Here is a 57,671-nt window from a genome sequence, read left to right as displayed (position 1 = left end):
ACATCTGGCTCGCCGCCGACTTCGCCCTGGACGCCTTCCGCTTCGAGATCGCGGAGACCGGGTACGGGGTGATGCAGCTTCACGCCTACCCCTTCTCGCGGGACGCGTCCACCGTCATCGTCGAGATGCGCGAGGAGGTCTGGCGCGCGGCCGGCTTCGACGTACCCGACCCGGCCGAATCCATCCGCCAGTGCGCCAAGATCTTCGCGAACGCGCTCGGCCACCGCCCCCTGCGCTCCAACAACTCCGCCTGGCTCACCTTCCGTACCGTCGTCAACGAGCACTGGTCGCACGGGAACACCGTCCTCATCGGGGACGCCGCGCACACCGCGCACTTCTCCATCGGCTCCGGCACCAAGCTCGCCGTGGAGGACGCCCTCGCGCTCGCCGCCTGCGTCGAGGAGCAGCCCTCGCTGCCCGCCGCGCTCGCCGCGTACGAGAGCGAACGGCGGCCCGTCGTGGACTCGACGCAGCGTGCGGCGGCGGCCAGCCTGCGCTGGTTCGAGGAGCTGGGCACGTACGTGGACCAGCCGCCCCGGCAGTTCGCGTTCAACCTCCTCACCCGCAGCCGCCGCGTCACCCACGACAACCTCTGGCTGCGCGATCCCTCGTTCACGGCCGGGGTGGAGGAGGAGTCCGGCTGCCCGCCGGGCACCCCGCCGATGTTCACCCCGCTGCGGCTGCGCGGCCTGGAACTGCGCAACCGCGTCGTCGTCTCGCCCATGGACATGTACTCGGCCACCGACGGCGTCCCCGGCGACTTCCACCTCGTCCACCTCGGCGCCAGGGCGCTCGGCGGCGCCGGGCTCGTCATGACCGAGATGGTCTGCGTCAGCCCCGAGGGCCGCATCACCCCGGGCTGCACAGGCCTCTACACCGACGAACAGGCAGCCGCCTGGACCCGCGTCACCGACTTCGTGCACACCGTGTCCCCCGGCACCGCGATCGGTGTCCAGCTCGGCCACTCGGGGCGCAAGGGCTCCACCAAGCTCATGTGGGAGGGCATCGACCAGCCCCTGGACCACGGCAACTGGCCGGTGGCCGCCGCCTCTCCGCTGCCGTACGCGCCCGGGGTCAACCAGGTCCCGCACGCCCTGGACCGGGCCGGTCTGGACGCGGTCCGGGATCAGTTCGCGGCCGCCGCCCGGCGCGCCGCCGCCTGCGGGTTCGACCTTCTCGAACTGCACTGCGCGCACGGCTATCTGCTCTCCGGATTCCTGTCACCGCTCACCAACCGGCGCACCGACGCCTACGGCGGACCGCTCGCCCACCGCCTCCGCTTCCCGCTGGAGGTCTTCGACGCGGTCCGCGCACTGTGGCCCGAAGACCGGCCGATGACCGTCCGGATCTCCGCCACCGACTGGGCGGAGGGCGGCACCACGGCCGAGGACGCCGTCGAGATCGCCCGCGCGTTCGTCGCGCACGGGGCCGACGCCATCGACGTCTCCACCGGCCAGGTGGTGCCCGACGAGCGGCCCGAGTACGGGCGGTCCTACCAGACCCCGTACGCCGACCGCATCCGCAACACCCTGTGCGTGCCGGTCATCGCGGTCGGGGCGATCTCCTCCTGGGACGACGTCAACACCCTGCTCCTCGCGGGCCGCGCCGACCTCTGCGCCCTGGCCCGCCCCCACCTCTACGACCCGCACTGGACGCTCCACGCGGCGGCCGAGCAGGGCTACACCGGCCCGGGCGCCCCCTGGCCCCTCCCGTACCGCGCGGGCAGCCGCACCCCGCCGACCGGCCGCACCGACGCTCCGAAGCCGCGCCTCACTCTGGGGTGACCGGCAGGCACTCGTGGCACAGGCACGGGTCCGGATGCGCCGCCGCGTGGTGGGTGTTCCGGCCCAGGCGCGCTGTCCCCTCCAGCCGCTCCGCCCACTCCACCGCCTCCTCGCGCGTCCACACCATCCACTCCGCGCAGCGCCGGAGCACGGTGGGGGAGTAGACCAACTGGGCCCGGAACGTGTGCAGGTGGCGGGTTCCGGTGTCGATGGTGATCCAGTGCCCGTTGTGCCGGCCGTGGCCGACCGCCGTCAGCTGCTCGTTGCCCATCCCCGGGTAGGTGTCCACCACGTAGACCTTCGCGCCCGGCCGGAACGCCTTCGTGCCGGAGCGGAACTCCTGGCCTCGCTCCCCGTAGCGCCGCCACCGCACGACGTTCGCCGCGACCAGCCAGCGCGGCTCGGGTGCGTCAGCCACGGTCCGGGTCCGCGCCGGTCACCAGCCGGGCCGCGAACTCCGCCCCCGCGTCCCGCAACCGCTCGTGCAGCGCCCGGAACACCCCGGCCGACCGGGCGCCCGGCCACGCGTCGGGCAGCAGCTCCCCGGGCAGCCCCGGGTCGGCGTAGGGCACCCGGCGCCAGGAGTCCAGCGCGCCGAGGTAGTCCCGGTAGGCCGCCTCCGGGGCCGCCGCCGCGTCGCCGCGTGCCTCCCAGGCCCTGAGCACCGGTTCATGGCGTTCCAGGAAGTCGTGGTGGAGCCGGGCCACCGCCTCCAGGTCCCACCAGCGGGCCACGGCCTCCCGGGTCGCGCTGAAGCCCAGGTGGTCGCCCCGGAACAGGTCGACGTACGGGACGAGTTCCAGGCGGTCCAGGGTGTGCCGGGTCTCGTCGTACAGCCCAGCCGGGGCGATCCAGACGCCGGGGGCGGCGGTGCCGAAGCCGAGCCGGGCGAGCCGCGAGCGCAGCAGGTGCCGCTTGTGGCGTTCCGCCTCGGGCACCGAGAACACCGCCAGCACCCAGCCGTCCGCCAGCGGCGGGTCCGGATGGCGGTAGATGCGCCGGTCACCGTCGTCCAGGAGCTGGCGGGCGTCCGCCGACAGCGCGTATCCGGCCGCCCCGTCCGCCGTGCGCCCGGCGACGAGCAGCCCGCGCCGCTTCAGCCGGGAGACGGACGAGCGTACGGCGGGTGCGTCCACCCCGACGGCGCCGAGCAGCCGGACGAGACCGGCCACCGGCATCGGCCCGTCGCCGGGGGTGCGGCCGTACGCCCCGTACAGGGTGACGATCAGTGATCGGGGGGTGTGCGGTTCGACCATGTGATCATTCTCGGCCAGGCGCGGCCCGGCCGCACCGGGTTGGGGTCATTGCGTCGGGCGTGAGAGCGCCCGCGCCGTGGGGCGCGGGCGCTCGGGCGCTCGGGCGGGCCGACGGCACCGCCGCGTGAGAGATCAGGTCAGGCGATCTTGGCGACCTCCGCGTTGATCAGTTCGGCGAACTTGACGTGACCGGCCTTCTTGGGATGGAAGCTGCCGGCACCGGGAATCTCCTGGTCGGAGCCGGAGCTGCCGGACTGCGAGTACGCGATGGCGCCGTTGGTCCATTCCTCGCCGGTCATTGAGCAGATCCAGTGGTCCTTCCAGGCCGGGGTGGGATCGACGAAGCGGATGTCGACACCCTCGGCCGCGACGTCACTGACGGCCCCGCCGACGGCCTCGGTGAGGTCCTTGCTGAAGCCGTTGAGGAAACCTTGGGTCGACGGCCACATGCCGCTGCAGATGTCCAGCGGGGTGTTGGGGAAGAGCTGCGGGTATCCGAGGACGATGATCCGCGCGTTGGGCGCCTTCGCGGCGACGTCCCGGTAGACGGCCTTGAGGTGGCCCGGCAGCATGTCCTTGATCACCTTGGGTTCGTACGTCCCCAGCGGCTCGGGATCGACCACATGGTTGCTCCGGCGCGTCAGACGGTAGTCGCTGACTTCGCACCGCGAGTTGAAGATGGTGCAGCCGCCGATGACGTCCGAGAAGCGGGAGTCGTTGCCGCCGACGGAGAGGGTCACCAGGGTGGTGTCCTCGTCCAGCCAGCCCTGGTCGACCTGCGGCACCTCGCCGAAGTGGCTGTCGGCGTGGCCCCAGTCGGTGTATCCGGCCGCGTCCTCGGCGGTGGGCGGGTCGTCGACGGCGGCGTTGCTGATGCTGGGTGTGGTGGATCCGGAGCAGGCGATGAAGGCGAAGTTGGCGGTGCCGGCACCGCTCCTGGCCTCCTGCTCGATGGTCGCGCTGTGGCCGGGCTGGTTGATCATGTGGGGGTAGGAGCCCGTGGCGGAGCGGTGGCAGGCGTCCTTGGGGCTGTCGCTGTTCTTCCAGTCGCTGTTCTTGTCGTAGGCCTCCACGCCCTCGCCGGCCGAGTAGGAGTCGCCCATGGCGACGTACGACACCTGCGGCTTGGTGGTCGGGACGAACTCGACGGCGTCGAAGGCGAGGTCGTCGTACTGGCCGTTCAGGGTCACGTTGCTGAGCTGGACGCTGGCGTTGCCCGCGAGGGGGAACGCGCCGAGGTCGACCCAGGTGTGGGCCTGGTACGCCTGGTTGACGACCCGGTGGCGGGTCCGCCCGTCACCCAGGTTGATCCGGTAGTCGGCCTGCCGGTTCCAGGCGCCGTGGTCGGGGATGTGCACCTTGATGCGGGTCCAGCCGTTGATCGCGTTGTACGGCCTCCAGGTGCCGGTGACGCGGAACTCCGGATCCTTCGTCCCGTGCGCGAACCAGAAGTGGCCGCCGAAGCCACCGCCGATCTGGTGGAAGTCGACCTTGGAGCGGTACGTGCCCTTGCTGTCGGGGGCGAAGTCGAGTGAGAAGGAGCCCGTGCTGTTGGGCTGCGGGCAGTTCGGCCGGGCCGAGGGCTGTCCGTCGACGTCGTCGATGAGCGTCGTGCCCGGGAGCAGGGAGCCGTAGTCGCAGGCAGGGGGGTAGGCGGTGCCGTCCGCCTCCTCGCTGTAGGTGCTGTTGAACCGGATGAGTTCGTTGCCGCAGGAGTAGGAGCAGTCGGCCTTCCAGGTGTAGGGCTGGTTCCACCAGCACTTGAAGTCCCAGACATCGTCGGCGTCCCGGTGCCGGCAGGGGCCGTACTCGTCGTTGCCCGCGTTGTTGCTGATTCTGCTCGGGTCGCAGTAGTTCGTGGCGTTGCAGAAGGCGTCCTCCTGCGGCTTGACGGCCGTACGGAGAGCGGGGGCAGTGATGTCGTCCCCGTTCCACCAGGCGGGCCGGAAGGCCGCAACCATCTTGCCGGGGGATTCCAGGCCCTCCGGGGGGTGGGCGGCGAACCCGAGGACCTTCTCCTGGTACGGCCAGTCCTGCGGGTGCGCGGCGTCCGCGGCGGTCTTGTCCATGAACGCCTGCCGGTCGGCCACGTAGTTCGGGTTGGCGGGGTTGTTGGCCCAGCCGACGCCCCAAGGCTCACAGCAGCCCACGTTGGCGTGGAAGCCCGAGTTGTAGGCCCAGACCGCGAAGAACCAGTTCTCGATCTTCGACGAGTCCCCGTTGTTGACCGTCAGGCCGGCACGCCTGGTTTCGTTCCACTTGTCCTGCAGGTTCTGCAGGCCCGCCGAAAGGTTGGCGGTGTAATCCAGGGCGACCGCGCGCTGGGTGTTGTACGGCAGCGCCTTCTCGCCGGGCTTCTCGTGACCGGCCAGTCGCATGCCGTCGGTGATCTGGGTGACCCCGTAACCGCAGTCGGCCTCGTCCCAGTGGATGTCCCAGTCGTCACGGTCTTCGCGATTGTAGATGCGGCGGCCGTAGTAGTTGCCGATCAGGGGGCTCGACGTGACGCCGGGCACAGCGATGCGGGATGCCTGCCACAGGTTGGATTCCTGGGCGGTGATGCCCAGCATCACCTGGGCCGGCACATGGCCGCCTCCGTCCAGGGCGTGCGGGGGGAAGAGGGTCTGCGGCTGGTAGGCCGGCATCGCCTGGTTCTTCCAGTTGGCGGGACGGGAGATCTTCGCGTCGAGGTTGCCCAGGATGGCCTGGTCCACCGCCCACTCGACCTGCCGCGGCTTGGGCTGCATCGCCTGGTTGCGCGGATCGTTGCGCGGCACCGAGCAGTACCGCTCGTCCTCGACGGGGTTGTTCTGCGAAGCGGTTGCGGCGGCCATGGCGGACTGCTTCACAGCGCTGCCGGCCGGGGCGGCGGAGCCGAGTGCGGGCGACAGCGCCCTGCCCTGAGCCTCGTGCGACCCGGTCTGCGTGCCCGGCGCGACCGTGAAGGCGACCGTGCGGCCCGTGCCGCGGACCGACAGATCGATATCGACGGCACGCTCACCGGCATCGCTGCCCTGTGCGCCCCGCGCGTCCTTCACGTCCGCCCACGCCGTGCGGGTCACCACCGCTGTGCCGAGCGTGGAGACGGTGGCGTCCTTCGGCGTGCCGGTCAGCCGCAGCACGGTGGCGGGGAGCTTCGACGCCGTGGTCGTCGCGGCGCCGGTGATGTAGGTGCGTCCGTGGGAGCCCCGGGACAGCCCCAGCCGGCCCCACCCGCCGGAAGCGAGAGTCTGGGCGGTCCGGGCCCCATGGGCAACACGGGCGACCTTCGCCGCGCCGCTCCTGTCCTGGTCCATGAAGACGATGCCACCGTCGGCGTCCTGCGACAGCCGGAACGGGACCCGGCCGGTCGCCACCAGCTTCGAACGCCTGCCGTTCGCCGTCACCTTCACCAGCCGGGCGCCGTCCGCCGCCGCGAAACCGCCCTCCTTGAGCGGAATGGCGGAAGTGACCTGGCCGGGCACCGCGACCCGCTGTCCGAGCTTTCCGGTGGCGGCGTCGAGCGGCACGAGCCGGGTCTGCTTCTTGTCCTCGGCGCCCGCCTGGGTGAGAGCCGCACTCTCCCCCAGGCCGCAGCCGGGGTTGTAGTAGGCCAGGGAGGACTGCAGCGGCAGCTTGCGCACGGCGCCGGTGGCCAGGTCCACGACCGCGGTGAAACCGCCCCGGTCGAACAACTCGGTGCTGTTGGTGAACGTACGCGGCGCGTAGACCACCACGGCACGCCTGCCCGACTCCGTCAGGCAGGCGTTGCCGATCCACCTGTCGGTGTCGAAGCCCGGCTCGGCCAGCGTCGCCGCGGTACGCCACGCGTAGCCCGACGCGGCATCGGCCACCATGACATGGAAGCCCGCCGCGTCACCGGTGGTCGTCCAGGCCCGGTCCTTCGATGCCTTCCAGCGTGATCCGAGCAGCTTCGCGCGGTCCCGGGACGGCACCGCCGAGGGCTTCGTCCCGGGGGCGGGCCGGGTGGTGTCCCCGGCGGCCGCGGCACGCTGCGCGCCCGTGACCGGCGTCGGCGAGACCGGAGCGGCCGTGGCCGAACCCATCACGCCTGTGCACAGCGTCAGGGCAGCCACGGCGGTGACCGCCGCGCGTCTGCCCCGACGCAATCTCTTGAAGGGGTACATGACTTCCGTTTCGTGAGGAGACCGCCCCGAGCCGGGCCGCGTGCACGGCGCCGCCCGAACGGCACCGGTGCTCAGGAAGAGCCCTGGCGCGCACCGTTCCCGGCGGTGGCGCCGGGCGGCGAGGTGGCGCCGTACGGGCGACCGGGCGCGGTGTACGTGCTGCCGACACGGGACGTTGATGACGTGCCGATCCCGTGCGAGGCCCTGCCGGCCCCGGACTCGGGGGAGCCGGCCGCGAGAACGCTAGGGGCGTGCCGGGGCGTCCCTCTACGTCGTCGCGTCCCTGAGACGCCCGGGGGAACTTCCGGGAGGTCCCGGGGCGTCCCGGGACGCCGTGGGACGGCCGAGCGTGCCCCGGACGTCCTAGTGTTCCGAGCACCGGCCCTGCGGTTGTCCGCCGCGGTGACCGTTCCCTCTTCCCCGGTCACGCCGCCCCGCGTCCCTCCGTGCCCTCTCGCGACCCTCCGGTCGGCAGGGCACGCAGCGCTGCGGCCGGTCCTCCCGGATCCCTCCCGACCTCAAGGAGCCCCCTGTGAAAACCACTTCGCCCAAGCGTCGCAGGCGTCTGCGGGCCGTGGCCCTGTCCGGCGTCGTGGCGGCCGCCACGCTCACGTCGACGGTGCCCGCGCTCGCCGAAGGCGACCCGACCATCGCCAACGACCAGGCCCAGTACAACTTGAATGACCGTTGCGCCGAGCACACCGACGAGTTCCGATTCCGGTTCTACTACAACTCCGGCTATCAGGGCGCCTGGATCAACATGGGGCACTCCATCTACGACCTCGGCGCCGTATGGGGCGGCGACAGCTTCACCCACCCGCTGACCTTCTGCTACGGCACGGGCAACGGGGAAGGCCAGAAGGTCATGAACAACTCCGCCTCCGCCTACAACTGGTACGACTACTACGACGCGACGGTGTACTACAGCGCCGGTTACAAGGGCGCCGTCGACTACTTCTCGCCCCACTACGGGGGGAACTTGACGAGCACCAAGAACGACAACCGCTCCATCCTGTTCCACCGGGTCTCCTGGGCTCCGAATTAACCCCTGAGGGCGGGCCGCCGGCCTGAGCGGCGGCCCGCCCCCGGAATGCCTTACGAATCCCTTTACGCAATCCCTTTACGCGATCCCTTACGGACAACGGCACACGCGAGGATGCACGTCATGGCAAGAAGCCGCCGAAATGCCTGGGGAACAGGAACGGTTGTGATCATGGCCGCTCTCGCGGCTGCCGGATGCTCACCCGGTCAGGCGGATGGAGGCGAGGGCCCGCGGGCCTCTCCTGCCACCATCCGCGCGGCGCGCTCCGCCGCCGACCCGTCCACCTGGACTCTGCCCATGCAGGCCTACCGGCCCACCCAGGAGCAGGAGCGGACCATAGGAGAGGCCGAGTTCAAGCTGGTCCGGCAGTGCATGAAGCGATTCGGCGAGGACTGGCGGCCGGACTCCGGCCTTCCCGCGATCGGTCCGAAGAACATGCTCGACTGGCGCTACGGCATCCACGACCCGCAGTTGTCGGCGAAGCGCGGGTACCAGCCGGACGCCGGACAGCAGAAGCGGTACGAGGCCGCACTGCGAGCGCAGGACGCGAAGCCCCCGGCATCCGTCGACACGCAGGTCGCGCTCGGCGGCACCGACGCCCCCGCGGAGCTGCCGGCCGACGCCGGACCCGACGCGAGACGTGGTGTCGTGGCCGGTAAGAAGGTGCCGCAGGGCGGGTGCTTCGGTGAGGCCCGACGCACGCTGGGCAGCCCGACCCGCGGACTGTCCCCCCTCGTGCAGCGCCTCACCAACGAGTCGTACCCGGCCTCCCAACAGGATCCGCAGGTGAAGGACGTCTTCGCTCAGTGGTCCGGCTGTATGCGGGCGAAGGGCTTCCATTACCGGGCACCCATGGACGCCAACGACGACCCGCGCTTCCATCCGGACCCCAAGGGGGTCTCACCCCTGGAAATCGCCACGGCCGTGGCCGACATCGAGTGCCGCGACACCTACAAGGTCGCCGAAGTCTGGCACAAGGCCGAATCACGGATACAGAAGCAGTACATCGCGAAGCACCGAAAGGCCCTGGACGCCGACCGCCGGCACCTCGATGCCGTGATCGGCAAGGCAGCAGACATCCTTTCCCAGCCCTGATCGCATGACGTGCGCGGAGGCCTCGGCCCAGCTAGCCCGCGCGGAGCCTGAACCGCTGCAGTTTCCCCGTGGCGGTACGGGGAAGAGCCGGCAGGAACGTGATGCGTCGCGGGCACTTGTGCGGGGCCAGCTCCGCCCGCATGAACGTGCGCAGTTCGTCCGCCGTCAGCGCGGCGCCCTCCCGCAGCACCACGTACGCCGCCACGATCCTGCCGCGCAGCTCGTCCGCCTGTCCCACCACCGCCGCCTCCGCCACCTCGGGGTGTCGCAGCAGGGCCTCCTCGACCTCGGGGCCCGCGATGTTGTACCCGGAGGAGATGATCATGTCGTCGGCGCGGGCCACGTAACGGAAGTAGCCGTCCGGGTCGCGCACATAGGTGTCCCCGGTGATGTTCCAGCCGTGCCGTACGTAGTCGCGCTGACGCTCGTCCGCGAGGTAGCGGCAGCCGACCGGGCCGCGCACGGCCAGCAGGCCCGGCTCCCCGTCCGGCACGGGCGCCCCGTCGGCGTCCACCACCCGGGCCTGCCAGCCGGGGACCGGGACGCCCGTGGTGCCTGGGCGGATCGCGTCGTCGGCTGCCGAGACGAAGATGTGCAGCAGCTCGGTCGCACCGATGCCGTTGATGATCCGCAGCCCGGTCCGCTCGTGCCAGGCGTGCCAGGTCGCCTCCGGCAGGTTCTCGCCCGCCGAGACACAGCGGCGCAGCGCCGACAGGTCGTGCCCGTCGAGCTGGTCCAGCATCACCCGGTACGCGGTCGGCGCGGTGAACAGCACCGAGACGCGGTGCTCCGCGAGGGCGGGCAGCAGCTGCTTCGGGCCCGCCTGTTCGAGCAGCAGCGCCGAGGCGCCCACCCGCAGCGGGAACACCACCAGGCCCCCGAGCCCGAAGGTGAAACCGAGCGGCGGACTCCCCGCGAACACGTCGTCGGGACCGGGCCGCAGGACGTGCCGCGAGAAGGTGTCGGCTACGGCCAGCACATCGCGGTGCAGATGCATGCACCCCTTGGGGCGGCCCGTGGTGCCCGAGGTGAACGCGATCAGCGCCACGTCGTCCGACGCGGTGTCCACCGCCCGGTAGGGCCCCGGCCGGGCGGTCGCCAGCCGCAGCAGGTCGTCCGGTGCCTCACCCCCGTACGCCGTGATCCGCAGTCCGGGCACCCCCGCCTGCGCCAGGTCCTCGACCGACCGCGCGTCGCACAGGGCGTGGCTCACCCGGGCGATCCGGCAGATCGTGGCCAGCTCGGACGCCCGCTGCTGCGCCAGTACGGTGACGGCGACCGCGCCCGCCTTCAGCACCGCCAGCCAGCAGGCGGCGAGACGGGGCGTGGTGGGGCCGCGCAGCAGGACGCGGTTGCCGGGGACGACTCCCAGGTCCGAGGTGAGGACATGGGCGATCCGGTCGACGAGGCCGCGCAGCTCCCCGTAAGTCAGCACCCCGCCGTCCGGCGTGCGGAAGGCGGGGCGGTCGGGGCCGAGGCGGTCGGCCGTGCGGTCCAGGAGCTCGGCGGCGCAGTTGAGCCGGTCCGGGTAGCGCAGCTCGGGCAGGTCGAAGAGCAGGTCCGGCCACTGCTCCGCGGGTGGCAGATGCTCCCGGGCGAAGCCGTCGATGTGCGCTGAGGTTTTCGGGTCCATGGTGTTCGGGTCCATGAAGCATCGCTCCCTTGTCGCCCTTGGAGCGTATCGTTTGGGTGACGGTAGTCAACGGTCCGCGATAAAGACGCTCAGGTGCCATCGAGCTCAGGTGCCATCGATTTGAAAATCTTTGACCAGATTCGACCAGAGAGGCGCCGGTATGACGGCATTCTCGCTCGATCCGGCACAGACCGCCTGGTGCGAGGAGCTGCGCACCCTGGCCCGTGACCGGCTCGCCCCGCTCGCCGCCGAGGGCGGGCCGGGGCACGTCAACCGTCCGCTGCTCGCCGCCCTCGGCGAGCTCGGCCTCCTCGACCGGCTGTTCGGATCGGGCGCCCTGGACCTCTGCCTGCTGCGCGAATCGCTCGCCCGGGGCTGCACCGAGGCCGAGACCGCCCTCGCGCTCCAGGGCCTCGGTGCCTTCCCGGTGCTCCGGTCCGGCACCCCCGCCCAGCGCGAGCGATGGCTCCCCGGGGTCCGCGCGGGCCGCCACGTCGCCGCCTTCGCGCTCAGCGAGCCGGGCGCGGGCTCCGACGCGGCGGCCCTCGCGCTCGACGCCGCCCCGGACTCCGGCGGCTGGCGGCTGACCGGCGAGAAGTGCTGGATCTCCAACGCGCCGGAGGCCGACTTCTACACGGTCTTCGCCCGCACGACCCCCGGCGCCCGGGCCCGTGGCGTCACCGCGTTCCTGGTCCCCGCCGACCGCGCGGGGCTGACCGGCACCGCCCTGGACATGCTGTCCCCGCACCCGATCGGGGCCCTCGCCTTCGACGGGGTGCGCGTCACCCCCGACGACCTGCTCGGCGAGCCGGAGCGGGGCTTCGCGGTCGCCATGGACACCCTGAACCTCTTCCGCCCCAGTGTCGGCGCCTTCGCCCTCGGCATGGCCCGGGCCGCTCTCGACGCCACCGTGGAGCACACCGCGACCCGGACCGCCTTCGGCGCGCCCCTCGCCGCCCTCCAGGCCGTGTCGCACCAGGTCGCCGAGATGGCCACCCGCACCGAGGCCGCCCGGCTGCTGGTCTACGCGGCCGCCGCCGCCCATGACGCCGGGGAGCCCGGGGTGCCGCGCCGGGCCGCGATGGCGAAGCTGTACGCCACGGAGACCGCGCAGTTCGTCGTGGACACCGCCGTCCAGCTGCACGGAGCCCGCGCCCTCCGCCGGGGTCACCTGCTCGAACACCTCTACCGGGAGGTCCGCGCCCCGCGCATCTACGAGGGCGCCAGTGAGGTCCAGCGCACGATCATCGCCAAGGAGCTGTACGCGAACCGGGAGCCCACCGCATGAGCCCGATCCACCGCATCAACCCGCACGAACTCTCGCCCGCCTCCGGCTTCTCCCACGCGGTCACCGCGACCGGCGGCCGGCTCGTCTTCCTGGCCGGGCAGACCGCCCTGGACCAGCACGGCGAGGTGGTGGGCGGCACCCTGCCCGAGCAGTTCGCGACCGCCCTCGGCAACCTCCTCACCGCCCTGCGCGCGGCGGGCGGCTCCCCGGCGGACCTCGCCCGCGTCACGGTGTACGCCACCGACGTCGCCGACTACCGGGCCAACGCCCCGGAGCTGGGCCGGATCTGGCGGCGGATGGCGGGCCGCGACTACCCGGCCATGGCGGTCATCGGGGCGGCCCGGCTGTGGGACGAACAGGCGCGGGTCGAGATCGACGGCATCGCGGTCCTGCCCTGAACGAAGGCCGCCCCCGACGGGGCCCGGAAACCGGACCCGGCGGGGGCGTGCCTCCTCACCCCATCAGTACGGCTGCACCAGCACGTGCGCCGCGCCCGGGATGCCGACCTTCAGCAGCTCGTCCTCCTCCGGCGTCGTCTCGCCGCCCGTCTCCTGCTTCAGCACCGCGCGGGACATCGCCTGCACCCACATGGCGCGCGGACGGCGACGGGCCTCCCAGACGTCCAGGGCCGCGTCGACGTCCGCCTCGGCGTCCAGCGACTCGGCGAGCACCAGCGCGTCCTCCACGGCCATCGCCGCACCCTGCGCGATGTGCGGCGTGCTCGCGTGCGCCGCGTCACCGGCCAGGACCACCCGGCCCACGTGCCACGGCTCCTCGACCGTCACCTGGGAGATCCGCGAGTAGACGACCGCGTCGGGACCGGTGACCGCGGCCAGTGCCTCGGCGACCGGTCCCGAGAACATCGCCAGCCGCTCCTTCAGCTGCTCGTGCGCCGTGTCCGGGTCCGGCCGGAAGTCCTCGGCCTCCGCGAAGACCGAGCCCAGGTACATCAGCTCATCGGTGATCGGGGTCAGCAGCGCCTTCGCGGCCTGGCCCGCCGTGCCCATCACGACACCCCGCACCTGCTCCTGGCGGGGCACGGTGACGCGCCAGTTGGCGAAGCCGGTGTACTGGGGGGCGTAGCGGTCCCCGTACAGCCGGGTGCGCAGCGGCGAGCCGATGCCGTCGAAGCCGACGACGAGGTCCCAGCGGCCGGACGAGCCGTCGGACAGGGTGACGTCGACGCCGCTGCCGTCGTCGGTGAGCTCGGCGATGGTCGCGCCGAACCGGATCTTCGCACCGGCCGAGGTGGCCGCCGCGTTCAGCACGCGGGCGAGCGCGGGGCGGGGGATGCCGTTGTTGGACGGGGCGTCGCCCATGCGCGGCTGCGGTATCTCGGCCAGGGTGTTGCCGGCCGGGTCCGCGATGGTCAGGACCTCCCACTCGAAGCCCGCCGCCAGGCAGTCCTCCAGCACCCCGATCTCCCGCATCACGTGCAGGGCGTTGGACGGCTGGATGATGCCGACGCCGAGGGCGTCGAGCTCGTCGCGGAGCTCGGCCACCTCGACGGTGTGGCCCCGCCGGGCCAGGGCGGTGGCGAGCGTCAGCCCGCCGATGCCGCCGCCGTGGATCAGGACGCGCAGAGGTGTTGCCATGTCGGATCTCTCCAGAGCGAGGAAGTAGGGGAAGGTCGGGGAAGCGGGTCGGGGTCAGCCCACCGGCACGGGCAGGCTCATCAGGTGGTCCACGAGGGCCAGCAGCACATCCCGGCCGAACGGCCGCTCGCGTACGTCGCCGACCAGCAGCGGCACATGCGGGTCGAGGTCCAGGGCGGCCCTGATCTCCTCCGTGGTGCGGGTGTTGTGCCCGTAGAAGCAGTTGATCGCGACGACGAACGGGATGTCCCGGCTCTCGAAGAAGTCGATCGACGCGAAGCTGGACTCCAGGCGTCGGGTGTCGGCGATCACGACACCGCCGAGGGCCCCGTTGACCAGGTCGTTCCACATGAACCAGAAGCGCTCCTGGCCCGGAGTGCCGAACAGGTAGACGACGAGGTCCTGGCTGACCGTGATCCGGCCGAAGTCCAGGGCCACGGTCGTCGTGTCCTTCTGCCCGACGCCGGCCAGGTCGTCCACGCCGATGCTGGCCGTGGTCAGCAGCTCTTCGGTGCGCAGCGGGGCCACCTCGCTGACGGCCCCCACGAGGGTGGTCTTGCCGACGCCGAAACCGCCGGCTATCAGGATCTTGACGGCGGCGGGTGCCGCCTGACTGATGGTCATCTTGGGTCAGAGTCTCCGGAGTCCGTCGCGAACAGCGGCCAGTACGCCCATGTCGGCGCCGCCGGACGCCCGGGCCACCGAGAGCGGGGCCCGGGCGATCAGGAGGCCGGTGGCGACCAGGTCGGCCAGAAGGATCTTGGTCACCGAGACCGGCAGGTCGAGGTCCGAGGCGACCTCGGCGACCGCGGAGGGCCGCCGGCAGCGCTCCAGGATCAGCCTGTGCTCCGGCTGGAGCCGCCCCGGGCGGGGCGCCGCGCCGTGCTCGTCCCGCGGATCGTGTGCGGTCGTGAGCACGGTGATCAGGGTGAGGTCGTCCCGGTCGGGTGCCGTCCGGCCGCGGGTGATGGTGTACGGGCGCACCATCGTGCCCGCGGCGTCCTCGCCGTCGTCCTCGAATTCCCCCTGCCCGTAAGGCCAGTGGCCGGTCACGCCCGCGGCCTGTCCCCGGCGCCGAAGGCGTCGAAGTCGTCCCGCGCGGGGGTGCTGAGCTTCTGGCCGACCTGGAGTACGAGGTTGTGCATGGCGAGCGACATGATCTCGGCGTCCACCTCCTGGGAGGCGATGACGGCCAGGTGGGTGCCCTGGCCCGCCGAGATGATGAAGAGCCACAGGTCCGCCAGTTCCACGATCACCTGGTGGACGCCGCCGCCGTTGAAGAGCTGGCCCACCCCCCGGGCCAGGCTCTGCTGACCGGTGCAGATCGCGGCCAGCCGCTCGGCGTCGGGCCGCTCGATGGTGCGCGAGTGGCTCACCACCAGCCCGTCGTCCGAGAGCAGGACGGCGTTGATGGTCTCGGCCACCGAGTCGACCAGACCGTCGAGGAGCCAGTCGAGATCCTGGCGAGTGGCGGTAGTGCGTGTCATGTCCGTTCTTCTCTCGTGAGGTCGGGCTGCGTCGGCGGCCCGTCGGTGGCGCGGGCGGCGCGGGAGCGGCGCTGGAACGCCCCGATGGCCGCGCCGGCGCGGCGCGGGGCGGTCCGGGGCGGCGGGTCCTCCGCCCTGACCTGCTGCCGGGCCGCGGCGGCAGGCGAGCCCGGCCCGACCCGCAGTTCGTCGGCGAGGCTGGCCTGACGCACCCGGCGTGGCAACGGCGGCTCCCCGAAGGACGCCCCGGACTGCGTGACCGGAAGGCCCGGTCCCGGCGTGGGATCGGAAAGCGGCACGGGCTGCGCGGGCTGGGCGGGTTGGGCGGCGTGCCCGGCGTGCCCGGCGTGTCCGGCGTGCCCGGCGTGTCCCGGGTGCCCGGCGGCCGGTTCCGGCTGCGGGGGCAGGGACACCGGGAAGCCGTCCGCGTCCAGCTCGCCCGTCAGATACGTGTCCGGGTAGGTCTGCCGCGGAGCGCCGTACGCCTCCGAGGGCTCCGGGTACGCCTGGTGCGCGACCGGGTACTGCCCCTCGGCGGTCATGTACGGCTGCTCGCCGTCCGCGTACGCGCCCTGGTACGCGGCCTCCTCCTGCCGGGCGCCCCCGAACGCGTCGTCCGGCTGCCCGTACGCGTGCCCGTCCGTACCGGCGTACGGGGCGTCGGGAACGGGTGCGGGCTCGGGCTCGGGTGCGGGCGTGCCCGGCGCGTGCAGGGCGGTGACCCCGGCGAGGGCCCTGCCCCGGCCCCGGCTGGGCAGCGCGTCGGTGTCCCGGAGCGGGGCGGGGGCCTGGGCGGGCTCCTCCGGCTCCGGTGCGGGGACGGCCACCGGACCGGCGTGCGGGCCGGGGACGGTGAGCGCGTCCGGGACCAGCACGACGACGCGGGTGCCGCCGAACGCCGACTGGCGGAACTCCACCCGCAGCCCGTGCTGGTCGGCGAGGCGCGCGATCACGTACAGGCCGAGGCGGATGTCGTCGGCGTGGGCCAGCACGTCCATCCGGGGCGGCCGGCTCATCAGCTCGTTGGCCGCCGCGAGCTGGTCCTCCTCCATGCCGAGCCCGCGGTCCTCGACCTCGATGGCCAGGCCCCGGCTCACCTGGGCGGCCCTGACCTCGACGGGGCTGGGCGGCCGGGAGAAGGTGAGCGCGTTCTCGATCAGCTCCGCCAGCACATGGGAGACCGGTCCCACGGCCCGCGCCGCGAGCCACGGCGAGCCGTCCAGGTCCAGCACCACGCGCTGGTAGTCCTGCACCTCGCCCTGTGCGGAGCGCATGACGTCCAGCAGCGGTACGGGCTTGCGCCAGCGCCGGTGCGGGGAGCCGCCCGCGAGGATCACCAGGTTCTCCTCGTACCGCCTCAGGCGCGCGGTGAGGTGGTCGAGGTCGAAGAGGCCGTCCAGCACCTCGGGGTCCTCGTGCTTGCGCTCCAGCTCGTCCAGCTTCTTCAGCTGCTGGCCGATGAGCTGCTGGGTACGGCGGGCGATGCGCTGGAGCAGCCGCTCGAAGCCCCGGTGCTGGTCGGCCTGGTCGACGGCGGCGCGCAGGGCGCTGGTGCGGGCCAGGTCGAGCGCGTGGCCGAGCTGGGACAGCTCGTCCGCGGTGCCGGGGTCGCCACCGTCCCCGATCGCCCGGGCCTCGGCCTCGACGTCGATGCGCTCGCCCCTGCCGAGCCGCTCGACCACGTCGGGCAGCGCCTTCTCCAGCTCCTCGGCCCGCTCCTGGAGCCGGCTGATCCGGCGGCGCAGGTTGCGGGAGAGCCGCCAGGTGAACCAGATGACCGCGACGACGGCGGCGAGGCCGACGACCGTGGTCAGAACGACCTTGATGAGGAGGGAGATCACACTGTCCTTGCCCTCCGCGACCACCACGTCGGTGCGGGCCTCCATCAGGTCGACCAGCTGCGGCGTGAGCTCGTCCATCGCGCCGCGCCAGTCCGCCTCCTTCGCGCCCAGGGAGACGGAGCCGGACGCGTCCGCGCCGGCCGGGCGCAGCACCTGGGCCTCCACCCGGGCCTTGGTCTTCCACGCGGTACCGCCGAAGACGTCCTGCCACTTGGCCTTCTCGTCCGCCGGGAGATAGGGGAGGACCTTCGTCGTGTACTGGAACGACTGGGCGGAGACGGCCTGCCGGACCTCCTGGAGGTCCGCGGTGCTCAGCTCGCCCTTCATCCAGCCCCGCGCGAGCAGGGCGTCCGAGCGGGAGATCATCTCCTTGGCCCAGAACATGTCCACCAACGGCTGCGAGATCGTGGTGATCCGGCCGTTGTCGACATGGCTGAGAGCCGTGAAGAGCCTCAGGTCGACGGCGATCAGGTCCGTGTAGTAGCGGTACACGGCCTTCTGCTGGTCGTTGTCGCCCTCATCCACGAGCGCGCGCTGCGCCGGGAGTTGGGTGATCGCCGTACGGGCCTCGGCGACCGCGTCCCGCACCTCGCCCGGGGCGTCCTCGGTGTCGGTGTCGGACAGCGACTGGAAGCTGGTGATCGCCTTGTCGGTCAGCTTGCGCTGCTTGTGCAGGGCGTCGGTGGCTCCTCCCTTGCGGGCCAGCGCCTCCGCGCTGAGCCGCCGCTCCTCCTGGAGGTTGTAGTACACGATGTTCGACGGCTGGCCGGCCTTCTGGGCCAACTGGCCTTGGGCCGCTTGCTTCTGGAAGTCGAGCAGAGTCTGACCACTGGTGACGGCCCAGAGGGCGGCCAGGGCAACACCGGGGACGACGGCCAGTACGAGCAGGGCCGTCCGCAGCGCCATTGTGGTCGAGCTGCTCCGCCGTGACGCGCGCGTGCGCAGGGCATGCTCCTTGACGTGGTACCGACCTCACGGTCGGTCAAATCCGTTGAGAACCAGGACGGATAGATAGTAGTCACAATGCAAAAAAGAAAAGTAAGTGGGATCACATGTTCAACATGTGGCACGCACATGATCGCCATGAAGGGGCGACGCCCCCTGTGATGTGACCGGCCGCCCGGGGTGCGGCGGGTCGGACGGGTGAAGCGACGCCGGGGATATATCTGTATTTAGTGCTCTCTGTCCGTTCGGTAACCCCGCACACCCCGCCGCCCGCCGCCGCACTGCGCCGCCCCGCCGTATGACCGCGCTCATCGTCGCCCACTTCGTTCTCGCGGCCTTCGCGCGTCCGCTGGTGCGACGGCTGGGCGCGCGCGCCTTCCTCGTCCTGGCGCTGCCGCCCGCCGTCACCACCTGCTGGGCGTTCACCCGGTGGGAGACGGCCGCCTCCGGCTCCTCGGTCGACTGGTCCTGGGCCTGGATGCCCGACTACGGCGTCTCCGTGGCCCTGCGCCTCGACGCGCTCGCCGAACTCATGGTCCTGCTCGCGTCCGGCGTCGGCACCCTCGTCCTGCTGTACTGCGCCTCGTACTTCCGGGACACGACACCCCGGCTGGCCGGATTCGCCGGGAACCTCCTCGCCTTCGCCGGCGCGATGCTCGCCCTCGTCCTCAGCGACGACCTGATCTCCCTCTACGTCTTCTGGGAGCTCACCACCGTCTTCTCGTACCTGCTCATCGGATACGACAGCGAGCAGCGCCACAGCAGGCGCTCCGCCCTCCAGGCCCTGACCGTCACCACGCTCGGCGGTCTCGCCATGCTGATCGGCTTCCTGATCGTCGGTCAGGAGGCCGGGACCTACCGCGTCTCCGCGATCCTCGCCGACCCGCCCCCTGCGACCACCGCCGTCCAGGTCGCCGTCCTTCTCATCCTGTGCGGGGCCCTGTCCAAGTCGGCGGTCTGGCCGTTCAGCCTCTGGCTGCCCAACGCCATGGCCGCGCCCACCCCCGTCAGCGCCTATCTGCACGCCGCCGCGATGGTCAAGGCCGGGGTCTACCTGGTCGCCCGGCTCGCCCCCGCCTTCGCCGACGTGCCCGGCTGGCGGCCCGTCGTGATGATCCTCGGGGCCGCGACGATGCTCCTGGGCGGCTGGCGGGCCCTCAGGCTCCACGACCTCAAGATCGTCCTCGCCTACGGCACCGTCAGCCAGCTCGGCTTCCTCACCCTCCTCGCGGGCGTCGGCAACCGCGACGCCGCGCTGGCCGCCGCCGTCATGATCCTCGGCCACGCCCTCTTCAAGGCCCCGCTCTTCCTCGTCACCGGCATCGTGGACCACGCCGCCGGCACCCGTGACCTGCGCAAGCTCTCCGGCGTCGGACGCGCCCTGCCCCAGGTGTGCGCCGTCGCCGTGCTCGCCGGCCTCTCCATGGCCGCCCTGCCCCCGATGCTCGGCTTCGCCGCGAAGGAGTCGGCGTTCGAGGCGCTGCTGCACGGCGACACGGCGGACCGCTGGGCCCTCGGCATCACGGTCGCGGGCTCGGCGCTCACCGTGGCGTACACCGCCCGGTTCATCTGGGGCGGCTTCCTGCGCAAACCCGGGGTCGCCGACACCCCCGTGCACCGCGTCGGCCCGGCCTTCCTCGCCGCCCCCGCCGCGCTCGCCCTCTGCGGGCTCGTCCTCGGCCCCGGCGTCGGCTGGACCGACCGGCTGCTCAGCGCCTACGCGGACGCCTTCCCGGCCCCCGCCCACCCGTACCACCTCGCGCTCTGGCACGGCTGGGGCACCGCCCTCCTGCTCTCCGCGGTCGCCACCGCGGCCGGCGCGGTCCTCTTCGCCGCGCGCGACCGGGTCGCCCGGCTCTCCCGGCGCATCGCCTGGCCCACCGCCGACGGCGTCTTCGGCCAGCTGCTCCTCGGCCTGGAACGGCTCTCGCTCCAGGCCACCGGCTTCGTCCAGCGCGGCTCCCTTTCCGTGTACCTCGCGACGACCCTGCTGGTCATGCTCGCCGGACAGCTCTCCGTGCTCATCGCCGACCAGCCCTGGCGGGGCGCGTCCCCGCCCCGGCTCTGGGACGTCCCGCTCCAGGGCGCCGTCGCCGCCCTCACCTGCGCGGCGGCCCTCCTCTGCCTCACCGTCAGGCGCCGTATGAAGGCCGTGGTCCTGGCCGGACTCACCGGTTACGGGACCGCCCTGCTGTTCGTCGTCCAGGGCGGCCCTGACCTGGCGCTCACCCAGTTCTGCGTCGAGACCGTGTCCATGATCGTGTTCGTGCTGGTCCTGCGGCGGATGCCGGTGCACTTCCAGGAGTCCGTCAGCACCTGGCGGCGGGCCGTGCGCATCCCGGTCGCCCTGGCCGCCGCCGCCACCCTCGGCGTGGTCGTCTGGGTCGCCGCCGCCGCGCGCACCGCCTCCCCGGCGGGCGCCGCCATGGTCGAGGAGACCGCGCACCACGGCCTCAAGGACGTCGTCGCCACCATCCTCGTCGACCTCCGCGCCTGGGACACCATGGGGGAGTCCGCCGTACTCGCCGCCGCCGCGATCGGCGTCACCAGCCTCATCTACCTGCACCGCCGCGCCGAGGGGGCGGCGGCGCCGGCCGAGGTACGGGGCCGCACCGCCTGGTCCGTGACCGCCGAACCGCTGACCGGGGTGCCGCAGGGCGACGAGGGGGCGCCCGAACGCGGCTGGCTGGCGGCGGGCGCCACGCTGGCGCCCGAGCACCGGTCCGTGGTCTTCGAGGTGGTGACGCGGCTGCTGTTCCACCCGATCCTGGTGCTCTCGGTATACCTGCTGTTCTGCGCCGAGAACATGCCGGGCGGCGGCTTCGTCGGCGGTCTCGTCGCCGGTCTCGCCCTGATCACCCGGTACCTCGCGGGCGGCCGCTTCGAACTCGCCGAGGCCGCCCCCCTGCAACCCGGCCTCTTCACCGGGCTCGGCCTGTTCGTCTCGACCGGCGTCGCGCTGTTCGGCCTCTACGACGGAACGGTCCTGCACGCCTGGACGTACCACGGCCACTGGCCGCTCGTCGGCGACTTCGAATTCGGCACCCCGGTCATCTTCGACTGCGGGGTCTACCTGCTGGTCCTCGGCGTCGTCCTCGACATCGTGCGGGCCCTCGGCGCCAAGATCGACCGGCAGATCGAGCGCGCCGCCGCCGAGAAGGCCGCCGCCCGCCGGGCCGGACCGGAGACCGGGGAGGCCACACCGTGACCGTCAGCGCCTCGCTCCTGGCCACCGCGACGGTCCTCTGCGCCGTCGGCGGCATCCTCATGCTGACCCGGCCCCTCACCCGCATCCTGCTGGGCGCGGTCATCGCGGGCAACGGCATCAACCTGTTCATCATGTCCGCCACCGGCCGGGCGGGCCGCGAACCACTGCTGTACGGCGTCGACCTCGGCCGCGTCACCGACCCCCTGCCCCAGGCCATCGCGCTCACCGCGATCGTCATCACCCTCGCCACCACCGCGTTCCTGCTCGCCATGGCCTACCGCGGCCACCAGCTGACCGGTACCGACGAGGTCCACGACGACCTGGAGGACCGCCGCATCGTCCTGCGCGCCGAGGTCCTGGACGAGCGCGACGAACTGCGCACGCGGTTCCGGGCCGACGGCGACCGCAGCGCCGAGGCCCGCCGCGCCTACCGCGACGAACGCCGCCGCCTGCGGGCCCGGCTGCGCGCCGACCGGGCCCTCCAGGCCCGGGGCCGCGACGCCACCGGCGACCTGTGGCACGACGTCCTGGGCGCGGACCCGGAGGACTACGCGAAGAGCGCCGAGGACCCGCCGGGGCCCGGCACCGACTCCGAATCCGACCCGCCGGGAGGCACCGGATGAACGCCCTCGTCCCGCTGCCGGTGCTGCTGCCGCTCTGCGCGACCGGCCTGAGCCTCGCCTTCGGCACCCGGCTCAAGCAGATCCAGCGCCTCATCAGCGTCGCCGTGCTCACCGCGGTACTCGGCCTCTCGGTCGCCCTGATGATCGCCGCCGACACGGACGGGCCGCTCTCCGTGCACCTCGGGGACTTCGCGCCGCCGCTCGGCATCACCCTGGTCGCCGACCGCCTCTCCGGGCTGATGCTGACGGTCTCCTCCGCCATCACCCTGTGCGTCCTCGTCTACTCCCTGGGCCAGGGCATGGCGGACCGGGACGAGGAGACGCCCGTCGCCGTCTTCCACCCCGCGTACCTGATCCTGGTCGCCGGGGTGTCGTGCACCTTCCTCGCCGGTGACCTGGTCAACCTCTACGTCGGCTTCGAGATCATGCTCGTCGCCAGCTTCGTCCTGCTGACGCTCGGCGGCACCGGTCCGCGCATCCGGGCGGGCTCCACGTACGTGATCATCTCGCTGTTCTCCTCGATGCTCTTCCTGACCGCCATCGCCATGACGTACGCGGCGACCGGCACCGCCAACTTCGCCCAGCTCGCCGAACGGCTGGGCGCGCTCCCGCTGGGCGTCCAGACCCTGATCCAGGCCATGCTGCTGACGGTCTTCGCGATCAAGGCGGCCGTCTTCCCGCTCGCCGCCTGGCTGCCCGACTCCTATCCGACCGCGCCCGCCCCCGTCACCGCCGTCTTCGCCGGACTGCTCACGAAGGTCGGTGTCTACTGCATGCTGCGCACCGAGACCCTGCTCTTCCCCGGCAACCGGCTCGGCGACCTGCTGATGGCGGCGGCCCTCGCCTCGATGATCATCGGCATCCTGGGGGCCGTCGCACAGACGGACCTCAAGCGGCTGCTCTCCTTCACCCTCATCAGCCACATCGGCTACATGGTCTTCGGCATCGGCCTGGCGACCCGGCAGGCGTACGGCGGCGCGATCGTCTACGTCGTCCACCACATCACCGTCCAGACCACGCTGTTCCTGGTCGCCGGGCTCATCGAACGCCGGACCGGCACCACCGAACTCACCCGGATCGGCGGCATCGCCAGGGCCGCCCCCGCCCTCGCCGTCCTCTTCTTCGTGCCCGCGATGAACCTCGCCGGCATCCCGCCGCTGTCCGGCTTCATCGGCAAGCTGGGCCTCATGCGCGCCGGCGTCGCCGACGGCGGGGTGTGGGCCTGGATCCTCGTCGCCGGGGCGACCGCGACCAGCCTGCTCACGCTGTACGTGATGGCCAAGGTCTGGAACCTCGCCTTCTGGCGGGCCGCGCCCCCGGGCCAGGCCGCCGCCGGCACCGTCCTGGAGTCCGACGACGACAGCGACGACGACGATGCCGACGAGGGCCCTGACCGGATGGCGGGCACCGGCGACGAGGGCGTCCGCGTCCGTCACCAGCCCGCCGGGCTCGCTGTCGCCGCCACGCTCCACGGCCACGCCGTCACCACCACCAGCGTGCTGCCCCGCCCGATGACCTGGGCGACGGCCGCCGCGGTCGGCCTCGGCCTCGCCTTCACCGTGTTCGCCGGGCCGCTCACCTCGTACACCGACCGCGCCGCCGCCGAACTCCTGGCGCGCACGCCGTACACCCAGGAGGTGCTGGGCCCGTGAAACGCCTCGTCGCCTTCTCCTTCCGGAACAAGGACCTGCCGCCGTTCAGCGCCGCGTTCGGCGCCCGGCGCCGGCGGGTGCTCGACCTGCCGCTGATCGCCTGGCTCACCGTCATCTGGGTGCTGCTCTGGTCCAGCCTGAACTGGGCGAACCTGCTGACCGGGGCCGTGGTCGCGGTGGCCGTCTGCCTGGCCTTCCCGCTGCCCAAGGTCGATCTGGGGCTGCGGCTGCACCCCTGGGGCATCCTGCGACTGGCCGGCTATCTGCTGTACGACATGTACACCTCCGGCGTGAAGGTCACCCGGCAGATCCACGGCGGCCGTTCGCGCCGGGCCGCGGTCATCGCCGTACCGCTGCGCTGCCGTTCCGACCTGATGCTCGCCGCGACCGCGGTCACCGTGTCCAACGTGCCCGACGGCTCCGTCGTGGAGGTCCGCCGCGCCACCGCCACCGTCTTCCTGCACGTCCTGGACGCGGGCGACCCCGCCGAACTCGAAGCGGCCCGGCGGTCCGTGTGGCGCCTGGAGGAGCTGACCGTACGCGCCTTCGGCACCCGCGACGAGATCGAGCGGGTGGCAGCCCCGCCCCCGCGGACATCACACACCGGCCGACCGCCGGGAGACCAGGAGGACGGCCGATGAGCGTGCCCCAGACCGTGGACCGGGTGCTGCTCGTGGCGGCCGTCGTCCTGATCCTCGTCGCCGGTGTGCTGCTGCTCGCGCGCATCTGGCGCGGCCCTTCGATGCTCGACCGGGCCATCGCGCTCGACGTCTGCGCGGCGCTCATCATCGCCGGGCTCGGCGCCAAATCCGCGTTCGCCCGCGACCCCTTCTACTTCCCGATCATGCTGGTCCTCGCCATCCTCGGCTTCACCGGCTCGGTCGGCATCGCGCGCTTCATCGCCGTACGCGACCGGCCACCGGGCCATCCGCACCACCCCGGCGACCGGCGGAACGGCGGCTCCGCGTCATGAGCGTCTGGCTCCAGATCCTGGACACGGCGGGCGCGGCACTCGTGCTGCTCGGTGCCGCGATCTGTCTGCTCGGGGTGTTCGGCATGCTGCGGCTGCCGGACGTCCTGTCCCGCAGCCACGCCGCGACCAAACCGCAGGCGCTCGGCATGCTCATCGTGCTCGCAGGCGTCGCGCTGCGGCTGCGCAGCGGCATGGACCTCGCGACGCTCGCGCTGATCGGCTTCTTCCAGATGATGACCGGCCCGGTCGCCGCCCACCTGGTCGCGCGCTCGGCGTACCGGACGGGGCAGGTCGACCACGCGGAACTGCTCTTCGACGACCTGGACGAACAGCTCACCGAGGAGACCTGAGCGGCCCGTCTTCTCACACCGGCGGCCCGGCCGGTGTGCGACGAGCGTTACCGCCCATGATCGGCCGGTGCCACACCGGCGTAACGGCACCTTCCTACCGTCGGAGCACGATCCGATTCACGGAAGGTCTCCCCGGTGCCCCCACAGAGCTCGTCGGCCGACGCCACTCAGGTCCGTACGGTCTGCTCGTACTGCGGGGTGGGCTGCGGGATGGTCCTCGACATCGCCGCCGGACCCGACGGGCGGCGTACGGTCCTCAAGGCGTCGGGCGACAAGGCCCACCCCGCCAACGCGGGGCGGCTCTGCACCAAGGGCGCGACCACCGCCGACATGCTCGCCGCCCCCGGCCGGCTGACCACCGCGCTGGTACGGCCCGAGCGCGGCGCGGAGCCCGTACCGGTGGGTGTGGACGAGGCGGTCGCGGCCACCGCGCGGCGGCTGCGGGCGGTCATGGACACGCACGGACCGGACGCCGTCGCCTTCTACGTGTCCGGGCAGATGAGCCTGGAGGCGCAGTACCTCGCGAACAAGCTGGCCAAGGGGTTCGTCCGCACCAACCGCGTCGAGTCCAACTCACGGCTCTGCATGGCCAGCGCGGGCAGCGGCTACAAGCTGTCGCTCGGCGCCGACGGGCCGCCCGGCTCCTACGACGACCTGGACCGCGCGGACGTCTTCCTCGTCATCGGCTCCAACATGGCCGACTGCCACCCGGTCCTCTTCCTGCGCCTCCTGGACCGCGTCAAGGCGGGCGCCAAGCTGATCGTCGTGGACCCCCGGCGCACCGCCACCGCCGACAAGGCCGACCTCTACCTGCGCGTCAACCCGGGCACCGACCTGGCCCTCCTCAACGGCCTCCTGCACCTGCTCCACGCGAACGGGCACACCGACCCCGCGTTCATCGCCGCGCACACCGAGGGCTGGGAGGAGATGCCGGAGTTCCTGGCCGACTACCCGCCCGCCACCGTCGCGGAGATCACCGGCATCCCGGAGGACGACCTGCGACAGGCCGCCCGGTGGATCGGGGAGGCGGGGGAGTGGACGAGCTGCTGGACGATGGGGCTCAACCAGTCCACGCACGGCACCTGGAACACCAACGCGCTGATCAACCTCCACCTCGCGACCGGGGCGATCTGCCGCCCCGGCAGCGGCCCCCTCTCGCTCACCGGCCAGCCCAACGCGATGGGCGGGCGCGAAATGGGCTACATGGGCCCGGGGCTCCCCGGGCAGCGGTCACTCCTGGACGACGAGGACCGGGCCTTCACCGAGGAGCTGTGGGGCCTGCCCCCCGGCACCCTGCGCAAGGACGAGTGCGGCCGGGGAACGGTCGAGATGTTCGAGCGGATGGCGGCCGGTGACATCAAGGCGTGCTGGATCATCTGCACCAACCCCGTCGCCTCCGTCGCCAACCGGCGCACCGTCATCGAGGCCCTGGAGGCCGCCGAACTCGTCATCACCCAGGACGTGTTCGCCGACACCGAGACCAACGCCTACGCCGACATCGTCCTGCCCGGCGCCCTGTGGAGCGAGGCGGAGGGCGTCCTCGTCAACAGCGAACGCAACCTCACCCTCGCCCGCCCGGCCGTCGAGCCGCCCGGCGAAGCCCTCGCGGACTGGCGGATCATCGCGCGCATCGCCTGCGCGATGGGTTACGAGGACGCCTTCTCCTACGAGAGCGCCGAGGAGGTCTTCGAGGAGATCAAGCGCGCCGCGAACCCCCGCACCGGCTACGACCTGCGGGGCGTGACGTACGAACGGCTGCGCGCCGCCCCCGTCCAGTGGCCCGCGCCCACCGCCGACGGGCCGGACCGCAACCCCATCCGCTATCTCGCCCCGGACGGCGGCGGACCGGTCTTCCCGACCCCGACCGGCCGCGCGCGCTTCTTCGCCCGCCCCCACATCGCGGCGGCCGAGATGCCCGACGACGACTACCCCTTCCTGCTCAACACCGGACGGGTCCAGCACCAGTGGCACACCCTCACCAGGACCGGCAAGGTGGCCAGGCTCAACCGGCTCAACCCCGGACCGTTCGTGGAGGTGCACCCGGAGGACGCCGCCCGCCTCGGGCTCGCGGAGGGCGACCAGGTCGAGGTCGAGTCACGGCGCGGGCGGGCCGTGCTGCCCGCCGTGGTCACCGACCGCGTGGCCCCGGGCTGCTGCTTCGCGCCGTTCCACTGGAACGACCTGTTCGGCGAATACCTCAGCGTCAACGCGGTGACCGGCGACGCGGTGGACCCGGTCTCCTACCAGCCGGAGTTCAAGGTGTGCGCGGTGACGCTGACGAAGGTGGCGGCGGCGCCTGCCCCTGTCCCGGCTCCGGCGCCGGTGCGGCTGCCGGTGGAGGCGCCCGCGCAGGCGCCCGCGGCCGTCTTCGGCCTGGAGACCACCCCGCCCCCCGTCCTCGCCGAGCACGAGCGCCAGTACCTCGTCGGCTTCCTCGCCGGGCTGCCCCTGGGCACCCCCGGCGTCCCCGTCCTCCCGCCCAGCGCCCCCTTCAGCGCCGAGCACGCCCGCTGGGTCAACGGCGTCCTGGCCGGCATGTACTCGCGCACCGCACCGCCCGCCGACGATCCCGCGCCCGACCCGGCCGGGGCCCCCGGCCGCGAGGTCGTCGTGCTGTGGGCCTCGCAGACCGGCAACGCCGAGGAGTTCGCCGTCGCCACCGCCGACCGGCTCACCGCCACGGGCCTGCGCACCCGGCTCCTCGGCATGGACCAGGCGGACCCGCGCGCCCTGCCGCCCGCCGCCGACCTCCTCCTGATCACCAGCACCTTCGGGGACGGCGACGCGCCCGACAACGGCTCCGGGTTCTGGGAGGCCCTGACGGCGGCGGACCTCCCGCCCCTGGACGGCAGGCGGTATGCCGTACTGGCCTTCGGCGACTCCTCGTACGACGACTTCTGCGGTCACGGGCGCAGGCTCGACCGGCGCCTGGACGAGCTGGGCGCCGTCCGCCTCGCGCCCCGCACCGACTGCGAACCCGACTACGAACCGTCCGCGCTGAGCTGGCTCGACCAGGTCCTCGCCGGGCTCACCGCCCCGCCCACCGAACCGGCCCCGGCGCCCCCGCCCGCCCCGGTCCGCACCCCGAAGCCCGCGCCCGTCACCGCCCGGCTGGCCGGGAACCGGCTGCTCGGGCTGCCCGGCTCCGGCAAGGAGGTCCGCCGCTTCACCTTCGACACCAGCGGCACCGGGACCGCCCTGGAGTACGCCGCCGGTGACGCGCTCGGCGTCCACGCCGCCAACCACCCGGACCTGGTGGCCGAGTGGCTCTCCGTCACCGGCCTCGACGCCGACGCGGAGATCGAGGTCTCCGGCCTCGGCGGCCTCCGGCTCGGCGACGCCCTCCACACCCACCTGGACATCACCCGTCTCACCCCCGCCCTGCTCGGCTTCGTCACCGAACGCACCGGCGACCGGGACCTGAAGAAGATGCTGCGGCCCGACAACAAGGGCGAGCTGGCCCGCTGGTCCTGGGGCCGCCAGGCCGTCGACGTCCTCGCCGCCTACCCGGTCAAGGCCACCCCCGAGGAGTGGGCCGCCGTCCTCAGGCCCCTGCAGCCGCGCCTGTACTCGATATCGTCCAGCCCGCTCACCGACCCGGACCGCCTCTCCCTGACGGTCTCCGTCGTCCGCTACGAGAACACCCACGGCCGCCCCCGCTCCGGGGTCTGCTCGCCGTTCCTCGCGGACGCCGCCCCCGACACCCGCGTCCCGGTCTTCGTCCGCCGTGCCCCGCACTTCCGGCCCCCGGCCCGCCCCGACGCACCGATGGTCATGGTCGGCCCCGGGACCGGTGTCGCCCCCTTCATCGGCTTCCTGGAGGAGCGCCGCGCCCGCCGCGACCCGGGCCCCAACTGGCTGTTCTTCGGGGAACAGCACCGGGCCACCGACTTCTTCTACGAGGAGGAGCTGACGTCCTTCCTCGCGGACGGCACCCTCACCCGCCTGGACACCGCCTTCTCGCGCGACCAGCGCGCCAAGGTCTACGTCCAGGACCGGATGCGCGAGCACGGCGCCAAGCTGTGGTCCTGGCTGCGCGACGGCGCCCACTTCTACGTGTGCGGCGACGCGGCCCGGATGGCCAAGGACGTCGACCGGGCGCTGCGGGACATCGCCGTCGCGCACGGCGGGCTCGACCCGGAGGCCGCCGCCCTGTACGTGAAGCAGCTCGCCGCCGACAAGCGGTACGTCCGGGACGTCTACTGAGGCTCAGAGCGCCACGAGGGTCACCTCGGTGGCCTTGACGCCGGTCCAGACCCGCGCCCCGTCCGCGAGAGACAGCTCGGCGGCGGCCTGCGGGGTGATCTCGGCGACCAGGTCCGGCGCCTGCTCGGAGCCCACCAGCACCCGGAGCCGGCTCCCGCCCGCCGTGATCTCGCGCACCGTCCCCGGCCACACGTTGCGCGGGCTCCCGCCGGGCTTCTCCCGGTGCACGGAGACGGCCTCGGGCGCGACGACCGCGAGCGCGGGCGTCCCGGCCGGCAGCGGGTCGGCCGCGACGAGGCGACCGCCGCCCGAGCACGCCAGGCCGTCGGCGGTGGCGGTGCCGGGCCAGGCGTTGCGGCCGAGCATCCGGGCGACCCAGGGGGAGCGCGGGTGCCGGGTCACCTCGGCGGGCGGGGCGTCCTGGAGCGTGCGGCCGTCCTCCAGGACGAGGACCCGGTCGGCGAGCGCGACGGCCTCCACGGGATCGTGCGTGACGATGAGGCAGACGCCGCCGAAGCCGTCGAGGTGGCGGCGCAGGGTGTGCCGGACCTGGGACCGGGTCGTCTGGTCGAGCGCGGCGAGCGGTTCGTCGAGCAGCAGCAGGCGCGGACGGGCGGCCAGCGCGCGGGCCAGCGCGACGCGCTGCGCCTGGCCGCCGGAGATCTGGGCGGGCTTCCGGGCGGCCAGCTGCCCCACCCCGAGCCGGTCCAGCCACTCCAGTGCGGTGCGGCGGGCCTCGGCGCGCGGTACCCCTTTCGCGCGCAGCCCGTAAGCGGTGTTGGCGAGGGTGCTCAGGTGCGGGAACAGCGCGCCGTCCTGCGGGACCCAGGCGACGCCCCGGCGGTGGGCGGGCAGGGCGGTGACATCGGTGCCGCCCAGCAGGAGGCGGGCGTGGGCGCGCGGGGTGAGGCCGAGCAGGGCGCGCAGCAGGGTCGTCTTGCCCGCGCCGTTGGGGCCGACGACGGCGATGGTGGTCCCGGCCCCCGCGTCGAGAGTGAGCTCGTTGAAGCCGGTGACCTCGGCGTGCAGCGGCCAGTCCTCCCGTACGGCCCCGGGGGCGTCCTCCGGAGCGACAGCGGCCCCGGGCTCCTCGTCGATGACCTCCCGCGTACGCGTACGGGCCTGCGGCGTCCCCGTCCACCGCCCCCGCAGCGCGAGCAGCACCGCCATGGCGATGACGAGCAGCAGCAGCGACACCGAGGTCGCGGCCTCCGGGCTGTCCTGGAGGAGCAGGTAGACCTGGAGGGGCAGGGTCTGCGTGGTGCCCGGGAGATTTCCCGCGAAGGTGATGGTCGCCCCGAACTCGCCGAGCGCCCGCGCCCAGGTCAGCGCCGCCCCGGCGGCCAGGCCGGGCGCCACCATCGGCAGTGTGACCGTGAAGAACACCCGTACCGGCGAAGCCCCCAGCGAGGCCGCCGTCTCCTCGTAACGGGGGCGCAGCCCGCCCAGCGCGCCCTCCAGGCTGATCACCAGGAACGGCATGGCGACGAAGGTCGCCGCGAGCACCGCGCCCGAGGTGTGGAAGGGCAGCGTGATCCCGAACCAGTCCTCCAGCCACGGCCCCAGCAGCCCCCGGCGGCCGAAGCCGAGGAGCAGGGCGACCCCGCCGACCGTGGGCGGCAGCACCATCGGCAGCAGCACCAGCGAGCGGACGAAGACCTTGCCGGGGAAGTCGATCCGGGCGAGCAGCCAGGCCAGCGGCACCCCCAGGACGAGGGAGAGGGCCAGCGCCCAGCCGGAGACGATCAGCGACAGCGTCAGCGCCTGGGTGGTGGACTCGCTGGTGAGATGCGTGCCCAGCTCGCTCCACGAGGTCCGGGCCAGGATGCCGGCCAGTGGCAGCAGCAGGAACGCGACGGCCAGGAGCGCGGGGAGGGCCAGCACGATCGGCGCGCGGCCGCGGGGTCGGTTCATCGGTGTTCCTTGTCCACGCTACGGCTGCTGGAAGCCCGCACCGGTCAGGATCTTCCGTGCCTCGGGCGAGGACAGCCACTTTACGAACGCCTCGGCCGCCGCGCCGTGCTCGCTGCTCTTCAGCGTCGCCGCCGGGTACGAGGCGACCGCGTTCTGCTCGTCCGGGATGCCGACCGAGTCGACCTTGCCCGCGGCGGCGGAGACGTCGGTCCGGTAGACGAGCCCGGCGTCCGCCTCGCCGAGCTCCACCTTGCTGAGCACCGCGCGCACGTTGGGCTCCTGCGAGACCGGCTTCACGGTGATCTTCTGGGCGTCCAGGATCTGCTTGCTGTACCGGCCCACCGGCACCTCGGGCGCGGCGAGGACCACCTTCAGCCCGGTGTCGGCCAGGTCCTTGAGGTTCTCCACCTTCTCCGGGTTGCCCTTGCCCGTGGCGATGACAAGACGGTTCTTCGCGATGACCGTGGGCGTGCCGGTGTCCGACTTCAGCCCGTCCATCGTCTTCGTGTCGGCGGTGACCAGCGCGTCGGCGGGGGCGCCCTGCTTCACCTGAGCGGCGAGCTCCTGCGACCCGGCGAAGGAGAACGTCACCTTCGTCCCCGGATGCCCCTTCTCGTACGCCGCCCCCGCCTCCTTGAACACATCGGTGAGGGAGGCGGCGGCGAGGACGGTGAGGCCGGCGGCCGTGTCCTCCGTGGTGTCGTCGTCCCCGCCGCAGGCGGTGAGGGGCATGAGCAGCGCCACGACGACGAGGGACGCGGCGGCGCGCCGCTGAGTGGAAGCAGAAGTCATGGAGAGCAGCATGTGCCAAAGAGTATGGGTGATCACATCGCATTTACAGCTTTCCATGGGAAAACACATGGCAGGTGCGGCACGGCCTGGAGGAAGCTCCCAGCCGCCTCCGGGCCGTCCGTGACCGGCCAGTAGAGTGCGGATGCGCGCCAGCCCCCGAGACCGAGGTACCGTCCGTGACCCCCGAGCACCCCCGCCCGCCCGCAGTCACCGTGGCCGGGATCGGCGCCGACGGATGGGCCGGGCTCACCGGACCGGCACGCGCGGCCCTGACCGGGGCCCAGGTCCTCATCGGCGCCGAACGGCAACTCGGCCTCCTGCCACCGGAGTGCGCGGGCGTCCGCGTCCCCTGGCCCTCGCCCCTGCGCCCCGCCGTCCCCGGCCTGCTCGCCGCGCACGAGGGCAGCCGCATCGCCGTCCTGGCCAGCGGCGATCCCATGTTCTACGGAATCGGCCGGGCCCTCACCGAAGTCCTGGGCGCCGACCGGCTGCACGTCCTGCCGCACCCCTCGTCCGTCTCCTACGCCTGCGCCCGCATCGGCTGGCCGCTGGAGGACACCGAGGTCGTCACCCTCGTCGGACGCCCCGCCGCCGGGCTCGCCGCCGCCCTCCACGAAGGACGCCGGATCCTCGTCCTCAGCGCCGACGCCACCACCCCGGCCACGGTCGCCGCACTGCTCCGCGACCACGGCTTCGGGCCCAGCCGCTTGCGGGTCCTGGAACAGCTCGGCGGTGAGGACGAGGCGTGCGCCGAGGGCACGGCGGACACCTGGGACCACCCGGCCGGGGACCCGCTCAACATCGTCGCCGTGGAGTGCCGGACCGCGCCGGGGGCGCTGCGCCTCGGCGCCGTACCGGGCCTGCCGGACGAGGCGTACGCGCACGACGGGCAACTGACGAAGCGCCATGTCCGGGCCGTCACGCTGGGCGTGCTCGCCCCCGCCCCCGGTGAACTCCTCTGGGACATCGGCGGCGGCTCCGGCTCCATCGCCATCGAGTGGATGCGCGTCCACCGCTCCTGCCGGGCGGTCACCGTCGAGCGCGACCCCGCCCGCGCGGCGCGCATCGCGGCCAACGCCGACCGGCTCGGCGTGCCCGGCCTCCGCGTCGTCACCGGCCGCGCACCCGACTGCCTGGACCGACTGCCCGCACCGGACGCCGTGTTCATCGGCGGCGGCCTCACCGCGCCCGGCCTCCTCGACACCTGCCTCGACGCGCTCCCGCCCGGCGGCCGGCTGGTCGCCAACACGGTCACCCTGGAGTCCGAGGCGCTGCTCGCCGCCCGGCACAAGGCGCACGGCGGCGAGTTGACACGCCTCGCCGTCTCGCACGCCGTGCCCGTCGGCACGTTCACCGGCTGGCGGCAGGCCATGCCCGTCACCCAGTGGTCCGTACGCAAGGCCACGCAACTCCCTGGAGACGACAGATGACCGTGTACTTCATCGGCGCGGGCCCCGGCGCCGCCGACCTGATCACGGTGCGCGGCGCACGCACGCTCGCCGCCTGCCAGGTGTGCCTGTACGCGGGCAGCCTGGTGCCCCGCGAACTCCTGGCCGAGTGCCCGGACGACGCCCGCCTGGTGGACACCGCGCAGCTCGACATCGACGCGATCACCGCCGAGCTCGTCGCCGCGCACCGGGCCGGCCACGACGTGGCGCGGCTGCACTCCGGCGACCCCTCGGTGTTCAGCGCCGTCAACGAGCAGATGCGGCGCCTGGACGAGGCGGGTGTGCCGTACGAAGTGGTCCCGGGCGTGCCCGCGTTCGCCGCCGCCGCGGCGGCCCTCAAGCGCGAGCTGACCGTGCCGACCGTGGGCCAGACCGTCATCCTGACCCGGATCGCCCAGCGGGCCACCGCCATGCCCGAGGGCGAGGACCTGGCGACGCTCGGCCGCAGCGGCGCCCTGATCGTCCTGCACCTCGCGGCCCGTTACGTGGACCGCGTCGTCGAGGAGCTGCTGCCGCACTACGGGGCCGACTGCCCGGCCGCCGTCGTCGCGATGGCCTCACGCCCCGACGAGCTCGTCCTGCGCGGCACCCTGGACGACATCGCCGAGCAGGTGAAGGCCGCGGGCGTCATCCGCACCGCCGTGATCTTGGTCGGCCGCACCCTGGGCGCCGAGCAGTTCCACGACAGCCACCTCTACTCGCCCGCCCGCGACCGCCACACCTGCTGACCGGGCCGGTCCCGCCCGGGCGGGTCAGCGGACGGAGCTGCGCCCCACCACGGTGCCCGCCCGGTCGACGCAGATCACGTCCACGGCCACCGGCGCGCCCCGCAGCACCGACAGCGCCTCGTCCCGGGCGGCCACCGCCACCAGATCGCCCAGCGGCACCCCGTGCGCCTGGCACAGCTGGAGTGCGGCGAGGCCGGTGTTGGCGACGGCGATCCGGGCGGCCAGGGCCTCGTCGGCGCCGCCCCGCCGGGCCAGCTCCGCCAGGTGCGCCTTGTCGACCTGGGAGCGCCCCGAGTGGAGGTCCAGATGGCCGGCGGCGAGCTTCGACAGCTTGGCGAACCCGCCGCAGATGGTGAGCCGGTCCACGGGATGACGGCGTACGTATTTGAGGACCGCGCCCGCGAAGTCGCCCATGTCCAGCAGCGCGATCTCCGGCAGCCCGTACTCGGCGACCACCGTCCGCTCCGAGGTGGACCCCGTGCACCCGGCGACATGGGTGTGCCCGGCCGCCCGCGCCACGTCCACGCCGCGCCGGATCGAGTCGATCCACGCCGAGCAGGAGTACGGCACCACGATCCCGGTCGTGCCGAGGATCGACAGGCCGCCCAGGATGCCCAGGCGCGGGTTCCAGGTGGAGCGCGCGATCTCCTCGCCGTGGTCCACGCCGATCGTCACCTCGACGTCCCCGGACCCGCCGTGCGCCGCCGCGACCCGCGCGATGTGGTCCCGGATCATCTGCCGCGGCACCGGGTTGACCGCCGGTTCGCCGACGTCCAGCGGCAGCCCCGGCAGCGTCACCGTGCCGACGCCGGGGCCCGCCCGGAACACCACGCCCGAGCCCGGCGGGAGCGCCCGCACGCTCACCCGCACCAGGGCCCCGTGCGTCACATCGGGGTCGTCGCCCGCGTCCTTGACCACGCCCGCCGTCGCCCGCCCGTCGGCCAGCTCCTCCACGGCCAGCGCGAACGCCGGGGTCTCGCCCTTGGGCAGGGTGATGGTCACCGGGTCCGGGAAGTCCCCGCTCAGCAACGCCGTGTACGCGGCCGTCGCGGCGGCCGTCGCGCAGGCACCGGTCGTCCAGCCGGGCCGCAGACCGGTGTGCTTGAGTTGGGCGCCGCGCCCGCCTTTCGCCTCACTCATGGATGGTCCCTGTGCACGTACTGATTCTGGGCGGGACGACGGAGGCCCGCCGCCTAGCCGAGCTGCTGGTGGCCTCGCTGCCCGCCGGGAGCAGGGTCACCAGCTCGCTCGCGGGCCGGGTGGCCCGGCCGAAGCTGCCGCCGGGGGAGGTCCGGACCGGGGGCTTCGGCGGGGCCGACGGGCTCGCGGACTGGCTCCGCTCGCACCGGGTGCACGCGCTCATCGACGCCACCCATCCTTTCGCCGGGACGATCACCTTCAACGCGGCCGCCGCGGCCGCCGCCGCCCATGTTCCCCTGCTGATGCTGCGCCGCCCCGGCTGGGTGGCCGGTCCCGGCGACGACTGGCACCCGGTCGGCTCCCTCGCCGAGGCGGCCGACGCGCTGCCCGCACTGGGGCGGCGCGTCTTCCTCACCACCGGGCGGATGGGGCTCGCCGCCTTCGCGGGCCTGGACGAGCTGTGGTTCCTGATGCGGTCCGTGGACGCCCCGGAACAGCCGTACCCGGCCCGGATGGAGACTCTGCTCGACCGGGGCCCCTTCACGCTGGAGGGCGAGCGGGAGCTGATCCACCGGCACCGGATCGATGTCCTCGTCACCAAGGACAGCGGCGGCGCGGCGACCGCACCCAAGCTGACCGCCGCCCGTGAGGCCGGCCTCCCCGTGGTCGTGGTCCGCCGGCCACCGGTCCCCGGGGGAGGCGCGGTGGCCGGCACCCCGGAAGAGGCCCTGCCCTGGCTGCACCGGCTGACGGATCAGTCCTCCGGGTAGCGGCGCGGCGTCCACACGATCTGCGTGCCGTCGCCCCGCCGCCCCCACCGGGTCTGCGACGACCCGACGATCAGGATCGTCCGCATGTCCACCTCGGCCGGATCGAGGTCGGCCAGGCGCACCGTCCGTACGCTCTCGGACGGCCCGCCGACGTCCCGGCCGAGGACCACGGGCGTGTCCGGCGAGCGGTGTTCGAGGAGCAGGTCCCGCGCCTTGCCGACCTGCCAGGTCCGGCTCCGCGAACCGGGGTTGTACAGGGCGAGCACCAGGTCCGCCGAGGCGGCGGCGGACAGCCGGCGCGCGATGACCTCCCACGGCTTGAGCCGGTCCGAAAGCGAGATCGTCGCGTAGTCGTGGCCCAGCGGCGCGCCCGCCCGGGCCGCCGCCGCGTTGGCCGCCGTCACCCCGGGCAGCACCCGCACCGGCACGTCCGCGTACTCCTCCTGCGACGCGGCTTCGAGCACGGCCGTCGCCATCGCGAAGACCCCCGGGTCCCCGCCGGACACCACGGCGACCCGACGTCCGCGCCGGGCCAGGTCGAGCGCGAACTCCGCCCGCTCCGACTCCACCTTGTTGTCCGAGCCGTGCCGTATCTGCCCTGGCCGGACCGGCACCCGGTCCAGGTACGTCGTGTAGCCGACCAGGTCGTCGGCGGCGGCCAGCGCCCCGCGCGTCTCGGGCGTCAGCCACAGCGGACCGGCCGGACCCGTGCCGACGACGGCCACCTCTCCGTCGCCCGGGGCGCGTTCCGGGCGCGCGTCGATCCGGCTCGGCAGGACGGCGACCGCGAAGTACGGCACCGAACCGGCGTCCGTATCCGCGAGCTCGCCCAGCCGCTCACCGGCCATGGTGGCGCGCTCGACGTAGCGGGCCTCGGGCAGCCGGCCCGACGCCTCGAACGCGCGGCGCACGGCGGGGAAGGTGCGGCCCAGCTTCATCACCACCGCCGCGTCGGTCGCGGCCAGCCTGGCGGTCAGCTCCTCCTCCGGCAGGGTGCCGGGCAGGATCGTCAGGACCTCCTCGCCCTCCGCGAGCGGGGTGCCGAGCCGGGCGGCGGCCGCGCTGACCGAAGTCACCCCGGGGATCACCTCGGTCGGAAAGCGGCCGGCCAGCCGCTTGTGCATGTGCATGTAGGAGCCGTAGAACATCGGGTCGCCCTCGGCGAGCACGGCGACCGTGCGCCCCGCGTCCAGGTGCACGGCGAGCCGGGCCGCCGCCTCGGTGTAGAAGTCCTCCATCGCGCCCCGGTAGCCGCCCGGGTGGTCCGTGGTCTCCGTCGTGACGGGGTAGAGCAGGGCCTCCTCGATGTGGTCGGCGCGCAGGTGCTTCGCTGCGATGGACCGGGCGATCGACCGGCCGTGCCGGGCGCTGTGGTAGGCGACGACGTCCGCCTCCGCGATGACCTCCACGGCGCGCAGGGTCATCAGGGCCGGGTCGCCGGGGCCGAGCCCGACCCCGTACAGCCGTCCCGTCCGCCGCTCGTCCGGCCGTCCCGTCTGCTGCTCGGTCACGGTCACTCTTCCTCGCTGGCGATGGCGTTGAGCGCGGCGGCCGCGATGGCGCTGCCGCCGCGCCGGCCGCGCACGATCAGGTGGTCGAGCCCGGACGGGTGGGCGGCCAGGGCGTCCTTCGACTCGGCGGCCCCGACGAACCCGACCGGGACACCGATGACGGCGGCGGGGCGCGGGGCCCCCTCCTCGATCATCTCCAGCAGCCGGAACAGGGCGGTCGGAGCGTTCCCGACGGCCACGACCGCCCCGTCGAGCCGGTCCCGCCACAGCTCCAGGGCGGCCGCCGAACGCGTGGTGCCCAGCTCCGCGGCGAGCCCCGGCACGGCCGGGTCGGACAGGGTGCACACCACCTCGTTGTCCGCGGGCAGCCGCTTGCGGGTGACCCCGCTGGCGACCATGGCCACGTCGCACAGGATGGGCGCGCCGGCCCGCAGCGCGGCGCGGGCGCGGGCGACCGCGCCGGGCGTGTAGCCGAGGTCGCGTACGAGGTCGACCATCCCGCAGGCGTGGATCATCCGGACCGCGACCTGACTCACGTCCGCGGGCAGCCCAGCGAGGTCCGCCTCCGCCCGGATGGTGGCGAAGGACTGGCGATAGATGGCCGGTCCGTCCTTCTCGTACTCGTACACAGTGGTGTCGCTCTCTTCTCAGGGCGGGGGGTCGGACAGAAAAAGTCTGGGGTGGTCAGGTGCGGGGGATACGGGCCGCCGCCACGGCGTCGGCCAGCGCGACGGGGTCCCCGGCGACGCGGGCCGGAGCCTCGGGCCGTCCGCCGTCCCGTACGACGGACACCAGGTAGCCGCCGTCCGGCCCGGCGACGAGGTCGACCCACGCCCCGCGCGGATGCCCGCACCGGCGTTCGCACCCGGACCAGTGCACGGGCAGGGCGTCCACGGGGGCCGCGCCCGGCAGCGCTGACGCGGCGTCACCTCGCACATCCGCACGGGACTTCGCGCACCCAGGCCGCCCGATGCACGCCCCCACCCCGGACCACGGCGAGCGGTCCCCGGTGACGAGCCCCACGGCCTCCAACGCGTCGAGCGCCTCGGACGTCCGCTCCCGCCGGACACCGGGCACGACGACTCCGCGCCACGGCGTGAGCCGCAGTTCGCCGGAGCCGTGGTCCCGGGCGAGATCCGTCAGCGCCCGCCACTGGACCGCGTCCGCCCGCCCGAGCGGCAGCCCGACGGACAGCGCGTCCGTGTCCCCGGACCCCGCCACCACACCGAGCACCGGGGGAGCGCCGTCAGGCACCGGTACGGTCCCGAGGGCGACGGGCCGCCCGGCCGCACCCCACCTCCGTACCACCGCGTCGAACAGGGGCCCGGCGCCCCCGGGCAGCTCGGCCACCCGCCACGCGCCGGAACCGGCCGCCATGGACAGGAACACCGTCGCCGCGAGCAGCGCGGCGCCCGGCGCCTCGTCCACCGGAATCAGGGCCACCGCGTCCAGCGCCCCGATCCGCAGCTCCGCGTCCCCGTCCGCCCGCGCCCGCAGCGTCACATCCGCGCCCAGCGCGTCCACGTCACCGCGGCCGTCGTCCAGCGCGAACAGGAACCGGCCCGACAGACCGGCCGCCTCGTCGCTCGCGCACACCAGGGCGTCCAGTGCGGTCAGCCACGGGCGGACGTCCCGCTCGCCGCGGCCGTCGAGCCCGGACAGCGGGGAGGCCACCACATTGCGGACCCGCTCATGCCGCTCGGAGGGCAAAAGTCCCATTTCGTACATCCGGGAGGTCAGTTCGCCCCCGCACTCCGCACTCAGTCCCCGCAGCTGCACATTGCCGCGCGAAGTGAGATACAGCTCACCATCGCCCAGGCGTCCGGCCAACTCCCGGAGCCCGTCCGCCTGGTCCGCGCCGAGCACACCACCGGGCACCCGGACCCGCGCCAACGCCCCGTCGTCCGCCCGGTGCAGCCGCAGCGCACCGGGGCAGGCGTCGCCGCGCGACCGGAAACGGGCGTCGTCGGGCTGGGCGAAATGGGGGGCTGGGGGAGGCATGGCGGCGAGCATACCGACCATCTCGTCCGATCCGTATGACCCGTCTTCCGATCCGCATGACCCGTCGGGCACCCCGGCCCGTACTATGCCTGCGGGGCCCGTCTTCGCGGACGGACCCCGGCGGGCCTCCGGGTCCGTCGTCGCCACAGACGGCGACAGGGGAGGAAGCCCGGTGCGATTCCGGCGCGGTCCCGCCACTGTGAGCCCGGCCCCACCAGGCCGGGCGAGTCAGGAACTCCCTTCCCCGCACGTTCGGCAGGTCCGAGCAGGGGAACTCGACACCGCCCGGGGCGTGGACACCCCGAGGAAGGCCAGACGCCGCATGATCCTGCTCCTGTCGACGTCCGACACCGACCTGCTGAGCGCCCGCGCCTCCGACGGACCCGTCCGCTACCGGTACGCGAACCCCTCCCGCCTCCCGCTCCAGGACCTGCCCGCTCTCCTGGACGGCACCGACCTCGTCGTCGTGCGCCTCCTCGGCGGAGTCCGCGCCTGGCAGGACGGCCTCGACCAGCTCCTCGCGACCGGCCGCCCCGTCGTCGTCCTCACCGGCGAACAGGCCCCGGACGCCCAGCTGATGGCCGCCTCCACCGTGCCCATCGGGATCGCCGCCGAGGCCCACGCCTACCTCGCGCACGGCGGCCCCGCCAACCTGGATCAGCTCGCCCGCTTCCTCTCCGACACCGTCCTGCTCACCGGCCACGGCTTCGAACCGCCCGCCGCCGCACCCTCCTGGGGCCCTCTGGAACGCACACCCCGGGAGACGCCGGACGGCGCCCCCACGGTGGCCGTGCTCTACTACCGCGCCCACCACATGAGCGGCAACACCGCCTTCATCGAGACGCTGTGCCGGGCCGTCGAGGCCGAGGACGCGAAGGCCCTCCCGCTGTACGTCGCCTCCCTGCGCGCCCCCGAGCCCGAGCTGATCGAGACCCTGCGCGACGCCGACGCGATCGTCACCACGGTCCTCGCGGCGGGCGGCACCCGGCCCGCCGAGGCGTCGGCCGGCGGCGACGACGAGTCCTGGGACGCGGGCGCGCTCACCGCGCTCGACGTGCCGATCCTCCAGGCGCTCTGCCTCACCGGCTCCCGTACCGACTGGGAGGGCAACGACGAGGGCGTGTCGCCGCTGGACGCCGCCAGCCAGATCGCCGTGCCCGAGTTCGACGGCCGCCTGATCACCGTCCCGTTCTCCTTCAAGGAGATCGACGAGGACGGCCTCCCCGCCTACGTCGCCGACGACGAACGCGCCGCGCGCGTCGCCGGGATCGCCGTCCGCCACGCCCGCCTGCGCCACATCCCGAACGCCGACAAGCGCGTCGCGCTCGTCCTGTCCGCGTACCCGACCAAGCACTCCCGCATCGGCAACGCCGTCGGACTCGACACCCCGGCCAGCGCGGTCGCCCTGCTGCGCCGACTGCGCGAGGAGGGCTACGACTTCGGTACGGAGGAGGTCCCCGGCCTCGCCTCCGGCGACGGCGACGAGCTGATCTACGCCCTCATCGAGGCGGGCGGCCACGACCAGGCATGGCTCACCGAGGAACAGCTCGCCCGCAACCCGGTCCGCATCCCCGCCGCCGACTACCGCCGCTGGTACGCCACGCTGCCCGCCGAACTCCGCGAGGCCGTCGAGGAGCACTGGGGCCCGCCGCCCGGCGAGATGTTCGTGGACCGCTCCCGCAACCCGGAGGGCGACATCGTGCTCGCCGCCCTGCGCCGGGGCAACCTGCTCATCCTCATCCAGCCCCCGCGCGGTTTCGGCGAGAACCCGATCGCGATCTACCACGACCCGGACCTGCCGCCCTCCCACCACTACCTGGCCGCCTACCGCTGGATCGCCGCCCGCGCCGACGACAACGGCTTCGGCGCCGACGCGATGATCCACCTCGGCAAGCACGGCAACCTGGAATGGCTGCCCGGCAAGAACGCGGGCCTGTCCGCCGCCTGCGGCCCGGACGCGGCCCTCGGCGACCTCCCGCTGATCTACCCGTTCCTCGTCAACGACCCGGGCGAGGGCACCCAGGCCAAGCGCCGGGCGCACGCCACGCTCGTGGACCACCTGGTGCCCCCGATGGCCCGGGCCGACAGCTACGGGGACATCGCCCGCCTCGAACAACTCCTGGACGAGCACGCCCAGATCGCCGCCATGGACCCGGCCAAGCTGCCGGCCATCCGCGCCCAGATCTGGACCCTGATCCAGGCCGCGAAGCTCGACCACGACCTGGGACTCGAAGGACGCCCGGAGGACGAGGGCTTCGACGACTTCATCATGCATCTCGACGGCTGGCTCTGCGAGATCAAGGACGTCCAGATCCGCGACGGCCTCCACGTCCTCGGCAACGCGCCGACGGGCACCGCCCGGGTCAACCTGATCCTGGCCATCCTCCGCGCCCGCCAGATCTGGGGCGGCACGACGTCCCTGCCGGGCCTGCGCGAGGCGTTGGGCCTGGACGAGTCGTCGGCGACCCGCACGGACGCGGACGCGGTGGAGGAACGGGCGCGGGCCCTGGTCCAGGCGATGGAGGACGCGAACTGGGAGCCGTCGGCCCTTCAAGCCTCTGCGGCAGGCGATCAGCCCGATCAAGCCCCTGCGGCGATCGAGCAGCGGGGTCCGGGGCAGAGCCCCGAGCAGACGACCCGCACACTGCCCCACGACCTCAGCCCGGACGTGGCGGCAATCCTCGACTTCGCCGCCCGGGAGGTCGCCCCCCGCCTGGCCAGGACCACGGACGAACTGGACCACTGCGTCCACGCCCTCAACGGGCGCTTCGTCCCCGCAGGACCTTCCGGTTCACCCCTCCGGGGGCTCGTCAACGTGCTCCCCACCGGCCGGAACTTCTACTCGGTCGACCCCAAGGCCGTCCCCTCCCGCCTCGCGTGGGAGACCGGCCAGGCCCTCGCCGACTCGCTCCTGGAGCGCTACCGCACGGACAACGGCGACTGGCCGGATTCCGTCGGCCTCTCCCTCTGGGGCACGAGCGCCATGCGCACCGCGGGCGACGACGTCGCGGAGGCCTTCGCCCTGCTCGGCGTGCGCCCGGTCTGGGACGACGCCTCGCGCCGCGTCACCGGCCTCGAACCGATCCCCGCGGCCGAGCTCGGCCGCCCCCGCATCGACGTCACCCTCCGCATCAGCGGCTTCTTCCGCGACGCGTTCCCGCACACCATCGGCCTGCTGGACGACGCCGTGCGGCTGGCCGCATCCCTGGACGAACCGGCCGAGCTCAACCACGTACGGGCGCACACCCAGGCCGACCTGGCCGAGCACGGGGACGAGCGGCGCGCCACCACCCGTATCTTCGGCTCGCGCCCCGGCACCTACGGAGCTGGGCTGCTCCAGCTCATCGACTCCCGCGACTGGCGCACCGACGCCGACCTCGCCGAGGTCTACACGACCTGGGGCGGCTACGCCTACGGCCGCGACCTGGACGGCTGCCCGGCGCGCGAGGAGATGGAGACCGCGTACAAGCGCATCGCGGTCGCGGCGAAGAACACCGACACCCGCGAGCACGACATCGCGGACTCCGACGACTACTTCCAGTACCACGGGGGGATGGTCGCCACCGTCCGCGCGCTGAAGGGGACCGCCCCGGAGGCGTACATCGGGGACTCGACGCGCCCCGAGACGGTCCGCACCCGCACGCTGACCGAGGAGACCTCCCGCGTCTTCCGCGCCCGCGTCGTCAACCCCAAGTGGATCGAGGCGATGCGCCGCCACGGCTACAAGGGCGCCTTCGAGCTGGCCGCCACCGTGGACTACCTCTTCGGCTACGACGCCACGACGGGCGTGGTCGCGGACTGGATGTACGACAAGCTGACCGAGACCTACGTTCTGGACCCGGCCAACCGCGCCTTCCTCGAACAGGCCAACCCGTGGGCCCTGCACGGCATCGCGGAACGCCTCCTGGAGGCCGAGTCGCGCGGCATGTGGGCCGAGCCCGACCCGGCGGTCCTCGAAGCGCTGCGCAAGGTCTTCCTGGAAACGGAAGGAAACCTGGAGGGCGAGGAGTAAGCCTCAGCCGGCGGTCCCGGGCTTCACACCCCAGACGTACACGACGTCGTCGAGCGCGAGCAGATCCCACAGCTTCGCCGCGTCGTCCACGGTGAGGTTGACGCAGCCCGCCGAGCCGCCGCCGTCGTACAGGTCGCCCGGGTGTCCGTGCAGCGCCTGACCGCCGTCGAAGAACTGCGAGTACGGCATGGGGGCGTCGTCGTAGAGGTCGGAGACGTGGTCGCGGTCGCGCCAGTAGATGGTGTGCCGGCCCGGCCGCGTCTCCTCGGCGTCGCGGCCCGTACGGATGGCCACCGGCCCGAAGACGACCTTCTTGCCCTTCTGCACCCACAGCAGCTGGCGGTCCATGTCGACGCAGGTCACCCGGCCGCTCTCGACGGGGCAGTTCCCGGCGGCGTTCGGATCCGGCGTGGCTTCGACCACGAGCATCGCGCGGTACGTACCGAGGTCGGCGAACCCGTCGGGGTGCGGGCGGCCCCGCTCGGTCTGGAAGGACCGGATCGCCCGGCAGTCGGCGTCGGACTGACGGCCGTCCACGGGCAGCCCGAGGTGGGCCTCCAGCTGCCGCTGGTACGGCCCGGCCGGCGCGGTGCACGCGGCGTCGCGGCCGGGGGACGCGGCCGAGGGGGCCGCGGTGCAGAGCAGCGCCGTGGTCGCCGCGGCGACGGCGGCACCGATGAGGCGGTGGGAACGGGACACGGCCGGACCTCCTGCGGGATCAACGGGAACGGTGTGCTGCCGAGCCAATCAGCGAGAACGCCCGGCCGCCCACGCGTGGGCGGCCGGGCGGGTGACCGTGTCAGCCGCGAGCGGCCTTGTGCGTGTCGTCCTTGCAGTCCTTGCCCTTGCAGGGCTCACCGCGGTGGTTGGCCAGCTCCACGGTGACGCCCTCCTCGCTGTTCTCCTCCGTCACCTCGTACGGACCCGAGACGGGGTTCGCCGGAAGGACGTAGCCCTCCGGGACGGCGATCTCGCGGAGGTAGTACTCCCCGAGCGGCAGGTCGTCGAAGGTGCACTGCCCGTCCTGGTCGGTGGAGCAGCCCGCGTCGGCGAGGGTGTCGGGGTTCGTCCCGTCCGTCTGCAGGCCGGGCACGTCGTTGGTCTCGCGCCACAGCTCGAAGACGGCCCCGGGCAGCGGCTCCCCGTTCTTCGCGTCCGTCTTGTCCAGCGTCAGCGAACCGGTCACCGGCGGGACGGGCTCCTTGGTGTTGACGGCTTCGGTCCGGACACCCTGGTCGGCGTTGTCCTCGGTGAGGACGAGGGGCCCGAAGACGTTGGGGTCGGGCAGGTCGTAGCCGTCGGGGGCCGCGGTCTCGCGCCAGTAGTAGGTGCCGGGGACCGTCGTCGCGGTGCAGATGCCGCTGGCCGGGGTGGTGCAGTCCGAGACGTGGGTGTCGGGGTTGATGCCGATCGTCTGGAGGCCCGGGGTGTTGTTGGTCTCGCGCCAGAGCTCGAAGTCGGCTCCGGCGAGCGGGTCCCCGGTTTCGGCGTCGGTCTTCTGTACGCGGACTTCACCGGTCACCGGTGGGACGGGTGTCTGGCTGTTGACGGCTTCGGTCCGGACACCCTGGTCGGCGTTGTCCTCGGTGAGGACGAGGGGTCCGAAGACGTTGGGGTCGGGCAGGTCGTAGCCCTCGGGGGCCGCGGTCTCGCGCCAGTAGTACGTACCCACGGTCGTGGTGTCGGAGCAGATGCCGTTGGCCGGGGTGGTGCAGTCCGAGACGTGGGTGTCCGGGTCGGCGCCGTCCGTCTGGAGACCCGGGACGTCGTTGGTCTCGCGCCAGAGCTCGAAGTCGGCTCCGGCGAGCGGGTCACCGGTCTCGGCGTCGGTCTTCAGCACGCTCACCGCGCCCGTCACCGGCTGCGGACCACCGCACTCCGGGAGGTCCCCGTCGAACGGGTACGCGTGGAACTCCACCCCGGCGTTCTCGCTGGTGTGGGTGAGCGAGCCGGTCGTGAAGAACCTGCCGTTCATGCCGGGCAGGCTCACGGTGGTCATGGACGCCTGCTCGCCCACCAGCACGCTGCCCTGGAGCTGCCCGGACCCCTCGAAGGACGCCGTGGTGGCGTCGGGCAGGTTCCACAGCAGCCGCTCGCGGTACTGGCCCAGCGTGTCGCTGCCGCTGGTGGTGTTGATGACGCGGTTCTCCCCGATCACGTTGACCAGGACCGTCGCGTCGTCGGGGATGCTCGCGAACTCGATGGACTGGCTGCCGTTGGGGGAGTCCGGGTTGACGAGGTCGAAGTCGACGTTGAACACCTGGAGGCTGGACGTACCGTCGCCGGTGAACAGTGTCCGGTAGCCCTCGTTGACCGCGGTCCCGGTGGGCGTCCGGGTCTCGCCGTCCGGCCGCGCGTAGCACTGGCTGGCCGCCGTCAGCTCGTCGCGCAGGCCCACGTACGGGGCCGTCGCGTCGTCGTCCTGGACGGTCGTCCCGGTGACGTTCCCGGTCAGTGTGCCCGCGTAGCGCACGGTGCCCAGCTCGTCGACGAGGCCGCCCGTCGTGTCCAGGGTCTGCCCGGCGGCGACGGTCACGTCGCCGCCGGCGGCCAGGAAGTCCGACTCGCGGGGCGGCGCGACGCGCGACCCCACCCCGACGATCCCGAGGTTGTACAGCGAGCTCCCCGCCGTGTCCTTGTTCTGGTCGAAGTCGTCGAGCACGACGACCCGGCCCTCGGCCTCCGCCGCACGCCCCCGGACGAGGAAGTCGTCACCCACGAAGATGTTGATCCCGTCGTCCCGGCCGGCGATCGGCCCGTTGTTGACGTCGGGGAACGGGTCGGGGCAGTCGCCCGGCACGCACGGGCCGAGCCCGCCGGGCAGGGGGGCGGCGGCGGCCGGGGTCACGCCCAGGCCGAAGGTGAAGGCGGGGACGACGGCCGCCAGGACGGCACAGGCGGCACCCGTGGTGCGGGCGCGCGAGCGCAGCGCGGTCAGGCGTTTGGGCATGGGTTTCATGGCGGCATCCTGGGCGGCCCGCACCCCGGCCCCGCGCGCGCGACACGAACCGTTGCGCCGGGCGGCGGGGCCGGGCCACCCGGATGGAGGGGGCGGGTGCCCGGTCAGGCCGGGAGGGTCCAGAGCTGGTTGTCGCTGCCGTAGCAGGTCCAGAGCTGGAGCCGCGTGCCGTTGGCCGAGCTGGGCCCGGTCGCGTCCAGGCACTTCCCGGACACGGGGTTCACCAGCTCGCCGGTGCTCCGGTGCTGCCAGACCTGCGCCCCGGAGCCGTTGCAGTCGTAGAGCTGCACCTTCGTGCCGTTCGCCGTCCCGGCCGCGGCGACGTCCAGGCACTTGCCGAGCGCCCGCAGGGTGCCGTCGGCGGCGGTCGTCCACCGCTGGGCTTCGGTGCCGTTGCAGTCGTAGAGCTGGACCGCCGTGCCGTTGGCGGAGCTCGCGCCCGCCACGTCGACGCACTTGCCGCCGTATCCGGTGATCCGGCCGGTGGCGCCGTCGGGCGGGGTGACCGGGCCGCCGTCCTGCCCGGCGGCCCAGGCGATCTCCTGGAGCAGGAGCTGATTCTGCCGGTCGCTCGCGAACGTGGAGGAGAGAGCGGTGCCGGTCGCGTAGTCCATCGCGTTGTGGCCGAAGTTGTTGTAGACCATCCGGTAGTCGCGGTTCGACCACACGATCGGGTAATCCCCGCTGTACCAGGTCTGGTTGGGGTCGGTTCCGATGGGGAACGCCGAGGGCGCCATGGAGGCGAGGACGTCGATCGCGGGATTCTTCCGCAGGTCGTTCTGCCAGCTGTACCACTCGCTGACCGACGAGGTGATGGTGGCCGGGAACCCCGCCGTCACCGGGTGCCCGGGGTCGTCCACGCGCAGCGTCTCCTGCGTGGGACCCCAGGTGTTGGAGCGGAACGTGCCGGTGCCCAGGAAGGTGTTGTGGTACCAGGGCCAGTCGCTGGTGTCGGTGTTGAAGGCGGAGACGTGGAAGCCGACGAACCCGCCGCCGTTCTGCACGTACGACTGGAAGGCGGAGCGCTGTGAGGCGGTGTGCGGGTAGTTGTCGAGGAACATCACGACCTGGTAGCCGGCCAGTTCGGCGCTGTTGAGCCGGTTCCAGTCGGTGGTGGCGGTGTACGTGAATCCATGGGCGGCGCCCTGCTGGGCGAACCAGGTGTTGGCCTCGTGGTCGAAGCTGATGTGCGCCGCGTCGTATGTGCCGTCGTAGAAGGCCAGCACCCGGAACGTACCGGCGGCGGGGGCGGAATGGGCCGGGGCGGCTTGCAGGCCGAGCACGAGGGCGGCGAGGGCGAGGAGCCGGAGCAGGAGGGCGGTGCCGTGTCTGACGCGCATGGGGGACTCCAGGAGTGGGCGAAGGAGCGCAGCGGCCGAGCAGACCGGAGTCTGCGCGTGTACACGACAGCCCGTCAAGGTTTCTGTCAGGAAACCTTCCTGGCAGAAAAACGCGTACAACTCGAACACCGCAGGTCGGCGCGGCTGACCTGCGACTTCAGAAGGCGTACGACGGTCCTGCGGTTTCGCGGAATCGCGGCGCGAGTGCCTACAGAAGGTGAAATACCGGCCAGTGCAAGGGGGTTGACGGGCGGTCGGAGACGCCTCTAGCTTCACGGCTTGAAATAAGGCGCCGGCCGAGCTCCTGTCATGCACCTGCCGCAACATCCCTCCCCGCCACAGGAAGGCCCCCCATGCCTCGTTCACCCCATCGCCGCAGACGGCGAACCGCCCCCCTGGCCATGGCGCTGTCCGCCTCGCTGGCCGCCGGGGCCCTGGTCGCCCTGGGCTCGGGGACCGCCGGCGCCGCGACACCCGGCGCCCTGACCAACACCGGCAACGGCAAGTGCCTCGACGTCACCGACGGCTCGACCGCCGACGGCACGCCCGCGCAGATGTGGACGTGCTACCCCGGCAGCCAGAACCAGAGCTGGACCCTGAACAGCGACGGCTCGCTGACCGCGAAGGGCAAGTGCCTGGACCTGGCCGCGAACGGCACGGCCAACGGCACCGCCGTACACCTCTGGACCTGCTACGGGAGCGTCGCCACCCAGAAGTGGCGGCTGACCTCCGCCGGTGACCTGGTCAACACCGCCGCGGACAAGTGCCTGGACATCAAGGACAACAGCAACGCGGACGGCGCCCGCCTCCAGGTCTGGGACTGCGCGGGCACCGGCAACCAGAAGTGGAGCTTCTCCGGCGCGGTGGACCCGACCGACCCCACGGACCCGCCCACCGGCGACAACCCGGACCTCGGGCCGAACACGGTGATCTTCGACCCGTCGATGTCCGCCTCGTCCATCCAGTCGAAGCTGAACAGCATCTTCAGCCAGCAGCAGTCCAACCAGTTCGGCTCCCAGCGCTACGCGGTCCTGTTCAAGCCGGGCACGTACAGCGCGGACGTCAACGTCGGCTTCTACACCCAGGTCGCCGGCCTCGGCCTCTCCCCGGACGCGGTGAACATCAACGGCGCCGTCCACGCCGAGGCCGACTGGTTCCAGGGCAACGCCACCCAGAACTTCTGGCGCGACGCCGAGAACCTTTCCGTCACGCCCAACGGCGGCAGTGACCGCTGGGCCGTCTCGCAGGCGGCCCCGTACCGCCGCATGCACGTGCGCGGGAACCTCAAGCTGGACGACGGCGGCTGGTCCAGCGGCGGCTTCATCTCCGACTCGCAGATCGACGGGCAGATCCAGTCGGGCAGCCAGCAGCAGTTCCTGACCAAGAACACCCGGATGGGGTCCTGGTCCGGCTCCAACTGGAACATGGTCTTCGTCGGCGACCAGGGCGCCCCCGCCCAGTCCTTCCCGACCTACACCACCGTCGCCTCCGCCCCGGTCAACCGCGAGAAGCCCTTCCTGTACGTGGACGACGCGGGCACCTGGAAGGTGTTCGTCCCCGCCGCCCAGACCAACGCATCGGCCACCACCTGGAGCGGCAAGACCCAGGCGGGCTCCTCGCTCCCGCTGGACGACTTCTACATCGCCAGGCCCGGCGCGAGCGCGGCCGACATGAACGCCGCCCTGGCCGCGGGCAAGAACCTCCTCGTCACCCCGGGCGTCTACCACCTCAACCAGACGCTCGACGTCACCCGCCCCGACACCGTCGTCCTCGGCATGGGCCTCGCCACGCTCATCCCGGACAACGGCATCACCGCGCTGACCACCGCCGACGTGGACGGCATCAAGATCGCGGGCGTCCTGGTCGACGCCGGTACGACCAACTCCCAGACCCTGATGCGGATCGGGCCCGACGGATCATCGGCGAACCACGCCGCCAACCCCGTCACGCTCAACGACGTGTTCTTCCGTATCGGCGGCGCGACCGTCGGCAAGGCCACCCAGTCGCTGGTCGTCAACACCAACAACACGATCATCGACCACACCTGGATCTGGCGCGCCGACCACGGCAACGGCGGCACGGTCGGCTGGACCACCAACACCGCCGACACCGGGCTCGTCGTCAACGGCCAGAACGTCACCGCGTACGGGCTGTTCGTGGAGCACTACCAGAAGACGCAGGTCATCTGGAACGGCAACGGCGGGCGCACGTATTTCTTCCAGAACGAGCTGCCGTACGACCCGCCCGACCAGAGCGCCTGGAAGAACGGGACCACCAACGGCTACCCCGCGTACAAGGTCGGCGCGTCCGTGACGAGCCACGAAGCCTGGGGCCTCGGCAGCTACGCGTACTTCAACGTCAATCCGTCGGTGGTCGAGGACCACTCCTTCGAGGTGCCCCAGACCTCCGGCGTGAAGTTCCACGACATGGTGACCGTCGTCCTCGGCGGCGCCGGAACGATCAGCCACATCATCAACAGCACCGGGGCGGCGGTCACGCCCAGCAGCAACGTCGCGTACCTCACCACCTACCCGTAGACCGGAGGGACCTCCCATGCCCAGATCCCGCAGCAGATGGCTCACCGCTCTGCTCGGCGTCGTGCCCCTGGCCGCCGCCGGCCTGGTCGCCACGGCCGCAGCCCCCGCCTCCGCCGCCGCCAACCCCGGCCCCGGCTTCCCCGCGCACTACGCGGCTCCGTACGCGGAGATGTGGAACAGCCCGTCCAGCCTGATGAACGCGTACAACGCGACCGGCAACAAGTACTACACGCTGGCCTTCATCGTCAGCCAGGGCACCTGCAACGCCACCATCAACGGCGACACCCCGGTCACCGACTCCGGCTGGAACAACGCCATCAACAGCCTCCGGGCGGTGGGCGGCGACGTGATCGCGTCCTTCGGCGGCGCGAGCGGCAGCGAACTCGCATCCTGCGGCACGGTCTCCGCGATGCAGGCCCAGTACAAGAAGGTCATCGACCAGTTCAACCTGACCCGCATCGACCTGGACATCGAGGGCAGCACCCTCGACAACACCGCCGCCAACGACCGCCGCAACCAGGCGCTGGCCAACCTCCAGAAGGACTACGCCGCCCAAGGCCGGAAGCTGGACGTCGACTTCACCCTCCCGGTCAGCCCGAGCGGCCTCGAATCCAACGGCATCGCGCTCCTGAAGAACGCCAAGAGCCACGACCTGAACGTCAACCTGGTCAACATCATGACCATGGACTACGGCCCCGCCATGGACATGGGCCAGGCCGCGATCAGCGCCGCGAACGGCCTGCACGGCCAGCTCGGCCAGATCTGGACCGACAAGTCCTCCGCCGAGCTGTGGGCGATGGAGGGCAACTGCCCGATGATCGGAATCAACGACACCGCCGCAGAGGTCTTCACCGTCCAGGACGCCCAGGAACTCGAAGCCTTCGCCGCGAGCAAGGGCATCCAGGAGCTCACCTTCTGGTCCCTCGGCCGCGACAACCAGGGTCAGAGCGGCACCCCGCAGAGCACCTGGCAGTTCACCAACACCTTCAAGGCCATCACGGGCGGCGGCGGCCCCGTCGACCCACCGGCCGGCACCACCGCCATCAAGGGCTACGGCGGCAAGTGCGTCGACGTCGCGGGCGCCAGCAGCGCCAACGGCACCAAGGTCGACCTCTACACCTGCAACGGCACGTCGGCCCAGCAGTGGACCCGTGACGGCACCACCTTCCGCGCGCTGGGCAAGTGCCTCGACGTCACGGCGGCCGGCACCGCCAACGGCACGAAGGTCCAGCTCTACGACTGCAACGGCACCGCCGCCCAGTCCTGGACGGCCGGCGCCAACGGCAGCCTGGTCAACGCCGGTTCGGGCAAGTGCCTGGACGTCACGGACTGGAGCACCACGGACGGCAACCAGCTCCAGATCTGGACGTGCGGCGGCACGGCGAACCAGTCCTGGACCCTGGCGTAGCACCTGAGGCCCCGGCCCGGCGGGATCGGACTCACCCGCAGCGGTGATGCCGATCCCGCCAGGCCCGGGGCGACATCCCGTACGCGTCCTTGAAGACCTTGCTGAAATGGGCGGCGTTCACGAAGCCCCAGCGCCGCCCGATCGCCGCCACGGTCCGCGCCCGCCCGGCCGCCCCGGCCAGCTCCCGCTTGCACGCCTCCAGCCGCCGGGCCCGTATCCAGTCCCCGAGGCCGATCCCCGCCCGGGACAGCACGGTGTACAGATGCCGTACGGAGATGCCGTGCGCGGCCGCGATCCGCGCCGCCGAGAGGTCGGGCTCGGCCAGGTGCTCCCGCATGTAGTGCGTGATCCGCAGGGCGAGCGTCGCCTCCATCGGCTCCTTCGCCGTCGCGGCGTCCGCGCGCCGGGAGACGAGGACGGCGCGCAGCAGCTCCACGCTGGGCGCCAGCACGGCCTCGGCGCGGTCGCTGCGGTGCAGCTCATCGCTCCGGGCGAGCTGCGAGAAGTACGTGTACGCCAGCCGCGCGAGCGGGTCCCCGGCGCCGAACGTGAGCGTGGTGGTGTCCCGGATCAGCCGGTCCGGCAGCGCGAGCGCGGAGAGGGGCAGCCGCAGGAAGTGGTGGTCGACCCCTTCGTCGAAGAGCAGCGTGTACGGGGCGTTCGACCGGAACACCGCGAACTCGCCGGGCCCCACGACGCATTCACGCCCGTTCTGCGTGCCCATGCTGGTGCCCGTCACCTGAAGACTGAGGAAGAGCGAGGGCTCCTCGTCCTTCCGTACCAGCTGCTCGGTCCGCCGCAGCGTCACCGCCGTCGACCGGGCCGATGACACGCGCAACGCTCCGACCGACCGCACGTCCATCCGGGCCCGGATCTCCCCGTCGGGTGCCCGGTGATCGATGTCCACCGGGACGACGGAATCCCACACCGCGTGCCGGATGATCTCCTCGCGGTCCTGCGGCGGTATGTACGCGGTGTCCAACGCCGGACTCATGTGCGCCCCCTCGACATGAACGGTCCGTGAAGAGTGTGGAGTACACGCTCCCACGGTGCAACGGCTGTGACGTGTGGGGGACATGACGCGGACGCACACGGGACAAAGGACTCCGCACGCGCGGCAAAGTCACGCGGCCCCGACGCCCCTAGGGTCCTACCACCGTCAACAGGGGGTCTCATGTCCACAGGGGCGATCAGGAAGATCAGGGCAGCCGGAGTCGTGACAGCGATGGTCACCGGTCTCCTCGGAGGCGTCGCGGTGGCACCGAGCTCCGCAGCGTCGTGGGAGTGCGACCGCGGCATCTGGGAGTCGAGGGGAGGCGGCGACTACATCAAGATTCCCCACGAGTGGGAGCCGATCAAGGTCAACGCGGACTGCTACGTGCACCAGGGCGCTCGCGGCGGTGAGGTCGACGCGATCCAGCGCGCGCTGGTCAAGTGCTACAGCCAGAGCATTTCCATCGACGGGGTCTTCGGTGACAAGACCTTCGCAGCCCTCAAGAGAGCCCAGCGGGCGGCAGGCGTGACCGCCGACGGCAAGTACGGGCCCAAGACCCGCGACGCCCTGAAGTGGCCGCTGTACAACGAGCCGACCGGCAAGCTCAAGGGCTGCACGAGGCGATGACCGGGGCGGGGGGGTGCCGTAGGGCGCCCCCCGCTTCCGCGTACGTGAGGAGAGGGAAGTTGAGACGCAGCACGTTCACCCGCCTGCGCGCCGCAGCGGCCTCTGCGGCCGCCATCGCCGTAGCGCTCGGACTCGGCCTGTCGCAGGCATCCGCCGACAGCCCGCCACCACGAGCGGCCGACGGCTGGTCCGCCGAGACGGAGACCGCGCTCAGGGACGACGACGCGGTCGAGGACGCGCAGCCCGCGTTCAAGCCCTCGGTCGTGGCGAAGGACCGCCGCGCCGCCGTACTCGGTGCGGACTACGCCGACTCCTCGGACCGGGCGTTCACCACCTCCGGCGACGCCACGGGCTTCCACGTGATGGTGGCCGAGGAGAGGAAGGGGTACGGGTGGCGGACCGCGGCCACCCTGTCCGAGGCCGGCTTCGACACGGACACCTGGGTCGGCAACGCCTGCGTGACGGAGTCCGGCCGGTACGCCGCCGTCGCGTACGCGCCCCGGACCTTCACCAACAAGCCCGAGCTGATGAGCCGCGGCGCCTTCACCGCCATGGTCGACCTCGACACCGGAAGCGTCCGCAAGCTGCCCTTCCAGGCGACCCTGGGCTACTTCTCGCCGGGTTGCGGCAGCGGCGAGGAAGCGGTCTTCTCCCAGTTCACCGATGAGGTGTCCTCGGACGCCTCCGAGACGCGGCTGATCACCGTCGCCGCGCCGAGCGGGACCACGCACAAGGCCCGCATCGGCGGGCAGATCACCTCGGCCGTACCGGCAGGCGGACACATCGTCGCCGCCCAGGGCCACCGGATCGTGCGGATCGACGGCCGGAAGGTACGCGTGGTGGCCCGGACCCACGGCGTCCCGTTCCAGCTCAAGCCGGACGCGGACGGCGGCGTCACCTTCATCGACCGGCTGCCCGGCGCGACCCGGTCCGCCGCGCAGGCCGACGCCGAGTCCGAAGCGGCCGTCGCGCGTGTCAGCTCGGCGCAGCAGCGCTCACCGGCGGCGAAGAACACCGCGCAGAGGCTGGCGAAGGGCAAGCTGACCGCCTTCGACCTGGCCCGAGCGGCGGACGGCACGGTCTTCGTCACGGGCACGGCCCGTACGGAGCCGGGCACGAAGCTGCCCGGGTCGGTGCGGAACCCGGGCGGGATCGCCAAGGACGTGCGGGTCTCCAGCCACGGGCGTGCCGTGCTGTCCACCGGGCAGGCGGACGGCAAGGACTCGCCCACGCACCCGGAGGACGAGCTGTCCGCCCGCCCGGCCCGAATCACACTGACGTCGCTGGGCACCGGCGAGAGCGTGACGCTCGACGCCGTGCCGGACCGGCGCGTCGGAAGCGCCACAGCGCGGCGGACCTCCGTCACCGCCAGCCCGGCGCTACCCGAACCGGCCGCTGCGGGGGCGACTTCATCGGCGATGCCGCCGGTCGAATCCGACCGCACGTGCTCGGTGCCGCGCGGTGACGTCAAGCTGCAGGCGTACCAGCCGACACCGCGGCAGATCGAGTGGGCCGTCGACCAGGCCGTCGTCAGCAATCTGAACGCGAAGGCGAGCCGGCCGGCCGACTGGCGGAACACCGGGATGCCCGCGTACTCCCCGCAGTCGCTGTTCCCGCTGAGCCCGTTGAGCGGCGGAACGGGATCCGACTGGCGGATTCCCGCGCAGATCCTGCTCGGCATCACCGCGCAGGAGTCCAACATGTGGCAGGCCACTCGGTACGCGGTCCCGGGGGTGTCCGCCAACCCGCTGATCGGCAACTACTACGGCGTGAGCTACGCATCGGACGGCGAGCAGGGTGATCCCTGGGCCATCAACTGGTCGGAGGCGGACTGCGGCTACGGGGTCACCCAGGTCACCGACGGCATGCGGCTGCCCGGCAAGGGGCAGCCGACCCTGTCCGAGACCCAGCAGCGGGCCGTCGCGGTGGACTACGCCGCGAACATCGCTGCCGGGGCGGACATCCTCGCCGATAAGTGGAACCAGACCCGCGCGGACGGCCTCGTCGTCAACAACGGCGAGCCCAAGTGGATGGAGAACTGGTTCTACGCGCTGTGGGCCTACAACAGCGGCTACTACCCCAAGGCGGAGGCGGCGACCAAGAGCGGCAAGTGGGGCGTCGGGTGGACCAACAACCCGGCCAACCCGCTCTGGAAGGAGAACCGCCTGCCGTTCCTGGAGGCGTCGAACGGTGACGACGACTACAGCCACGCCTCGCACCCGCAGGACTGGCCGTACCAGGAGAAGGTCATCGGGTGGGCGGCCCGGCCGATCTCGGCGATGTTCCGGCCCGGCGACTACCAGCCCGGCTATCGCCAGGCCACCTGGAACCAGGTGGAGTACCGGACGATGGCGAAGCCGCCGATCAGCCTCTTCTGCGACACCACCAACGACTGCGACCCGTCGAGGATCGACGAGGGCGCGACGAACGACACCGGCGGCGGGCCGTGCCTGCTGCCGGGCGACAGCTCCGACCCGCTGTATCTGAAGTGCTGGTATCACCAGCCGGTGACGTGGAAGGAATGCGGCAGCGCGATGCGCGCGTGCGGCTACCCACTGCACCGCTTCAACACGACGTATCCGGAACAGGACGACCCGAATCCGCCCGTGTACCCGCCGCGCTGCTCGGCCGAGCTACCCGCGGGCACCCTGATCGTCGACGACGTGGCGGACGGCGTCACCCCCACCGGCGCGTCCACGGCGACATCCACCGGCCCGCCGCCGCGCAGCTGCGGCGCGGTGACCTCCAAGGCCGGCACGTTCGGCTTCGACTTCCCCGACCCGTCGGGCCGGATGGACCTGCACCAGATCGGTGCCGGACACGAGAATCACTTCTGGTTCTCCCACACCTACCGCCAGTACGGTACCGAAGCACCCAGGACGAAGGTCACCGGTACCTGGACGCTGGGCACGGCCCACCGGGGCTGGATGCGGGTCTGGGTGCACCTGCCCGACCACGGCGCGCATACGCGGCAGGCCCTCTACACGGTCTCCGGGACGGACTCGACCAGCCCGCAGCGGGCCAAACCGCAGCGGGTGATGTCCAACAAGTGGGTCTCCCTGGGGGCCTTCAACTTCACCGGCACACCCCAGGTGTCCCTGTCGAACATCACCAAGGACGGCAACGGCACCGAGGACATCGCCTGGGACGCCGCCGGGTTCGAACCGCTGGACCGCAAGCCGGCGCACCAGATCGTGACCATGGGGGACTCGTACGCGTCCGGTGAGGGCGTGACCGAGGGTCCGGGCGGCGTCGACTATTACCCGGAGAGCGACTACTACGACGGGAGGACCGAGGCGACGAAGAACTCCTGCCACCGCTCCACGAAGGCCTGGTCACGGCAGGCGGCCCTGCCCGGGACGTCCACGTCGATCGGTGCGCGGGCCGATGCCATGGACCCGACACTGGACTTCCAGTTCGTCGCCTGTTCAGGAGCCCGGCACTACCACATCCTCGGTGAGGGGCAGAACGGGGAGCTGGGCCAGATCGAACAGGGCTACCTCGATCAGCACACCACCATGGTGGCTTTGTCGATCGGCGGGAACGACATGCGGTTCGCCGACGTCGTGGCCTCCTGCATCAACCCTCTGGTGCTCGACTGCCGCAATACGTCTCTTGCGGCCGTCGATCCGAGTACGGGGGAGAAACTCTCCTACGAGACGGGGCCACTGAGTCTGTGGGCTCCCGAGTGGGCCCACCAGATCATCCGTCCGCGTCTGGCCGGCATGCTGCGGACGATCCAGGAACAGGCGCCGAACGCGCGCATCGTGCTGATGGGGTACCCGCGGCTACTGTCCCTGGACGTGTGCCTGGACCTGATCACCACCGACGAGAAGGTGTGGCTCAATCATCTGGCGGACGTGGTGGCCGCTGAGATGGCGGGAGCTGTCGACGACGCGAATACGCGCTTCGGCACAAACGCCGTGTTCTCTGACCCACGCGACGAGTTCGCGGGGAAGGGCATCTGCGGCAACCCCGAAGGGCTGCACGGCATTATCCTGACCGGCCATTCCGAGGCGGACAGCCGGCCGAACTCGATGAAGTCCTTCCACCCGACCGTCGTGGGCGCCCGGCTGTATGCAGACAGCCTGGAACAGACGCTCAGCGGCGGCTGACGGCACCGGCCGTACGACCGCGGTCCGGCGCCGCGCAGCCGGCGGCGGCCCGCCATCGGCTGACGTTGATCGCCCTCGCTGCCAGGGCCATTCGGAGGCCGACAACTACCCGAACTCCGCGAAGTCCTTCCACCCGAAGATCGCGAGAGCGCGCCTGTACGCGGACAGCCTCGAAGCCACGCTCGGTGCGGGCTGAACCGTCGTACGCGCGAAGTCACCCATCACAAGGAGCAGGAGTACATGCGCAACACAGGACTACGAACCATCGGC

At 72.5% G+C, this 57,671-nt stretch carries 40 protein-coding genes and 1 riboswitch (2 of these 41 cut by a window edge); of the genes, 21 read left to right on the top strand and 19 right to left on the bottom strand.

From position 1 onward, the window contains the following. Positions 1 to 1,784, top strand: partial view of a bifunctional salicylyl-CoA 5-hydroxylase/oxidoreductase gene (locus ACZ6C6_RS15465; protein ID WP_469202960.1) — the 3' portion only. Its footprint begins 496 nt before the window's first position; 1,784 of the gene's 2,280 nt are visible here — the last part of the coding sequence; its start codon lies off the left edge, out of view; it ends in the stop codon at positions 1,782 to 1,784. On the opposite strand, the gene ACZ6C6_RS15460 is transcribed toward ACZ6C6_RS15465, so the two are convergent. The 3 genes from ACZ6C6_RS15460 to ACZ6C6_RS15450 all read right to left on the bottom strand — a co-directional run bounded on the left by ACZ6C6_RS15460 (position 1,771) and on the right by ACZ6C6_RS15450 (position 7,086). Beyond that, positions 1,771 to 2,202: a hypothetical protein gene (locus tag ACZ6C6_RS15460; RefSeq protein ID WP_469202959.1), complete on the bottom strand. Its 432-nt coding sequence runs from the start codon at positions 2,200 to 2,202 to the stop codon at positions 1,771 to 1,773. The genes ACZ6C6_RS15465 and ACZ6C6_RS15460 overlap by 14 nt on opposite strands. Then, a complete protein-coding gene (locus ACZ6C6_RS15455) occupies positions 2,195 to 3,040 on the bottom strand; it encodes a PaaX family transcriptional regulator (protein WP_469202957.1) in 846 nt (281 codons plus the stop codon). The genes ACZ6C6_RS15460 and ACZ6C6_RS15455 overlap by 8 nt, the downstream gene beginning before the upstream one ends. A 137-nt stretch (positions 3,041 to 3,177) precedes the next feature. Next, positions 3,178 to 7,086 carry a golvesin C-terminal-like domain-containing protein gene (locus ACZ6C6_RS15450; protein WP_469202955.1) on the bottom strand — a complete coding sequence of 1,303 codons (3,909 nt, stop codon included), beginning with the start codon at positions 7,084 to 7,086 and terminating at the stop codon, positions 3,178 to 3,180. A gap of 613 nt (positions 7,087 to 7,699) precedes the next feature. Between ACZ6C6_RS15450 and ACZ6C6_RS15445 the strand changes: the two genes are divergently transcribed. Beyond that, positions 7,700 to 8,212, top strand: coding sequence for a hypothetical protein (locus tag ACZ6C6_RS15445; RefSeq protein WP_469202953.1), 513 nt, complete (start codon positions 7,700 to 7,702; stop codon positions 8,210 to 8,212). A 294-nt stretch (positions 8,213 to 8,506) separates the two neighbouring features. Next, a complete protein-coding gene (locus ACZ6C6_RS15440) occupies positions 8,507 to 9,304 on the top strand; it encodes a hypothetical protein (protein WP_469202950.1) in 798 nt (265 codons plus the stop codon). Between the two features lie 31 nt (positions 9,305 to 9,335). Here ACZ6C6_RS15440 and ACZ6C6_RS15435 read toward each other — a convergent pair whose 3' ends face one another. Beyond that, complete coding sequence (locus tag ACZ6C6_RS15435) at positions 9,336 to 10,952, bottom strand: AMP-binding protein (protein ID WP_469202948.1); 1,617 nt, start codon at positions 10,950 to 10,952, stop codon at positions 9,336 to 9,338. Positions 10,953 to 11,097: 145 nt separating this feature from the next. On the opposite strand from ACZ6C6_RS15435, the gene ACZ6C6_RS15430 reads away from it, so the two are divergent. After that, the gene (locus ACZ6C6_RS15430) at positions 11,098 to 12,225 is read left to right on the top strand and encodes an acyl-CoA dehydrogenase family protein (RefSeq protein WP_469202946.1); all 1,128 of its coding nucleotides are present in this window, start codon (positions 11,098 to 11,100) and stop codon (positions 12,223 to 12,225) included. Then, on the top strand, positions 12,222 to 12,623 hold the full coding sequence (locus tag ACZ6C6_RS15425) for a RidA family protein (RefSeq protein WP_365683453.1): 402 nt from the start codon (positions 12,222 to 12,224) through the stop codon (positions 12,621 to 12,623). Before ACZ6C6_RS15430 ends, ACZ6C6_RS15425 begins: the two co-directional genes overlap by 4 nt. 63 nt (positions 12,624 to 12,686) lie before the next feature. On the opposite strand, the gene ACZ6C6_RS15420 is transcribed toward ACZ6C6_RS15425, so the two are convergent. The 5 genes from ACZ6C6_RS15420 to ACZ6C6_RS15400 are packed head-to-tail and all read right to left on the bottom strand — an operon-like array spanning position 12,687 to position 18,054. After that, positions 12,687 to 13,820: an FAD-dependent monooxygenase gene (locus ACZ6C6_RS15420; RefSeq protein ID WP_469202944.1), complete on the bottom strand. Its 1,134-nt coding sequence runs from the start codon at positions 13,818 to 13,820 to the stop codon at positions 12,687 to 12,689. 54 nt (positions 13,821 to 13,874) lie between these two features. After that, positions 13,875 to 14,444, bottom strand: a complete 570-nt coding sequence (locus tag ACZ6C6_RS15415; protein ID WP_469202942.1) for a GTP-binding protein — start codon at positions 14,442 to 14,444, stop codon at positions 13,875 to 13,877. 6 nt (positions 14,445 to 14,450) lie between these two features. After that, complete coding sequence (locus ACZ6C6_RS15410) at positions 14,451 to 14,873, bottom strand: DUF742 domain-containing protein (RefSeq protein ID WP_469202940.1); 423 nt, start codon at positions 14,871 to 14,873, stop codon at positions 14,451 to 14,453. Further along, positions 14,870 to 15,307: a roadblock/LC7 domain-containing protein gene (locus ACZ6C6_RS15405; RefSeq protein WP_018105797.1), complete on the bottom strand. Its 438-nt coding sequence runs from the start codon at positions 15,305 to 15,307 to the stop codon at positions 14,870 to 14,872. The genes ACZ6C6_RS15410 and ACZ6C6_RS15405 overlap by 4 nt, the downstream gene beginning before the upstream one ends. Further along, a complete protein-coding gene (locus ACZ6C6_RS15400; protein WP_469202938.1) occupies positions 15,304 to 18,054 on the bottom strand; it encodes a sensor histidine kinase in 2,751 nt (916 codons plus the stop codon). Before ACZ6C6_RS15400 ends, ACZ6C6_RS15405 begins: the two co-directional genes overlap by 4 nt. 337 nt (positions 18,055 to 18,391) lie before the next feature. Here ACZ6C6_RS15400 and ACZ6C6_RS15395 point away from each other — a divergent pair, with 337 nt between their 5' ends. From ACZ6C6_RS15395 to ACZ6C6_RS15365, 7 genes are all read left to right on the top strand, one after another. Then, positions 18,392 to 21,301 (top strand): Na+/H+ antiporter subunit A, encoded by a 2,910-nt coding sequence (locus ACZ6C6_RS15395; RefSeq protein WP_469202937.1) that lies wholly within the window; start codon positions 18,392 to 18,394, stop codon positions 21,299 to 21,301. After that, entirely contained in the window at positions 21,298 to 21,924 is a 627-nt protein-coding gene (locus tag ACZ6C6_RS15390; protein WP_469202935.1) for a Na(+)/H(+) antiporter subunit C, read from the top strand. Before ACZ6C6_RS15395 ends, ACZ6C6_RS15390 begins: the two co-directional genes overlap by 4 nt. After that, positions 21,921 to 23,576, top strand: a complete 1,656-nt coding sequence (locus tag ACZ6C6_RS15385; protein ID WP_469202933.1) for a Na+/H+ antiporter subunit D — start codon at positions 21,921 to 21,923, stop codon at positions 23,574 to 23,576. Before ACZ6C6_RS15390 ends, ACZ6C6_RS15385 begins: the two co-directional genes overlap by 4 nt. After that, complete coding sequence (locus ACZ6C6_RS15380; RefSeq protein WP_469202931.1) at positions 23,573 to 24,217, top strand: Na+/H+ antiporter subunit E; 645 nt, start codon at positions 23,573 to 23,575, stop codon at positions 24,215 to 24,217. Before ACZ6C6_RS15385 ends, ACZ6C6_RS15380 begins: the two co-directional genes overlap by 4 nt. After that, on the top strand, positions 24,214 to 24,549 hold the full coding sequence (locus ACZ6C6_RS15375) for an MrpF/PhaF family protein (RefSeq protein ID WP_469202929.1): 336 nt from the start codon (positions 24,214 to 24,216) through the stop codon (positions 24,547 to 24,549). The genes ACZ6C6_RS15380 and ACZ6C6_RS15375 overlap by 4 nt, the downstream gene beginning before the upstream one ends. Beyond that, a complete protein-coding gene (mnhG, locus tag ACZ6C6_RS15370; RefSeq protein WP_469202927.1) occupies positions 24,546 to 24,899 on the top strand; it encodes a monovalent cation/H(+) antiporter subunit G in 354 nt (117 codons plus the stop codon). Before ACZ6C6_RS15375 ends, mnhG begins: the two co-directional genes overlap by 4 nt. A 210-nt stretch (positions 24,900 to 25,109) precedes the next feature. Next, on the top strand, positions 25,110 to 29,105 hold the full coding sequence (locus tag ACZ6C6_RS15365; RefSeq protein WP_469203337.1) for a molybdopterin-dependent oxidoreductase: 3,996 nt from the start codon (positions 25,110 to 25,112) through the stop codon (positions 29,103 to 29,105). A gap of 3 nt (positions 29,106 to 29,108) precedes the next feature. On the opposite strand, the gene ACZ6C6_RS15360 is transcribed toward ACZ6C6_RS15365, so the two are convergent. Continuing rightward, the gene (locus tag ACZ6C6_RS15360) at positions 29,109 to 31,019 is read right to left on the bottom strand and encodes an ABC transporter permease (RefSeq protein WP_469202925.1); all 1,911 of its coding nucleotides are present in this window, start codon (positions 31,017 to 31,019) and stop codon (positions 29,109 to 29,111) included. 18 nt (positions 31,020 to 31,037) lie between these two features. Beyond that, on the bottom strand, positions 31,038 to 31,811 hold the full coding sequence (gene modA, locus ACZ6C6_RS15355) for a molybdate ABC transporter substrate-binding protein (protein ID WP_469202923.1): 774 nt from the start codon (positions 31,809 to 31,811) through the stop codon (positions 31,038 to 31,040). A gap of 176 nt (positions 31,812 to 31,987) precedes the next feature. Here modA and cbiE point away from each other — a divergent pair, with 176 nt between their 5' ends. Then, positions 31,988 to 33,241, top strand: a complete 1,254-nt coding sequence (gene cbiE, locus ACZ6C6_RS15350; RefSeq protein ID WP_469202921.1) for a precorrin-6y C5,15-methyltransferase (decarboxylating) subunit CbiE — start codon at positions 31,988 to 31,990, stop codon at positions 33,239 to 33,241. Further along, positions 33,238 to 33,987: a precorrin-4 C(11)-methyltransferase gene (cobM, locus tag ACZ6C6_RS15345; protein WP_469202919.1), complete on the top strand. Its 750-nt coding sequence runs from the start codon at positions 33,238 to 33,240 to the stop codon at positions 33,985 to 33,987. The genes cbiE and cobM overlap by 4 nt, the downstream gene beginning before the upstream one ends. Before the next feature lie 24 nt (positions 33,988 to 34,011). On the opposite strand, the gene ACZ6C6_RS15340 is transcribed toward cobM, so the two are convergent. Next, positions 34,012 to 35,127 carry a cobalt-precorrin-5B (C(1))-methyltransferase gene (locus tag ACZ6C6_RS15340; RefSeq protein ID WP_469202917.1) on the bottom strand — a complete coding sequence of 372 codons (1,116 nt, stop codon included), beginning with the start codon at positions 35,125 to 35,127 and terminating at the stop codon, positions 34,012 to 34,014. A gap of 11 nt (positions 35,128 to 35,138) precedes the next feature. Here ACZ6C6_RS15340 and ACZ6C6_RS15335 point away from each other — a divergent pair, with 11 nt between their 5' ends. Then, positions 35,139 to 35,897: a cobalt-precorrin-6A reductase gene (locus ACZ6C6_RS15335; protein WP_469202915.1), complete on the top strand. Its 759-nt coding sequence runs from the start codon at positions 35,139 to 35,141 to the stop codon at positions 35,895 to 35,897. On the opposite strand, the gene ACZ6C6_RS15330 is transcribed toward ACZ6C6_RS15335, so the two are convergent. The 3 genes from ACZ6C6_RS15330 to cobG are packed head-to-tail and all read right to left on the bottom strand — an operon-like array spanning position 35,882 to position 39,430. Further along, positions 35,882 to 37,414 carry a precorrin-2 C(20)-methyltransferase gene (locus ACZ6C6_RS15330; protein WP_469202913.1) on the bottom strand — a complete coding sequence of 511 codons (1,533 nt, stop codon included), beginning with the start codon at positions 37,412 to 37,414 and terminating at the stop codon, positions 35,882 to 35,884. The genes ACZ6C6_RS15335 and ACZ6C6_RS15330 overlap by 16 nt on opposite strands. Next, positions 37,411 to 38,037, bottom strand: coding sequence for a precorrin-8X methylmutase (locus ACZ6C6_RS15325; protein WP_143623089.1), 627 nt, complete (start codon positions 38,035 to 38,037; stop codon positions 37,411 to 37,413). The genes ACZ6C6_RS15330 and ACZ6C6_RS15325 overlap by 4 nt, the downstream gene beginning before the upstream one ends. 55 nt (positions 38,038 to 38,092) lie before the next feature. Continuing rightward, positions 38,093 to 39,430, bottom strand: coding sequence for a precorrin-3B synthase (cobG, locus tag ACZ6C6_RS15320; RefSeq protein ID WP_469202911.1), 1,338 nt, complete (start codon positions 39,428 to 39,430; stop codon positions 38,093 to 38,095). A gap of 116 nt (positions 39,431 to 39,546) precedes the next feature. Further along, positions 39,547 to 39,647, top strand: a riboswitch (cobalamin riboswitch). A gap of 84 nt (positions 39,648 to 39,731) precedes the next feature. Here cobG and cobN point away from each other — a divergent pair. Continuing rightward, on the top strand, positions 39,732 to 43,421 hold the full coding sequence (cobN, locus tag ACZ6C6_RS15315) for a cobaltochelatase subunit CobN (protein WP_469202909.1): 3,690 nt from the start codon (positions 39,732 to 39,734) through the stop codon (positions 43,419 to 43,421). Between the two features lie 3 nt (positions 43,422 to 43,424). Here the strand turns inward: cobN and ACZ6C6_RS15310 are convergent, their stop codons facing one another. The 3 genes from ACZ6C6_RS15310 to ACZ6C6_RS15300 all read right to left on the bottom strand — a co-directional run bounded on the left by ACZ6C6_RS15310 (position 43,425) and on the right by ACZ6C6_RS15300 (position 47,720). Continuing rightward, positions 43,425 to 44,120 (bottom strand): L,D-transpeptidase, encoded by a 696-nt coding sequence (locus tag ACZ6C6_RS15310; RefSeq protein WP_469202907.1) that lies wholly within the window; start codon positions 44,118 to 44,120, stop codon positions 43,425 to 43,427. A gap of 100 nt (positions 44,121 to 44,220) precedes the next feature. Then, entirely contained in the window at positions 44,221 to 46,380 is a 2,160-nt protein-coding gene (locus ACZ6C6_RS15305) for a choice-of-anchor A family protein (protein ID WP_469202905.1), read from the bottom strand. Positions 46,381 to 46,484: 104 nt separating this feature from the next. Continuing rightward, complete coding sequence (locus ACZ6C6_RS15300; RefSeq protein WP_469202903.1) at positions 46,485 to 47,720, bottom strand: ThuA domain-containing protein; 1,236 nt, start codon at positions 47,718 to 47,720, stop codon at positions 46,485 to 46,487. A gap of 353 nt (positions 47,721 to 48,073) precedes the next feature. On the opposite strand from ACZ6C6_RS15300, the gene ACZ6C6_RS15295 reads away from it, so the two are divergent. Continuing rightward, positions 48,074 to 50,257 (top strand): RICIN domain-containing protein, encoded by a 2,184-nt coding sequence (locus ACZ6C6_RS15295; protein ID WP_469202901.1) that lies wholly within the window; start codon positions 48,074 to 48,076, stop codon positions 50,255 to 50,257. Between the two features lie 16 nt (positions 50,258 to 50,273). Beyond that, a complete protein-coding gene (locus ACZ6C6_RS15290; RefSeq protein WP_469202899.1) occupies positions 50,274 to 51,665 on the top strand; it encodes a ricin-type beta-trefoil lectin domain protein in 1,392 nt (463 codons plus the stop codon). Positions 51,666 to 51,696: 31 nt separating this feature from the next. Here ACZ6C6_RS15290 and ACZ6C6_RS15285 read toward each other — a convergent pair whose 3' ends face one another. Beyond that, positions 51,697 to 52,659: an AraC-like ligand-binding domain-containing protein gene (locus ACZ6C6_RS15285; protein WP_469202897.1), complete on the bottom strand. Its 963-nt coding sequence runs from the start codon at positions 52,657 to 52,659 to the stop codon at positions 51,697 to 51,699. 180 nt (positions 52,660 to 52,839) lie between these two features. Here ACZ6C6_RS15285 and ACZ6C6_RS15280 point away from each other — a divergent pair, with 180 nt between their 5' ends. The 3 genes from ACZ6C6_RS15280 to ACZ6C6_RS15270 form a co-directional block, all read left to right on the top strand. Beyond that, positions 52,840 to 53,286 (top strand): peptidoglycan-binding domain-containing protein, encoded by a 447-nt coding sequence (locus ACZ6C6_RS15280; protein ID WP_469202895.1) that lies wholly within the window; start codon positions 52,840 to 52,842, stop codon positions 53,284 to 53,286. Between the two features lie 59 nt (positions 53,287 to 53,345). Further along, positions 53,346 to 57,401 (top strand): SGNH/GDSL hydrolase family protein, encoded by a 4,056-nt coding sequence (locus ACZ6C6_RS15275; protein ID WP_469202893.1) that lies wholly within the window; start codon positions 53,346 to 53,348, stop codon positions 57,399 to 57,401. A 240-nt stretch (positions 57,402 to 57,641) separates the two neighbouring features. Continuing rightward, positions 57,642 to 57,671 carry the 5' portion of a peptidoglycan-binding domain-containing protein gene (locus ACZ6C6_RS15270; protein WP_469202891.1) on the top strand. The gene runs 423 nt beyond the window's last position, so 30 of the gene's 453 nt are visible here — the first part of the coding sequence; its start codon is at positions 57,642 to 57,644; the stop codon falls past the right edge of the window.

Source organism: Streptomyces sp. NPDC041814, assembly GCF_055590565.1.
The sequence above is the reverse complement of the archived record's forward strand: the minus strand, read 5'-3'. Positions and strand labels throughout refer to the sequence as shown.

Excerpts from the sequence above, each read along its gene's own strand:
- ACZ6C6_RS15455 (WP_469202957.1), bottom strand. The coding sequence starts at position 3,040 with ATGGTCGAACCGCACACCCCCCGATCACTGATCGTCACCCTGTACGGG.
- ACZ6C6_RS15450 (WP_469202955.1), bottom strand. The coding sequence starts at position 7,086 with ATGGGTTCGGCCACGGCCGCTCCGGTCTCGCCGACGCCGGTCACGGGC.
- ACZ6C6_RS15440 (WP_469202950.1), top strand. The coding sequence starts at position 8,507 with ATGCAGGCCTACCGGCCCACCCAGGAGCAGGAGCGGACCATAGGAGAG.
- ACZ6C6_RS15435 (WP_469202948.1), bottom strand. The coding sequence starts at position 10,952 with ATGGACCCGAACACCATGGACCCGAAAACCTCAGCGCACATCGACGGC.
- ACZ6C6_RS15430 (WP_469202946.1), top strand. The coding sequence starts at position 11,098 with ATGACGGCATTCTCGCTCGATCCGGCACAGACCGCCTGGTGCGAGGAG.
- ACZ6C6_RS15425 (WP_365683453.1), top strand. The coding sequence starts at position 12,222 with ATGAGCCCGATCCACCGCATCAACCCGCACGAACTCTCGCCCGCCTCC.
- ACZ6C6_RS15420 (WP_469202944.1), bottom strand. The coding sequence starts at position 13,820 with ATGGCAACACCTCTGCGCGTCCTGATCCACGGCGGCGGCATCGGCGGG.
- ACZ6C6_RS15415 (WP_469202942.1), bottom strand. The coding sequence starts at position 14,444 with ATGACCATCAGTCAGGCGGCACCCGCCGCCGTCAAGATCCTGATAGCC.
- ACZ6C6_RS15405 (WP_018105797.1), bottom strand. The coding sequence starts at position 15,307 with ATGACACGCACTACCGCCACTCGCCAGGATCTCGACTGGCTCCTCGAC.
- ACZ6C6_RS15400 (WP_469202938.1), bottom strand. The coding sequence starts at position 18,054 with ATGGCGCTGCGGACGGCCCTGCTCGTACTGGCCGTCGTCCCCGGTGTT.
- ACZ6C6_RS15395 (WP_469202937.1), top strand. The coding sequence starts at position 18,392 with ATGACCGCGCTCATCGTCGCCCACTTCGTTCTCGCGGCCTTCGCGCGT.
- ACZ6C6_RS15385 (WP_469202933.1), top strand. The coding sequence starts at position 21,921 with ATGAACGCCCTCGTCCCGCTGCCGGTGCTGCTGCCGCTCTGCGCGACC.
- ACZ6C6_RS15375 (WP_469202929.1), top strand. The coding sequence starts at position 24,214 with ATGAGCGTGCCCCAGACCGTGGACCGGGTGCTGCTCGTGGCGGCCGTC.
- mnhG (WP_469202927.1), top strand. The coding sequence starts at position 24,546 with ATGAGCGTCTGGCTCCAGATCCTGGACACGGCGGGCGCGGCACTCGTG.
- ACZ6C6_RS15365 (WP_469203337.1), top strand. The coding sequence starts at position 25,110 with ATGGTCCTCGACATCGCCGCCGGACCCGACGGGCGGCGTACGGTCCTC.
- ACZ6C6_RS15360 (WP_469202925.1), bottom strand. The coding sequence starts at position 31,019 with ATGAACCGACCCCGCGGCCGCGCGCCGATCGTGCTGGCCCTCCCCGCG.
- modA (WP_469202923.1), bottom strand. The coding sequence starts at position 31,811 with ATGACTTCTGCTTCCACTCAGCGGCGCGCCGCCGCGTCCCTCGTCGTC.
- cobM (WP_469202919.1), top strand. The coding sequence starts at position 33,238 with ATGACCGTGTACTTCATCGGCGCGGGCCCCGGCGCCGCCGACCTGATC.
- ACZ6C6_RS15340 (WP_469202917.1), bottom strand. The coding sequence starts at position 35,127 with ATGAGTGAGGCGAAAGGCGGGCGCGGCGCCCAACTCAAGCACACCGGT.
- cobG (WP_469202911.1), bottom strand. The coding sequence starts at position 39,430 with ATGGTCGGTATGCTCGCCGCCATGCCTCCCCCAGCCCCCCATTTCGCC.
- cobN (WP_469202909.1), top strand. The coding sequence starts at position 39,732 with ATGATCCTGCTCCTGTCGACGTCCGACACCGACCTGCTGAGCGCCCGC.
- ACZ6C6_RS15305 (WP_469202905.1), bottom strand. The coding sequence starts at position 46,380 with ATGAAACCCATGCCCAAACGCCTGACCGCGCTGCGCTCGCGCGCCCGC.
- ACZ6C6_RS15300 (WP_469202903.1), bottom strand. The coding sequence starts at position 47,720 with ATGCGCGTCAGACACGGCACCGCCCTCCTGCTCCGGCTCCTCGCCCTC.
- ACZ6C6_RS15295 (WP_469202901.1), top strand. The coding sequence starts at position 48,074 with ATGCCTCGTTCACCCCATCGCCGCAGACGGCGAACCGCCCCCCTGGCC.
- ACZ6C6_RS15290 (WP_469202899.1), top strand. The coding sequence starts at position 50,274 with ATGCCCAGATCCCGCAGCAGATGGCTCACCGCTCTGCTCGGCGTCGTG.
- ACZ6C6_RS15285 (WP_469202897.1), bottom strand. The coding sequence starts at position 52,659 with ATGAGTCCGGCGTTGGACACCGCGTACATACCGCCGCAGGACCGCGAG.
- ACZ6C6_RS15280 (WP_469202895.1), top strand. The coding sequence starts at position 52,840 with ATGTCCACAGGGGCGATCAGGAAGATCAGGGCAGCCGGAGTCGTGACA.